We start from the raw sequence: 55666 nt of genomic DNA, 5'->3' as shown, positions 1-55666 counted from the left end.
GCGCAGCGCCTGGCGCTGCAGGGCCAGCGCGTGATGCCCGGCGACGAAGGCCAGCGCACGCTGCAGTTCTTTGCCGACCGCGTCGAAGGCAACCTCCTGGCCGCGCACCAGGAAATCCAGAAGCTCGCGCTGCTGCATCCGGCGGGCGAGCTCGGCTGGGAGCAGGTCGAGGGCGCGGTCAACAACGTGGCGCGCTACGACGTGTTCAAGCTCTCCGAAGCGGTGCTCGCGGGCAACCCGCAGCGCGTGGCCCGCATGCTCGACGGCCTGCAGGCCGAAGGCGAGGCCGAGGTGCTGGTGCACTACACCATCGCCGAAGACATCCGCGCCCTGAAGCGCGTGAAGGACGCCATGGCCGCCGGCCGCCCGCTGCCGATGGCGCTGCGCGAAAACCGCATCTGGGGTCCGCGCGAGCGCGCCTTCGAGCGCGTGCTGCCCCGGCTGGACGACCGCATGCTGGCGCGCCTGCTGCGCGCGGCCCACCTGGTGGACGGCATCTGCAAGGGCCTGAAGCAGCCCGACTGGCCCGCCAGCGGCTGGCAGGCCCTGCAGCGGCTGGCGCTGATGCTGTGCCGCGCGTGCAGCAGCGCACCGGCCGCGGCCGCACGCCGCGCCTGATCCGCTCCTTGATTTCGGTGGCTGAAGCCGCCAAAAGGCTTGCGTAAGCCGGGCTACAGGTCTGCGTGGGAAAATCACTGCATGAACGCGTTCAACGTCAACGAGCACATGCAGACCCTCGGGCTGCAGGCAAAGACCGCTGCTTTCCTCATGGCCCGTGCGGATGCAGCTACTAAAAACATAGCATTGAAGGCGCTCGCCCGGCGCCTGCGCGAAGCCGGTCCGGTGCTGGCGGTGGCCAACCAGAAAGACCTGGAGCGCGCCACCGCCGCCGGCCTCGCGGCCCCGATGGTCGACCGCCTCAAGCTCACCCCGAAGGTCATCGAAACCGTGGCCCTGGGCTGCGAACAGCTCGCCGCCATGGCCGACGTGATCGGCGAGATCATCGGCATGAAGCAGCAGCCCAGCGGCATCCGCGTGGGGCAGATGCGGGTGCCGATCGGCGTGTTCGGCATGATCTACGAGAGCCGCCCCAACGTGACCATCGAGGCCGCGAGCCTGGCGATCAAGAGCGGCAACGCGGCCATCCTGCGTGGCGGTTCGGAAGCCATCGAGTCGAACAAGGCGCTGGCGCTGCTGGTGTCCGAGGCGCTGGCCGAAGCGGGCCTGCCGGTCGAGGCGGTGCAACTGGTGCAGACGACCGACCGCGAAGCCGTGGGCCAGCTCATCGCCATGCCCGAGTTCGTCGATGTGATCATTCCGCGCGGCGGCAAGGGGCTGATCGAGCGCATCAGCCGCGATGCCAAGGTGCCGGTCATCAAGCACCTGGACGGCAATTGCCATGTGTATGTGGACGACACGGCCGTGTTCGACATGGCCTTGCGCATCGTCGACAACGCCAAGACCCAGAAATACAGCCCCTGCAACGCGGCCGAAGGCCTGCTGGTGTCGGCCGCCGTGGCGGAAGACTTCCTGCCGAAGATCGCGGCCATCTTCGCGGCCAAGGGCGTGGAAATGCGCTGCGACCCGGTGGCGGCAAAAATCCTGCGCTCGGGCGAAGCAGCCCCGGCGGATGCGAAGGTGGTCGATGCCGTCGAATCCGACTGGTCCGAGGAATATCTGGCTGCGGTCATCAGCATCAAGGTTGTGGCCGGCGTGGACGAGGCCATTGCGCACATCAACCGCTATTCGAGCCACCACACCGACGCCATCGTCACGCGCGACCATGTGAATGCGCAGCGCTTTTTGCGCGAAGTAGATTCGGCCAGCGTCATGGTCAATGCGAGCACACGCTTCGCCGACGGTTTCGAGTTCGGCCTGGGGGCTGAAATCGGCATCAGCACCGACAAGTTCCATGCCCGCGGCCCGGTCGGCATCGAAGGGCTGACCTCGCTCAAGTACGTGGTGCTGGGCCAGGGCGAAGTGCGGACCTGATGCAAGCCGCAGCTGCTCGTGCGGTCTTGTCATCGGGGCGGCCACCCCCAATTCCTACAATTCCGCTCCACCTCTAAGTACAAATCGAAGAAGGCCGCCGCATGGTTCCGCATCTAGTCACCGCCCTGACCGGCCCGATCAACGAACTGGAGCAGCGCGTGCTGGACTCGATGCCCGCCATCGAGCGCTGGTTCCGGCTCGAATGGATGGAGCACACGCCGCCGTTCTACAGCTCGGTGGACATCCGCAATGCGGGTTTCAAGCTCGCGCCGGTGGACACCAACCTCTTTCCGGGCGGCTGGAACAACCTCACCAAGGAAATGCTGCCGCTGGCGGTGCAGGCCGCGCAGGCTGCCATCGAGAAGATCTGTCCGGAAGCGCGCAACCTGCTCGTCATTCCGGAAAATCACTCCAAAAACACCTTTTATCTCGCCAACATCGCGCAACTGGTGCGCATCTTCCACATGGCGGGGCTCAATGTGCGGGTGGGGTCGGTCGATCCGGCCATCAAGTCGCCCAAGAAGGTCGAATTGCCCAACGGCGAGACCGTCACGCTGGAGCCGGTGGTGCGCACCAAGCGCCGGCTGGGGCTCAAGAACTTCGATCCCTGCACAATTTTGCTGAACAACGAGCTTTCTGCAGGAACGCCGGGCATCCTCGAAGATCTTCACGAGCAGTATCTGCTGCCGCCGCTGCATGCGGGCTGGTCGGTGCGGCGCAAAAGCAACCATCTGCACAGCTACGAAGAGCTGTCCAAGCGCCTGGGCAAACTGCTGGGCATCGACCCCTGGCTCATCAACCCGATCTATGCGCGCGCCGAAGGCGTGGATGTGGCCGAGGGCCGCGGCATCGACGTGCTGACCAGCCATGTGGACGCGGTGCTCACCAAGGTGCGCCGCAAGTACAAGGAATACGGCATCAACGAAAAGCCCTTCGTGGTCGTCAAGGGCGGACACAGCGGCAGCGGCAGCCCCGGCGTGGTGACGGTGCGCGACGCCAAGGAGGTCGAGGCGCTGATCGGCAAGTCGCGCACCAGCACCTCCTCGGCTGCCAAAACCTCTGCCGGACGCGACCTGCGCGAGCCGACCGAACTCATCGTGCAGGAAGGCGTGCTCACCAACGAGCGTGTGCACAACGGCGTGGCCGAACCGGTGGTCTACATGATGGACCGCTACGTGGTGGGCGGCTTCTACCGCGTGCACGCCGGGCAGGCGGCCGACGAAAACCTCAAGCTGCCGGACGCGAGCTACGTGCCGCTGGCCTTCTCGGAAAGCACCCACTTGCCCCAGCCCGGTGCCAAGCCCGGTGCGAGCGCGCCGAACCGCTTCTACATGTACGGCGTGGTCGGCCGCCTGGCCATGGTCGCGGCCAGCTACGAAATGGAAGCGACCGACCCGGACGCCGAAATCTACGAATGATTGGGGTTGCTGCGTTGCGCCAGTGGCGGGCAACGGCAAAATAGCGGCCCCACAGCAAAGGAAACAAGAGGGCGGGAGGGGTGAGGCGCGGCGGAGCATGAGCTCGGCCGCCATGACACCCCCGCGTGTCCGACACGTCGATCCCCACCGGCCTGCCCTTTTCCATCGACCTCGTGTCAGCCCCCAAATCTCTTTCAGCCGGCCTGATCGTCGGCGCCATCGGCGTCGTCTACGGCGACATCGGCACCAGCGTCCTGTATGCCGTCAAGGAAGTGTTCGGCCACGGCCATGTGCCGTTCACCGTCGAAAACGTCTACGGCATCCTCTCGATGTTCTTCTGGACGCTCACCGTCATTGTTTCCATCAAGTACGTGGTGCTGGTGCTGCGCGCCGACAACGAAGGCGAGGGCGGCCTGGTCGCCATGCTGGCGCTGGCGTCCCGCGCGGTGGCCGACAAGCCCCGCCTGCGCCAGGTGCTGCTGGTGATCGGCATCTTCGGCACCTCGCTCTTCTACGGCGACGGCGTCATCACGCCGGCCATCTCGGTGCTGTCGGCGGTCGAAGGCCTGGAGGTGGTGTCGCCGCACTTCAAGCACTACGTGATCCCGATCACCCTGGTCGTGCTGTTCTGCCTTTTTGCCGTGCAGAAGCGCGGTACCGCGGGCATCGGCAAGTTCTTCGGGCCGATCACCCTGACGTGGTTCGTGGCCATCGCGGTGCTGGGCGTATGGCAGATCCTGCATCACCCCGAAATCGTGAAGGCGCTCAATCCCTGGTACGCGCTGAAATTCATCTGGGACAACCCAGGCACCAGCTTCATCCTGCTGGGCGCCATGGTGCTGTGCGTGACCGGCGCGGAGGCGCTGTACGCCGACCTGGGGCACTTCGGAAAGAAGCCGATCCGCATCGCCTGGTTCTCGGTGGTCATGCCGGCGCTCACGCTCAACTACCTGGGCCAGGGCGCGCTGCTGCTGGAGAACCCCGAGGCGGTGAAGAATCCCTTCTTCATGATGGCGCCCGAGTGGGCGCTGATTCCGCTGGTGCTGCTGGCCACGCTGTCCACGGTGATCGCGTCGCAGGCGCTCATCACCGGCGCGTTCAGCGTCACGCGCCAGGTGATCCAGCTGGGTTACCTGCCGCGCCTGAGCATCGAACACACCAGCGTGCGCACCGCGGGGCAGATCTACATTCCGCTGGTCAACTGGGGCCTGTTCGTCGCCATCGTGCTGGCGGTCGTGATGTTCCGCACATCGAGCAGCCTGGCCGCCGCCTACGGCATTGCAGTGACCACCGACATGCTCATCACCACGGTGCTGACCTTCTTCGTGATCCGCTACGCGTGGAAGCTGCCGCTGGCGCTGTGCATCGGGGCGACGGCGGTCTTTTTCATCGTCGACTTCCTGTTCTTCGCGTCGAACCTGCTCAAGCTGTTCGAGGGCGGCTGGTTCCCGCTTCTGATCGGCGGCTTCGTCTTCACGCTGATGATCACCTGGAAGGAAGGTCGCCGCCTGATGGGCGAGGTGCAGCGCGCCGATGCCATCGAGCTCAAGGCCTTTCTCGATTCGGTGTTCGTGAGCCCGCCGGCGCGCGTCGAAGGCACGGCGGTGTTCCTCACGGCCGAGCCCGGCACGGTGCCCAACGCGCTGCTGCACAACCTCAAGCACAACAAGGTGCTGCACGAGCAGAACATGTTCGTCACCGTGCGCAACCACGAGGTGCCGTGGATTCCGATGGACAAGCGCATCGCCATCGAGCCGCTGGGCAACCATTGCTGGCAGGTGATCGTGCACTACGGTTTCAAGAACGACATCGACCTGCCGCGCGCCCTGGAGCATGCGCGCCTGCGCGGCTGCCAGCTGGAGCCGATGACGACCAGCTACTTCCTCTCGCGCGACGTGGTCATCCCCACGCTGGGCAGCGGCATGGCGCCGTGGCGCGAGAAGCTGTTTGCGCAGATGCACCACAACGCGAGCGGCGCGGCGGCGTTCCTGGGGCTGCCGAACAATGCGGTGGTGGAGTTGGGGTCGAAGATCGAGATCTGACGCGGAGGGGGCGATGCCCCTTCAGCCGAAGTCCCCGGGCCGCTCCGCCGCGAGCTGCGTCATGTGCGACGCGATCGCCCCCGGCGTCGTGAACCAGATCTCGCCGCGATCCCGCGCCCGCGCCAGGTGCGCGAGCGCCGTGCGCAGATGCCGCAGCCTGTAGGGCTGTCCCACGATGTAGGGATGCAGCGCCAGCCCCATCACCAGCGGCTGCGCGCGCGACTGCTCCAGCATCTCGTCGAAGTTGTCGACCACCATCGCGCTGAAATCCTTCGCGTCCATCAGCCGGCCCACGATCATCGGAATGTCGTTGAGCTCCTGCGGATAAGGCACCGACCAGATCGCGCCGCCCCCGCGCGTGCGCATTCGCACCGGCTGGTCGTCGTGGCACCAGTTGAGCGTGTAGCCGTAGCCGGTCTCGGCGAGCAGGTCGGGCGTGACGGCGCTCTCCGAGATCCACGGCGACAACCACCCGGCGGGCGACTGTCCGCTCTCGCGCAGCATGCGTTCGCGGCAGCGCATCAGCAGCGCGCGTTCGTGTTCTTCGTCGAGCGCGCCCTGGCGTTCCGCGTTGCTGTGGCCGTGGCCGATCAGTTCGTCGCCGCGCGCGACGCACGTCTCAACCAGCTCCGGGCAGTGGTCGTACAGCGCGGTGTTGATGAGCGCACCGGTCGGCAGCGCGAGCGCATCGAAAAGTTCGAGGCAACGCCACGCGCCCACGCGGTTGCCGTATTCGCGCCAGCCGTGGTTCAGCACATCGGGCTGCGGCGAAGCCGGGCCGATGCAGGCGCCCAGGCCGTCGCCGAAAGCGAAGTGCTCGATGTTGAAGCCCAGGTACACCGCCAGCCGCGCGCCGTTCGGCCAGGTGTAGTCGGGGCGCCGTGTGATCGGGCGGTAGTCGAAGCGGTCGTGCGAGGGCAGCAGGTCGGGCCAGCGTGTCGTCATGCGCCCGGCCTCACAGCACCGCGAGCCCGGCGCGCACCAGCAGCCATTCGGCGCTGTCGTTCCACACGTCCATCTGCACGATGAGCCCGTGGCTCACCACGTAACGGTCCACATAGCGGTTGCCTTCGAAGGGCGTGCCGTCGGGCCAGGCGCCGTAGAGCGTGCCCAGGCTGTAGACCACCGTGGCCTCGGGCGTGCCGCCGGCCACCGTTTCGGTGCGTTCTATCTTCTTCTTGACCCAGGCGTAGCGCTTGGCATTGAAGGCCGAGGTGTCGCCGGGCGCATGCATTTCGCGGTTGCCGGTGAAGCGGATGCGGATGCCGGGCGCGGTGAAGCGCGAGGCCGATTGGGGGTCGGGAATCATCACAAGCCGAAGGAATTCGTCGACGACTGCGGCGGGATCGAGCGGGGCGGGGGTGTCCATGGTTCTCCAATCGTGGGGGGCCAAGCCGTGCGTGGCCGTGCCTGGCGAAAAGCGTACCCGGAACCGCCGCAATTCCTGTGCCGAATGGGCGTGCAAGGCGCCCGGCACAATCGCCCGATGTCATTTTTCAAGGACCTGAGCCTTTCGGCCTTTACTGCGGGCTTCGTCGCCGTGCTCGTAGGTTTCACGAGTTCGGTGGCCATCGTGTTCCAGGCCGCGCAGGCCTTCGGCGCCACGCCGGAGATCGCGGCGTCCTGGATGTGGGCGCTGGGCATCGGCATGGGCCTGGCCTCGGTGCTGCCGTCGCTGTGGTGGAAGAAGCCCGTGATGTTCGCCTGGAGCACGCCCGGCGCCGCGGTGCTGGCGGTGGCGGGCATCGGCTACGGCATGGGCGAGGCGGTCGGTGCCTTCATCGTGTGCGCGGTGCTGATCGTGCTGGCCGGAGCCACCGGCTGGTTCGAGCGGGTGATGAACAAAATTCCGATGGCGATCGCCTCGGCGCTCCTGGCCGGCGTGCTCGCGCGCTTCGGCATCTCGGCCTTCGTGGCGGCGCAGACCGCCTTGCCGCTGGTTCTGCTGATGCTGGGCACCTACCTCGTCGCCAAGCGGATGCTGCCGCGCTACGCGGTGCCGGTCACGCTGCTGGTGGCCGTCGTCTATGCCGCCGCGCGGGGCCAACTGGCGTGGTCGGCGGTGCATTTTTCGCTGACCTGGCCGGTGTTCACCATGCCGGTCTTCCGCTGGCAGGCCATCGTCAGCTTGGCGCTGCCGCTCTTCGTGGTGACCATGGCCTCGCAGAACCTGCCCGGCGTGGCGGCGATCCGCGCGAGCGGCTATGGCGATCTGCCGATCAGCAAGCTCATCACGATCAGCGGCCTGGCGACGCTGGTGCTCGCGCCTTTCGGCGCCTTTGCGCTCAACCTGAGCGCGATCACGGCCGCCATGTGCATGGGCCGCGAAGCCCATGAAGACCCGGCGCGGCGCTACACCGCAGCCGTGAGCTGCGGCGCAATCTATGTGGTGATCGGGCTCTTCGGCGCGGCGGTCACGGGGCTGCTCACGGCGTTTCCCAAAGAGCTGGTCGCGGCCATCGCCGGCCTGGCGTTGCTGGGCACCATCGGCGGCGGGCTCGCGGCCGCGGTGCGCGACGAATCGCACCGCGAGGCCGCGATCATCACCTTCCTGGTTACGCTCTCGGGCGTGACGCTGGCAGGCATCGGCTCGGCCTTCTGGGGCGTGGTGGCCGGGGCGGTGGCGCTCGCGGTGCAGCAGGTGGGGCGCCGCCCGGCTGCAAAGGCCTCCACCGACAAGGGCATCGATGCTTCCGGCAACATCGCGCCAGAAACCAACGCGGCCGCCGCACCCGGCGCCGGAAAGAACGCCTGATGAAAAACATCCTCTTCGTCGCCGACCCGCTCGATCATTTCAAGATCTACAAGGACACCACCTTCTCGATGATGCGCGAGGCCCAGCGCCGCGGCCACCGCATCGCGGCCTGCCTGCCGCAGGACATCCAGTGGAAGTCGGGCGGGCTGGTGACGGCCACGGTGCAGCAGATCACGCTCACCGGCGACCCGAAGGACTGGTACACGGTCGACATCACCGAATCGAAGGCGCTGAAAGACTTCGATGCGGTGCTGATGCGCAAGGACCCGCCCTTCGACGCCGAGTACATCTATTCCACGCACCTGCTGCAGCAGGCCGAGCGCGAGGGCGCGCAGGTGGTCAACTCGCCGCGCGCGCTGCGCGACCACCCCGAGAAGCTCGCGATCATGGAGTTTCCGCAGTTCGTCACGCCCACGCTGGTCACCCGCAGTGCGCAGGCCGTGCGCGACTTCCACGCCGAGCACGGCGACATCATCCTCAAGCCCCTCGACGGCATGGGCGGCATGGGCATCTTCCGCGTGAAGCAGGACGCGCTGAACCTGGGCTCCATCATCGAGACGCTCAACAAGGACGGCGCCGAGACGATCATGGTCCAGCGCTTCGTGCCCCAGGTGGTCGAGGGCGACAAGCGCATCCTGATCATCGCGGGCGAGCCGGCGCCCTTCGTGCTGGCGCGCATTCCGCAGGGCACCGAAGTGCGCGGCAACCTCGCGGCCGGTGGCAAGGGCGTGGCCCAGCCGCTGACCGCGCGCAACCGCGAGATCGCCGAGGCCATCGGCAAGGTGCTGGCGCCGCGCGGGCTGCTGTTGATCGGCCTGGACGTGATCGGCGATGCGGTGACCGAGATCAACGTGACCAGCCCGACCTGCTTTCAGGAGATCACCGAGCAGACCGGCTTCGATGTGCCGGCGATGTTCATCGACGCGCTGGAGGCGCGTCTCGCTTCAGCGTAGCCGGGCGATCAAAAGTCCAGCTGCGCCGACAGGCTGAACGTGCGCGGGGCGCCAAGCACCAGATAGCCGTTGTTCGGGTAGCCGCCCACCGATGCCCAGTAGTTGCGGTTGGCCAGGTTCTCGATGCGCGCGCGCACTGTCACCAGTTTGCCGGCCACTTCGGTCAGGTAGCGCGCGCCGATGTCCACCCGCGTCCAGCCCGGCACGCTCAGTTTGTTCGCCGCATCTGCATAGCTGTGGCCGGTAGCAACGATGCGGCCGTCCAGCGCCAGGCCACGTACGCCTGGCACGTCCCAGTCGAGACCGATGCTGCCCTGGGTCTTGGGAATGCCGATGACCTTCTTGCCGTCGGTCGTTGCGTCGCCCGTCGAGCGCTGCTTGGCGTCCAGGAAGGTGATGCCGCCCAGCACGCGCAAGCCCTTCGTGATCTCGCCGAAGGCAGTGAGCTCGACACCCTGGTGGCGGTCCTTGCCTTCGGATACGTAATAGCCGGCGCTGTTCACCAGCGCTCGCGGCTTGTCGGTCGAGAAGAAGGCAATGCCGCCGCCGATGCCGCCGCCGTCGTACTTGACGCCGATTTCCTTCTGTTTCGACACGTAGGGCGTGAGTTGCGCACCTGCGTTGAGCACGGCACCGGCGGTGGAGGTCGACGGCGCGGTCTCGCCCTTGCTCAGGCCTTCGATGTAGTTGGCGTAGAGCGAGACCTGCGGCTGCAGCTTGAACACGAAGCCGGCCATCGGGCTGGTGCGGCTCTTGTCGTAGCCGGCGGGCTTGCCGGTGTCGTAGGCGAAGTCGGTCGATTCGAGTTTCTGGCGGCGCACGCCAAGTGTGAGTTGCGCGCGGTCGTCCAGGAAGGAGAGGGTGTCGCCGATGGCCAGGCTGCTCAGGCGGGTTTGCGTCAGGAGCGCCGGATTGTCGAGGTCGTTGCCGCGGAAGGCGCTCGCTGTGTAGGCCGGAATCGGATAGCCGATGGGCGCGTAGATGCTGCTCTTCAGGTTGTTGAAGAAATCCCACTTGTAGGCGTTCTTCTCCTTCAACTGGTAGTACGAGTACGAGACCACCACCGAGTGGTTGACAGGTCCGGTCGTGAACTTGCCGCGCACGCCGGCTTCTGCGGTGCGCGTGCTGTCCTGCCGCTGGTTCTCGAAGCGGGACATGTCGCCGGAGCCGAAGTTGTCGGTGACGGTGATGCCGGCAAGCGCATTGCCTTCATGGCTTTTGCGCGCGCCGCCGGCGATCCATGCGGTCACGTTGTCGGTGATGTCGTACTCGCCGCGCACCGAGCCGAAGGTGTCGCGCTCGTTGGAGTAGGTCCAGGGCTGCGCATAGTTCAGCTTGTTGTCGGGTGCAGCCGGCACGAAGGTCGCGCCGCTGCCGAGCGTGACGTTGGGACGCGTGCGCGAGAGCCGATGCTCCTGATGGCCGATGTCCGCCGAGATGCGCGCGTTGCGGCCGCGCCAGTCGAAGCCGACCGAGGCCACGTCGAGCTTGGCCTGCTCGGCATCGACGCCCGTGCCGCCGTCACGGTGCGCGGCGTTCAGACGCACGCCCAGGCTCTGGTCCGGGCCGAAGCGCCGGGCGATGTCGGTCGCGACGTAGCCTTGCGAGCCGCTGGCCGTGCCGAGCGTGACCTGTGTGAGCGGATCGTTCGGCGCGCGCTTGGGCAGCAGGTTGATGTTGCCGCCGATGCCGCCACCGCTGGGCGCGGCGCCGTTGAGGAAGGCGCTTGCGCCGCGGAACACTTCCACGCGCTCGAAGAGTTCGGACGAGATGTACTGGCGCGGCAGCAGGCCGTAGAGGCCGTTGTAGGCGATGTCATCGGAATTCACGATGAAGCCGCGGATGAAATACGACTCCTGGAAATTGCCGAAGCCGCGCGCGACGCGCACCGTCGGGTCGTTCTGCAGCACGTCGGCCACGCTGCGCGCTTGCTGGTTCTGAATCAGTTCATTGGTATAGCTGGTGCCGGAGAACGGCGTGCTCATCATGTCCTGGTTGCCCAGGATCCCGACGCGCCCGCCGCGAGCCACCTGGCCGCCGGCATAAGGCTTGGTCAGGCCTTCGGCCGATGCGTCGGCGCTGGCCTCGACGTTGACGGTGGCCAGGGTGCCGCTCGATGCCGGCTCGGCGGCCGGGGTCTGGGCCATCGCCGTCAGGGCGTGGAGGGCAAGCAGCGAGGCGACCGCGGTCGGACGGAGATGGAAGAGGCGAGCGGGCATGAACGGTCCGATAGGGTGCAAATGAGAACCGTTATTATTCTCGCGCGCACTCGCTCCACCGATACTTTTTTGCATTGTTGCAAAAAAGTGTCAACCAAAAGGTTTAGGCAAAACCTCAGCCGATTGACCGCTGCCCGTCCACGAACACATGCAGCTCGCCCGGTGCGAAGGGTGTCCAGGTCTCGTTGGTGGTGAGCGGCGTGGTCACCACCACGGCCACGCGGTCGGTGGGGGTGGTGTGCTGGGCGAAGTCGATTTCCAGGTCTTCGTCGGACAGCTGCGCCGTCACGAAGGGGTGCTGGCGCTCCACGTACCAGAGGTGGGTCGATGCGTGCGCCCACAGCGCCTGCCCGTTGGAGAGCATGAAGTTGAAGGTGCCGTGGCTTGCGAGCTGCGGCGCCAGTTCGCGCAGCGTGAGCGTCAGCTCCTCGATGCTGGGCACGCCCGCATGCGACTTCGCCAGTTCCTGCATCAGCCAGCAGAAGGCGTGCTCGCTGTCGGTGTTGCCCACCGGATGGAAGTTGCCGTGCAGGCGCGGCCTGAAGTCTTTCAGGTCGCCGTTGTGGGCGAACACCCAGTAGCGCCCCCACAGTTCGCGCACGAACGGGTGGCAGTTCTGCAGGTTGATCTCGCCCTGCGTGGCCTTGCGGATGTGCGCGATGACGTTGCGGCTCTGTATGGGGTAGCGCCGGATCAGCTCCGCCACCGGCGATTCGCAGGCCGGCTGGTGGTCGACGAAATGGCGCAGCCCGCGGTCCTCGAAGAACGCGATGCCCCAGCCGTCCGCGTGATGGTCGGTGCGGCCGCCGCGTTGCGCGAACCCCGTGAAGCTGAAGGTCACGTCGGTCGGCGTGTTGCAGTTCATCCCTAGCAATTGGCACATGGCAGCGATTAGACCGCGATTTGCGCCGGCGCCGGGCCTGCCCCGGCCGCAAGGCAAGGGCTGCGTCTAGCGGATGAACTTGCCCTCCTTGGTCACGCGCACCATCTCGATGAAGCGCGAGCCCGTGTTGCTGGCGCCGGTGAAGTCGATTTCCATGCCGCCGATGCGCAGCTTCATCGCCTTCAGCGCGGCATGCAGCTTCGCGCGTGTCAGGTCGCGGCCGGTGCGGCGCAGGCCCTCGATCATCACGAGCGCGTTCACATAGCCCTCGTAGGCGAGATAACCCATGTCCACCTTGGCGCGTTCGGCCAGCTGGCGGAACTCGCGCGCCGCGGCGTCGACCTCGCTCCAGGGGTAGGGCACGATCTGCGAGATGGCCAGCCCGCTGGTCTTGTCGCCCACGAGCCTGGCGGTGACGTCGCCCGGCACGATCGACATGCCGTAGTACATCTGGCGCCCGCCCGCGGCCCAGGCGGCCTTCATGACCTCGCCGCCGATGCCGCCGCCCAGGTACATGATCACGGCCTGCGCCTTGCTGTCGGCCAGCGCCTTGCCGGCCGCCTCGTTGCCCGTGCCGTCGCCCTTGACCGCCACGGCGGCTTCGGGCTTGAGCTTGAGCGTGTCCAGCGCGGCCTCGACCAGCTTGGCGACTTCCGCGCCGCCGGGGTTGTCCAGATAGGCCACCGCGATCCGCGAAACGCCGATGGTCGTCAGGTGCTGCACCAGCGCCTGGGCCTCGCGCGCGAAGGTGGCGCGCACGAAGTAGCCCGCGCCGCCCATCTTCTCGCGGGCCGAATCCGACACCGCATAGCCGCCCACCGTCGGCGCGCCGCTCTGGTTGACGACCTTGGCGCCCGCGGCGGTGGTGCCCGAGCCCACGCAGCCGAAGAAGGCGAAGACGCGGTGCTCCGCCAGCAGCTTCTCGTAGTTGGCCAGCGCCTTCTCGGGCTTCAACTCGTCGTCCAGCGACACCACGCGGATCTTGCGGCCCGACAACCCGCCCTGTGCATTGACCGCATCGAAGGCCAGCCCGGCCCCGGCCATCACCACCTTGACCGGCACGCCCAGCGGGCCGCTCAGGATGCCGGTGTGGCCCAGCACGATTTCGCTGTCGCTGACGCCGTTCTCTGCGGCGTGGGCGGAAATGGAAAGCTGGCCGAGTCCGGCCGCTGCCGCAGCCGAGGCGGCAATGAAATTTCTACGATGCATGAGGAGTCGATTTGCAATCAGATACAACTGATGACAATTGGATGCGAAAGCGCTCGACCGCACCGCCGGGGTTTACCCCTTGTTGCGCGCCGTCCCCTCAGGCTTTGTCAGGCGCTCCTGGGCCCTTCGCGCAGTTGCCAGGCCGCAATGACCGCCAGCGCGCAAAGCCCGGCCAGCATCGCGAACACCTCGTCGAATGCAGCAAGCCGTGCGGGGCTGCTCAACGGATTGGCCAGCGAATCGCCATGCGCCGCCAGTCGCCACTCCAGCACGATGGCGCACAGGCTCACGCCGGCCGCGCCGCCCAGCATGCGCACGAAGTTGATGGCGCTCGCGCCTTGCGGGATCAGCGGCTTGGCCAGCGGCCGCATCGAGCCCAGGTTGAGCGAGGGCAGGATGAAGCCCAGCCCGATGCGCCCGATGATCGCGAAGGCCACCAGCAGCCAGAGCGCGCTGTCCAGCTTCAGCACCATCATCAGCGCGAAGGAAGCCGCCAGCAGCACCAGGCCCACGGTCACCAGCACCCAGGTCGGATGCCGGTCCGCCAGCCGGCCCACGCCCGCGATGGTCACGGCCAGCACGATGCCGGCCGGCAGCAGGATGGTTCCCACGTGCGAGGCCGACAGGCCCAGCCCCACCTGCATGTACACCGGCAAGAGGTAGGTCGAGCCGAACAGCGCCGTGCCGTAGATGAAGGCGACCACGCTGCCCATGGCGAACTGCCGGTACTGAAACAGCGCGAGGTTCATGAGCGGTGTGCCGCCCGAGGCCGCGAGCCGGCGCTGCCACCACACGAAGGCGACGAAGGACGCGAGCGCGCCGGCCAGCAGCAGCGCGGCCTGCACCGGCGAATCCCCGCGCAGTTCGACCAGCCCGTTCAGCAGGCACAGCGTGCCCACCGTGCCCAGCGCGAGGCCGCGCGCATCGAGCCCGCCGCCGCGCACCGCGGCCACGCCGCCCGGCGCTGTCCTGGGCACGAACTTGTAGGCCAGCCAGATCGAGGCCAGGCAGAACGGCACCACCATGAAGAAGATCGAGCGCCAGCCGAACAGGTCGACCAGCACCCCGCCGATGCTCGGCCCGATGGCCGGCGCCAGCACCACGCCCATGCCGAAGATGCCGCTCGCGCGCCCCTGCTCGTGCGGCTCGAAGGCGCGCAGGATGATGATGGCCGGAATGGGCTGCACCACGCCCGCCGCCAGCCCCTCGGCCACGCGCGCGAACAGCACCAGCGAGAAGTTGTTGGCCAGCCCGCCCACGATGCCGCCCACCAGCAGCAACAGCATCGTGCCCACATAAGTGCGGCGGTAGCCGTAGCGCGACAGCAGCCACGGCGTGGTGAGCATCGACACCGTCATCGCCACCATGAAGCCCGAACTCACCCACTGCGCGCGCTCCTGTCCGAGCGAAAAGTGATGGCTCATGCCGGGGATCGCCACGTTGACGATGGTCGAGGACATGATCGATGCCATCGTGCCCACCATCACCGACAGCAGCAGGTACCAGCGGTAGCGTTCACCGTAGCGTTCGCGCAGGCTGCCGATGGAAGGTGGGGCCGGCGTCGTCGCGGCTTCTGGAGGCTGTGGGGGAGAGGTCATGGGGCGGCGGAATGTCACGGGGTCCGTCGTCCTACAAGCATATCGGTCTTTGCTTGGCGGAGCGTGTGCAGGGGCGCTTCACAATGCGTCGGCTGTCCCTTCTGCGTCAAGCCGCTCACGAGCACCACCCCATGGATTCCCCGATCACCGACCCCATCGCCGAACAAGCCGGCCAGGCTGCGCCGGAGCTTGCGCCCACGCTCGCCACCGAACTCGCCGCGCCCACCGTGAGCCGCGCCTACCGCTGCCAGTGCGGCCGCCCCGTGTTCCTGCGCAACAGCGAATGCCTGGCTTGCCACACGCCGCTCGGCTACGTGATCGACCGCCTGGGCGTGATGCCGCTGGCGCCTGCCGAAGGCGAGGGCGCACTGCCCGACACCTTCACCGTGTTCGGCGACCCGCACGGCAAGACCTACCGCCGCTGCGCGAACCTCATGACCCCGGCCGCCTGCAGCTGGATGGTGCCGGCCGCGCGCGAGGGCGAAGAAGCGCCCGCCGACGTGCACGGCCTGGCGCCCGGCTATTGCCTCGCCTGCAGTGCCACGCGGACCATCCCCGATCTCTCGGTCGAGGCCCACGGCGTCTTCTGGGGCAAGCTCGAACAGGCCAAGCGCCGTCTCATTTCGCAACTGCTCGCACTCGGCTTGCCGGTGGTGAGCCGGCATTCAGACCCGGTACACGGCCTGGCCTTCGATTTCCTCAGCAACATGCCGGGCGGCCCGCATGTGATGACGGGCCATGAAGACGGCGTGATCACCCTCAACGCCGAAGAGGCGGAAGACGCGGTGCGCGAACGCATCCGCGCCGAGATGCGCGAGCCCTATCGCACGCTGCTGGGCCACTTTCGCCACGAGATCGGCCACTACTACTGGGACCTGCTGGTGCAGCCCACGCCATGGCTCGACGACTATCGCGCGCTCTTCGGCGACGAGCGCGCCGACTATGCGGCCTCGCTGCAGAGGCATTACGAGCAAGGCCCGCCGCCCGACTGGGCCGACCGTTTCGTGAGCAGCTACGCGAGCACGCACCCGTGGGAAGACTGGGCCGAAACCTGGGCGCACTACCTGCACATGGCCGACACCGCGGACACCGCGATGAGCTTCGGCGTCGATGCGACCAACGTCGAGCTCGCGAGCGACCTCTTCACCACCGACGACCTCTGGCAGCCCGACCATCCCGATGCCGCGAAATTCCTGGATTTCGTCAATGGCTGGGTGCTGCTGACCAATGTGCTCAACGAGTTGTCGCGCAGCATGGGACAACCGGACTACTACCCCTTCGTGATGCCGCGCACGGCGGTGGGCAAGCTGCAGTTCATCCACCGCGTGATCAGCGAGCAGCGCAGCGGCTCGGCGCCGACGATGGTGGCGGCCAGCGATGTGGCGGCGGCTGTGCCTGAAGCCGTGGCAGCGGCACCCGAGCCTGTGCAGCCTGAATCGCAATCGCAATCGCAATCGCAATCGCAGGGCGCCGGTCAGTTCTGAGCCGGCGGCGTTCCCGCTGCGCAGCGCGCGCAGATGCAGGCCAGGCCGCGCAGCGACTCGGGCAGGTTCGTGAGCGGTGCATTGCTGAAGTCCGCCTGCATGCACCAGCAGGGCGGCTGGGCCTGGCCGGTCTCGCGCTCGATTTCCATCGCGCAGCGGTTCGACGCGCCGCACAGCGGGCAGCGTGCGGCGTCGATGACCGAAGCGGCGGCGGCGGTGGTCATGCGAGCTCGAAGGCCGGCAGCTTCTTCGCCACCGCCACGTTCTTCAAACTCACGTACACCGGCAGCCCGTCGCGGTAGGCGGGGTAGTCCTCGCCTTCGATCAGCGGCAGCAGGTAGCGCCTGCACTTCTCGGTGATGCCGTAGCCGTCGTCCGAAATGAAATCGCGCGGCATCGGTTTCTCGACATTGGCGACCGATTCGAGCGGTGCGCTGCCCAGGCGATAGGCATAGGGCACGTCGGAGATGCGCTCGATGGTCGGCATCACCGCGTTGCGGCCTTCGAGCGCGAGCTCGACCGCGCGCTGTCCCAGTTCGTAGGCCTGCTTCACGTCGGTCGCCGAGGCGATGTGCCGCGCCGCGCGCTGCAGGTAATCGGCCACCGCCCAGTGGAACTTGTGGCCCAGCGCGTCCTTCACCATCTGCGCCACCACCGGCGCAGCGCCGCCCAGCTGCGCATGCCCGAAGGCATCGCGCGAGCCCTGTTCCGCGAGGAAGGTGCCGTCGGGATGGTGGCAGCCTTCGGACACCACCACCGAGCAGTAGCCGTGCTGCTTCACCAGTTCGTCGACACGCGCGATGAAGCGCGCCTTGTCGAACTCGATCTCGGGGAACAGCACCACCACCGGGATGCCATGGTCCGCGGCGAGTCCGCCGGCTGCGGCAATCCAGCCCGCATGGCGCCCCATCACTTCGAGCACGAACACCTTGGTCGAGGTCGCCGCCATCGAGCGCACATCGAACGAGGCCTCGAGCGTGGACACCGCCACATACTTGGCAACCGAGCCGAAGCCCGGGCAGCAGTCGGTCAGCGGCAGGTCGTTGTCGATGGTCTTGGGCACATGGATGGCCTGCAGCGGATAGCCCAGCGATTGCGACAGCTGGCTCACCTTGAAGCAGGTGTCGGCCGAATCGCCGCCGCCGTTGTAGAAGAAATAGCCAATGCCGTGCGCCTTGAACACTTCGATGAGCCGCTCGTATTCACGGCGGTTCTTTTCGAGCGACTTGAGCTTGTAGCGGCACGAACCGAACGCGCCCGAAGGCGTGGAACGCAGCGCCGCAATGGCCTCGGCCGATTCGGCGCCGGTGTCGATCAGCTCCTCGGTCAGCGCGCCGATGATGCCGTTGCGTCCGGCGTAGAGCTTGCCGATGCGGTCCGGGTGTTGGCGTGCCGTCTCGATCACGCCGCAGGCCGACGCGTTGATGACCGAGGTGACACCGCCCGACTGGGCGTAGAAGGCATTGGTGAGGTCGTTGGGCATGGAGATCCTTCGCGCGCGGGGAGGGCCATTCTGGCGCAATCGCCGTCCGCAGGCCAATTGCCGGGCCGGCGATCCGGGCGCGATTACAGTTCTTTTCCCTGTGCGCCGTGCACCGGTGCTGCAGAGCAATCCAAGGAGTCCTCGAGTGAGCATCTTTTCCCGTTTCTTCGGCCGCAAGGACGAGCCGGCCGACGCCGACGCGCTGCTGGCGAACCCCGATCTGGAAGATCCCGTCGCGCTAACGGTCCTGTTCTCCGATTCGCAGAAGATCGACATCGCGGCGCTCGGCCAGGCGCTGCGCGCCTACCACCGGTCGACCGGCGACGCGCGTTGCGAGATCTCGCCCGACCCGGGCGCCTTCATCGCGCTGGTGGGCTGGCGAAAGCACGTGGTTCGGCTGGTCGGCTTCGATGCGCCGATGCCGGCCGACGCGCTCGAGCCCTGCGTCGCGCCGGCGCACTACCCGCAGGAACTCAAGGCGCAGGTGCGTGCCCACCGCGGCCACGTGATCCTCTACTACGCCGGGCGCGAGGCCTCGGTGCTCGAGCAGTACGTGGCGCTGGCCACCGTGGCCGGCGCGCTGGCCCGCCTCGGTGCGCTGGCGGTGGTGAACGAGGCCGCCCGCACCTCGATGCCGGCGGGCGTGTTCGACGCCGAGGTCGAGGGGGACCGCATCGAGCTGCTGCGCGAGCTCGAGTTGCCCGCTCTGTACTGCGGCTTCGTCAAGTACGAGGTCGAAGGCGTCCAGGGCGTGTGGATGCGCACCCATGGCGCCGACCGCTTCGGCCATCCCGACTTTGCCGTGCTGGCCGAAGGCCATCACGAGGGCGAGACGTACTTCCAGCTGTTCGGCAATGTCCTGCGCTACCTGGTCGACAGCGGCGCGGACATGGGGCCGGGCCACACCATGCAGGTGGGCGAGGACCGCTTCATGCGGCTGCGCGCACCGGCCGCGACCGAGTACTTTCTCGACGGCCCCGGCACGGTGATGGTGGCCGAGATGATCGGTGCCGACGAGATCGCGCAGCGGTCTCATTGAGACGGCCCCGGGCTCACAGGAGCACGGTGGGGCCTGTCGTTCAGCGGCTCGGGAACTCGGGCGCGCGCTTCTGCAGGAATGCGCTCACGCCTTCGCGGAAGCTCGGGCGGTCGATCAGCTCGCGCTGGCGCTCGCTTTCATAGTGCAGCTGTTCTTTCAGCGTGTGGCGCTCGGAGGCCTCGAAGGCTTCGCGCGCTTCGATGACCGCATGTGCGGGCAGGCGTGCCAGGCGCTGCGCGATGGCGCGTGCTTCGTCCATCAATTGCTCGTCGTCGGCGCAGGCCCAGATCAGGCCCCACTGCACCGCGCGGCCAGCGTCCAGGCGCTCGTCGAGCAGCGCCATGCCCATCGCGCGCGCCTTGCCGGCACGCCGCGGAATGGCCCAGGTGCAGCCCAGGTCCGGCACGATGCCCAACTTGGGCAGGAAGGGCAGGTAGAAGTACGCGCTGCGTGCCGCGATGGTCACGTCCGCCGCCAGCGCCAGACCCACGCCCGCACCGGCAGCCGCACCGTTGACGGCCGCCACCACCGGCACCGGCAGCGTGCGCAGCGTCTCGATCAGCGGGTTGCTCAGCGATTGCATCCACTCGGCCGTCTGCGTGCCCAGCGACTTGCCCTCCTCGCCGGGCCCCATCGCGCTCAGGTCGGCGCCCACGCAGAAGGCCTTGCCCGCGCCCGTCAGGATCACGGCGCGCACCGCGCGGTCGCCGCGAATGCGCTCCAGCGTGTCGCGCAGCGCGATCTGCAGCTCGCGCGCGATCGGGTTCAGCTTGGCCGGCAGGTTCAGCGTGAGTGTGGCGATGCCGTCGGTCAGGTCGTAGAGGATGAATTGCGGATCGCTCATCGTCAGAGTCTTTCCACGATGGTCACGTTGGCCATGCCGCCGCCTTCGCACATCGTCTGCAGGCCGTAGCGCTTGCCGCGCTGGCCCAGCGCGTGGATCAGCGTGGTCATCAGCTTGGTGCCCGAAGCGCCCAGCGGATGGCCCAGCGCGATCGCGCCGCCGTTCACGTTCAGCCGCGCCGGGTCGGCGTCCAGCGCCTGCAGCCATGCAATGGGCACGGGGGCAAAGGCCTCGTTCACTTCGTACAGGTCGATGTCCTGGATGCGCATGCCGGCCTTTTGCAGTGCGCGCTGCGTGGCGGGCAGCGGCGCCTCCAGCATGATCACCGGGTCGTGCCCCATCACGCTCATGTGATGGATGCGCGCGAGCGGCTTGACGCCCAGCGCCTTCAGGCCGCGCTCGTTGACCACCAGCACGCCGCTCGCGCCGTCGCAGATCTGGCTCGCGGTGGCGGCGGTGCAGCGCCCGCCCTCGGCGATCAGCTTGACGCCCGCGATGCCCTCCAGCGTGGCGTCGAAGCGGATGCCTTCGTCCACCAGGTGCTGCTCGCCGGTGCCTGTTCCTGTTCCGTCCGCCAGCAGGATCTCGATGGGCACGATCTCGTCGTTGAACGCGCCCGCGCGGCTCGCGGCAATGGCGCGCCGGTGGCTCTCGAAGGCGTAGCGGTCGAGCGCGTCTTTCTCGATGCCGTAGTTGCGCGCGATCATCTCGGCGCCGGTGAACTGGCTGAACTCCACGCCGGGGTAGCGCCGCTTCATCGCCGGGCTCATGTAGGTGCCCAGGCCCGCCTTGGCCGGCAGTGCATTGGGCGTGAACATCGGCACGCGCGTCATGCTCTCCACGCCGCCCGCGATCACCGCGTCCATGCTGCCCGACATCACGGCCTGCGCGGCGAAGTGCAGGGCCTGCTGCGACGAGCCGCACTGCCGGTCGACCGAGGTGCCGGGCACCGACTCGGGCAGCGTCGACGCCAGCACCGCGTTGCGCGCGACGTTGGTCGCCTGTTCGCCCACCTGGCTCACGCAGCCGAGGATCACGTCCTCCACCGCCGCCGGGTCGATGCCGCTGCGCGCCACCAGCGCGTCGATCACCTGCGCCGCCAGGTCGGCCGGGTGCCAGCCCGCAAGCTTGCCGCCGCGCCGGCCGCCGGCCGTGCGCGCGGCGGCCACGATGTATGCCTCTGCCATGGTCATGTCCTTCTCATCCAAAAGAAAACGAGGGGAGCCGGCCGCCCAACGCAAAAAAGCCGCCCGTCGTGGCGGCGGCGTTCAGTGATGGCAAGCCCGTGGCATCGAGGGTCGATGCCCATGGCTTTCAGGTCAAGCCGGGGACAACCCGTGGGGCAGAAGTCGCCAAGGCGACCAAGCGCCCGCAGGCTGCGCACGCCCCGCCAGCGGCATCGCGGCCGGCTGCGCGTCCGACACGGTGATGCACGACGAGGTCAGCGCCGAGACCAGGATGCGCCGGTGCTCGGTGCCGTCGAAGCGGTCGCCGGCCTCCAGCACGATGTCGCGGGGATCGCGGTCCAGCGTGAGCCAGACGGTGCCGCTGCGGCATTCGATGCCCACGCCGGCGCCATCGGGCACGGCGAAGACCGAACGGGGCGGAAGGCTCAGGTGAAAGCGGGCGGACGGGGAGGAAGGATTCGGGCGGGTGCTCATGGCAAGCTCCATTGCATTCGTGATACGAATGAATATAGTGAGCCGGCCCTTCTTTGACACGCGGTCATTCGGAACTCGTTGCATGCTTCCACAGAATGCGAAAGCCCTGGTTGTCCCAGGCGCCGCGGGCGGCGATCTGCCCCCGCTGGAGCTGCTGCGCAGTTTCGAGGCCGCCGCGCGCCGGCTCAGCTTCACGCTGGCGGCCGGCGAGCTGCACCTCACGCAGTCGGCGGTGAGCCGGCAGATCCAGCAGCTCGAAGCCAGCCTGGGCGTGCTGCTGTTCGAGCGCCGCCACCGCGCGCTGGCGCTCACCGAAGCGGGCGGCGTGCTGCAGCGCGCCGTCACCGACAGCCTGGAGCGGCTGCGCGACGCCACGGCGCGGGTGCGCGCCAGTTCCGCGCCGCGGCAGGTGGCGATCACCACCACGCCGGGTTTTGCATCGCTCTGGCTCATTCCGAAACTCGCGCGATTCACCGGCACCCATCCGCAGGTGGATGTGCGCGTGTCGGCCACGCTCGACCTGCTGGACCTGGACGCGAGCCGCCTGGACCTTGCGGTGCGCTTTGCGCCCATCGGCCGCGGCGTGGGGCCGGCGCTGTTCGAGGAATCGGTGATCCCGCTGTGCTCGCCGCAACTGGCCGCATCGCTGCGTGAGCTTTCAGATTTCTCCAGGCTCACGCTGCTCACCGTGGAGTACCCCGACCACAGCGAAGCCCCGACCGCCGACTGGGAGCCGTGGCTCAAGGTGATGGGGCTGCAAGACCTGCGCATGAAGAGCACGCTGCGCTTCACGCAGTACGCCGATGCGGTGTCCGCCGCGGTGGCGGGGCAGGGCGTGGTGATCGGGCGCCTGCCGCTGCTGCGCGAACTGGTACAGGGCGGCCGGCTGGTGGCGCCGCTGGGCGAAGGCGCCGCTTCGCATCGCGGCTACTTCGTGGAGATGTCCAGGCGCGCGGCGAACAACCGCGACGCGCAGGACTTCGCGCAATGGCTGCGCGATGAAGCGGAAGCGGCGCAGCGAACCTGAGGAAGGTCCGCCGCGCCGGAACGATCAACCCGGCAGCAGCACCTTGTTCACGACGTGGATCACGCCGTTCGACTGGTACACGTTGGCGATCGTCACCGTGGCCGTGCCGCCCTTGGCGTCGGTCACCAGCACGTTGCCGCCGCTCATCGTTGCGGTGAGCGTGCCGCCGCTGGCGGTGTTCAGCACGGCCTTGCCGCCGCCTGCGTTGATCGCGCGCATGAGCGCCGGGCCGTCCATCTTGCCGGGCACCACGTGGTACGTGAGCACCTTGGTCAGCGTGGCCTTGTTCTCGGGCTTGAGCAGCGTGTCGACCGTGCCCGCCGGCAGCGCGGCAAAAGCGGCGTTGGTCGGTGCAAAGACGGTGAACGGGCCCGGGCTCTTGAGCGTATCGACCAGGCCCGCGGCCTTGACGGCGGCGACCAGCGTGGTGTGGTCCTTCGAATTCACGGCGTTGTCCACGATGTCCTTGGTGGGGAACATCGCCGCGCCGCCGACCATCGGGTTGGACGACATGCCCTTCCCACCGCTGCCGCCGCTCATGCCCATGCCGCCCGCGCAAGCGCTGAGCAGAACCGAAACGCCGACTGCAATCATGAGTTTTTTCATTCAAGGCTCCTGGAAAAAATGGTTCTTGGAAGATGCCTGTGGAAACCGCCAACAGCTCGGAGGCGCGATGCGCTTGAGACCAATACGGCGGGCGGATGCAACTGGATTCGCGAGATGGCACCGCGTCGGCTTTGCGCCACAGCCGCGCATGCGGCGCTTGCGCATCGCGAAGGCGCTCGCCAGAATCCGCCCTTCGTTTTTCAGCAACAGTTTCTTTTCACCGCGCCTGGCGACCTGCAACCTCCCGGGCGACAACCCAATTCAATGAACCGTTTCCTGAACACCTGACCCGCACACCGACCGCCCCGGCCGGAGGTGCATCCATGCATCCGCCGAGGCCTCGTCGACAAAGGCCCCGCGCAGCCATTCGCCGGGGCCTTTTTGTTTTTGGAGTGTGCGCACATGAGTGCTCAACGAAAGGCCCGCGACGACGACAAGCGTCTGGGCCGGTTCTACTTTTCGGTGCCGGCGACGGCACCTCGCAATCCCGTGGTGGCCGCGATGGCGCGCCGCGAATCCAGCCAGGGCGCGGGGCGCCACCTGCGCACGCACCGCGCGGAGCGGCGTGCGCAGAAGGTGGCGCTGCAGAAGGCCGCGCGCAGCCTTGCGGGGAGGGCCGACGATGCGTGACGACATGGACAAGGTCATCGTCGAACGTCCGCGCCGCGGCTGGCGCGTGCAGGGCGACGGCCGCGCCTTTCGCAACAGCCGCGAGCGCGGCTCGCACCTGGGCATGAAGCGCGGCTATGACCATCCGAAGGGGCTCAACGAAAACCTCGCGCCGCTCAAGCGCTGGCTGCACAAGCAGGTGCACCGGCCGTGGGACAAGGTGTATGCGGAGCTCTGCAGCGGCATCGACCGGCGCAGCACGGTGCAGGCGCACATCTTCCTGCACATCGACGATTTCGTGACGCGCGATGCCGAGCTGCGCGACGGCGAGGTGTGCGTTCCGCCGCATCGTTGGGGCACGCACCGCAGCGTGCCGTTGCGCGAAGCGCCCAACGTCGAGCTGTTCGTGCATCCGGTCACCGGGATCCTGCTGCCCAACCGGCGACTGGCCGAGGCCAAGGCGGCGCGACGGGCCGCCCGCAAGACGTGGTCCGGGCAGCGCGGCGACGAGCCCTATGCGGTCTATCACGTGATCGACGAGACCACGCAATGGCATCGCGTCGACGGCTGCTGGTTCGAGGTAAAGCTCGCGAAGTTTCCCGAGCGAGCGGGTGCGACGAAGCCGGAAGAAAAGCGCTACGACGTGCTGCGTCGCAGCCTCGTCACGCGCAGCGGCGCTGCCCAGCGCGCTGCGCCTGACATGCCCACCCCCCGTGCGATGTACGGTCGCAGTGATGTCTACGCGATGGCCAAGCGGCAACTCGGCCGGCGCGAAGTGCGGGCACGTCTTGGCGACGGCGCCTGAGCCGCGTGCTCAGAACGTTCCGCGCGCACTGGACCTCATAATTCCGACGAACTTCTTCAGAGTGTTGCATTGCCAACTTCCGACAACTCCCCACTCGGCGTGCCCAAGCCGGCTCGTGCCAAGGCGGCATCTTCTTCGAGCGCTCTTCTGGGACGGGTACGCGAAATTCTGGAGGCTGCGCGTGCCGGGGTGGCGCGGACGGTCAACACGACGCAGGTCGCCGCCAACTGGTTGATCGGGCGCGAAATCGTCGAGGAAGAGCAGCGCGGGCAGCGGCGTGCCGGGTATGGTGCAAAGCTGCTCGCCGAGTTGTCCGCACGCTTGAACACAGAGTTCGGTCGCGGCTACTCGGTGGACAACCTCGAGGCGTTTCGGCAGTTCTATCTGGAGTACCCACGGCTGATTTCCGAGACGGCGCCTCGGAAATTGCTCATGGAGCGCCTGCTGCCTGCGCAGGCGATTTCCGCGACACCGTCTCGGAAATCGGCTCGGGAGCCGGGCTGGCTTCCGGGTGCGCTGCACCCCTCCCTTTCCTGGAGCCACTCGTGCCTGTCAAAGCTAGGCTGATACCGGGCGCGAGCGTTCCGAAGCCCGCGGCAGCACGAGAAACGCCACCGTCCCCGCCGCCAACATCCCCGCAACGGTAAGAAACACCGCGCGGAACGGCTCGACGCCGTGCGCCGCGGCCCACGAAGCGGCGACGCCGGTGGTCCATTGCATCAACGACACGCCAAGGAACATGGCCATGTTCATGAGCGCCAGCGCGCGTCCCGTCATCGCCGCCGGATAGGCGTTCTTGGTGTACGCGTACTGCAGCACGCTGTAGCCGGAGAGCAGGCCGTAGATGACGGGCAGGCCGATGTCGATCGCGCGCGAATGCGTGAGCGCCATGGCCGCGAACATCAGTGCGCCGGCGGAGGCGCAGCCCATCATCCAGCGCGCACGCCGTACGGCGCCGGGGTCCATGCGGCCGAAGAGGGCGGGGCTGAGCATGCCGGTGAGGGTCATCACCAGCGCCACATTGCCGCTCGCGACCAGCGACAGCCCGTGGCGCTCATGCAGCACCGGGCCGAGCCACAGGCCCCGCAGCGTGATGAAGGCCGCATACGACACGCAGGCAAAGCACAGCAGTCCCAGCGTGTGGGGCATTGCGAACAGCGGCAGCAGTTCGCGCACGGCCTTGCGCAGCGTCGGGCGTTCAGCCGGTGCGGCGCGCGGGTCCGCGTGATCGGCGGCACGCACGGGTTCGCGCACGCGCCAGAAAATGACCAGCCACGAGAGCACGGCAAACGCTGCCAGCACCGCATAGCCGGCGCGCCACGAAGCGGCCTCGATCAGCAAGGCCAGCGGCGTGCCGGTGAACACGATGCCCAGCCCCGCCATGCTCATCACCAGACCGGACATCGCGGTGAAGCGTGCCGCATCGAAATGCCGCGCGATGAACACCGTGCAAGCCAGAAACGCCGGCGCGCAGCCGACGCCGATCAGCGCCTGTCCGAGCAGCAGTGCGCCGAAGCTCTGTGCCACCGTGCACAACGCGGCGCCTGCAATGGCGAGCGGAAAGGCGGTGAGCACCGTGCGGCGTACGCCGAACATGTCGATAGACACGCCCATCGCGAGCTGCATGATCCCGAACATGAGATGGAAGGTGCCCGCCCACGTGCCCAGCTGCTGGGGCGACAGGCCGAAGTGGCCGCTGAGCGGCGTGGCCATCATGGCGCCGACGGTGCGAAAGGCCTGGCTCAGCGCGAAAGCCGAGGCGAGGGCCACGAGCATGGCGGCCGCCGAAGTCGACCAGTGCGGCGGGGGCGGCGATGCCGCGTTCGTGTTCATCGGGAGGGGAGAGGCTGAAAGAAGAAGAGAGCGGCACGAATGCTAATGGCATGCCGCCTCAATGCAGAACGGCGCCCGAAGGCGCCGTTCGTTCGCTCAAGCCTGGCGCCGTGCCGGACGCACGCCGATCGTCAGGCCTCGCCCTTGACCTTCAGGCGCCATGCATGCAGCAGTGGCTCGGTGTAGCCGCTCGGTTGCTCGATGCCCTTGAACACCAGGTCCTGTGCCGCCTTGTACGCCGCCGAGGTCGCGAAGTTGCCGGCCATCGGCTGGTAGAGCGCATCACCCGCGTTCTGCTCGTCGACCACCTTGGCCATGCGCTGGAAGGTCTCGTCGACCTGCGCCTTGGTCACCACGCCATGCAGCAGCCAGTTGGCGATGTGCTGGCTGGAGATGCGCAGCGTGGCGCGGTCTTCCATGAGGCCCACGTTGTGGATGTCGGGCACCTTGGAGCAGCCCACGCCCTGGTCGATCCAGCGCACCACGTAGCCGAGGATGCCCTGCACGTTGTTGTCGATCTCCTGCTGGCGCTCTTCAGGCGTCCACGCGGCTTCGGCCGCGATCGGCACCTGCAGCAGCGCATTGAGGATGTTGTCGCGTTCGGCGTCGGCGTCGATCTTTTCGAGCTCCTGCTGCACCGCGGTCACGCTGACCTGGTGATAGTGCAGCGCGTGCAGCGTGGCTGCGGTGGGCGAGGGCACCCAGGCGGTGTTGGCGCCGGCCTTGGGGTGCGCGATCTTCTGCTCGAGCATCGCGGCCATCAGATCGGGCATGGCCCACATGCCCTTGCCGATCTGCGCCTTGCCGCGCAGGCCGCACGAGAGGCCGACCAGCACGTTGTTCTTTTCATAGGCGCCGATCCAGGCGCTGGACTTCATGTCGCCCTTGCGGATCATCGGGCCGCCCTGCATGGCGGTGTGCATCTCGTCGCCGGTGCGGTCGAGGAAGCCGGTGTTGATGAAAGCCACGCGCGCGGCGGCTTCGGCGATGCAGGCCTTCAGGTTCACGCTGGTGCGGCGCTCTTCGTCCATGATGCCGAGCTTGACCGTGTTGGCGGGCAGGCCCAGCAGCTGTTCGACGCGGCCGAACAGTTCGCTCGCGAAGGCCACTTCGGCCGGGCCGTGCATCTTGGGCTTGACGATGTAGATGCTGCCGGTGCGCGAGTTGCCCTTGCGCTTCAGGTCGATGGTGGCGATGGTGGTGGTCACCACGGCATCGAGGATGCCTTCGGGGATTTCCTTGCCGTCCGCGTAGAGCACGGCGGGGTTGGTCATGAGGTGGCCCACATTGCGCAGGAACATCAGCGAGCGGCCGTGCAGCTTCACGGGTTGGCCGTCGGCGCCGGTGTATTCGCGGTCGGCGTTCAGGCCGCGCGTGAAGGTCTTGCCGCCCTTGGCGACTTCCTCGGTGAGCGAGCCTTCGACGATGCCGAGCCAGTTGGAATACGCCACCACCTTGTCGGCCGCGTCGACCACCGCCACCGAGTCTTCGAGGTCCAGGATGGTCGAGAGCGCGGCTTCGAGCACCAGGTCGCTCACGCCCGCCGCATCGGTCTTGCCGATGGCGGTGCTGCGGTCGATGCGGATGTCCAGGTGGATGCCGTTGTGCTTGAGCAGCACCGACGACGGCGCCGCGGCATCGCCCTGGTAGCCGATGAACTGCGCGGGGTCGGCCAGGCCCGTGCTGCTGCTCTGCAGCGCGATGACCAGCTTGCCGTCCTTCACGCTGTAGCCGGTCGCCATCTTGTGCGAGCCGTTGGCCAGCGGCGCGGCCTGGTCGAGCACGTTGCGCGCGAATTCGATGACCTTGGCGCCGCGGACCGGGTTGTAGCCCTTGCCCTTTTCAGCGCCATCGGTTTCAGGGATGGCGTCGGTGCCGTAGAGCGCGTCGTACAGCGAACCCCAGCGCGCATTGGCGGCGTTGAGCGCGTAGCGCGCGTTCAGGATCGGCACCACCAGCTGCGGACCGGCCTGCAGCGCGAGTTCGGAATCGACATTGGTCGTGGTGGCCTTCGCGCCCTGGGGCTGCGGCAGCAGGTAGCCGATCTTTTCCAGGAAGGCGCGGTAGGCCGGCATGTCGGCGATGGGCCCGGGGTTCTGCTTGTGCCAGGCATCGAGCTCGGCCTGCAGGCGGTCGCGTTCGGCGAGCAGCGCGATGTTCTTGGGCGCGAGCTCGCTCACGATGGCGTCGAAGCCCTTCCAGAAAACCTCGCTGGCCACGCCGGTGGCGGGCAGGACCTTGTCTTCGATGAAGCGGTGGAGCTCGGTCGCGACCTGGAGTCCGTGGGCGGTGGTGCGGGCAGTCATGGGGGTTCTCCTTGAGAAATATGCAATCTTGGGTCGAACTTTATTCGATACTTTGCTGGCGAGTAAGAGCCGGTGGCGGGATTTATCTGTGACAAAAACGCATGTAATCGACGGCGCGTCGTCCGGGATTCAAAGGGTAGGCACCGACCGGCGCACGCTCAAGCGCGGGATATATTTAACTTCTTAAATGAATCCGGACCGCTTCCCATGACCCCCACGATCCTCCTGGCCTCCAACGAAAACCCGCTCGGCATGCCCGAGTCGGCACGCTAAGCCGCCGCCGCGTCGCTCGCGGGCGCGGGCAACTACCCCGACAGCAACGGCACCGCGCTCAAGCGTGCGTTGGCGGCGCGGCTCGACGTGCCCGCCGACTGGCTCACCCTCGGCAGCGGTTCGAGCGAGATTCTCACGCTGGCGGCGCAGGTCACGCTGAAGCCGGGCGAGGGCGTGGTCTATTCGCAGTACGGCTTCATCGTCTATGCGGCAGCCGCGCAAGACGCCCATGCGCGCGCCACCGTGGTCCCCGCCCGCGACTTCGGCCACGACCTGGACGCGATGCGCGCCGCCATCGGCGACGACACGCGCCTGGTCTTTGTGGCGAACCCCAACAACCCGACCGGCACCTTCATCGATGCTGCGCCGCTGCTGGCTTTTCTGCAATCGGTGCCCGCGCATGTGACGGTGCTGCTCGACGAGGCCTACACCGAATACCTCTCGCCCGCGCAGCGCTACGACAGCATCGAATGGGTGCGGCGCCTGCCGAACCTGATCGTGGCGCGCACTTTCTCCAAGGCCTTCGGCCTGGCGGGGCTGCGCATCGGCTACGGCGTGTCGCAGCCGGCGCTCGCGGCGCGCATGAACGCGCAGCGCCCGCGCTTCAATGTGACGACGCCGGCGCAGGCCGCGGCGGTGGCGGCGTTGGGCGACACGGAATTCCTCGCGCGCACCTACGAACTCAACACCGCCGGGCGCGAGCAGCTCGCCGCCGGCTTCACCGAACTGGGCCTCGCGTACGTGGCGTCGTCCGGCAATTTCCTGATGGTGCAAGTCGGCGATGCGCAGGCGGTGCATGCGCGGCTGCTGGCTGCGGGCATCGAGGTTTCGCTGCTCGGGCCGTATGGGCTGCCGCAATGGCTGCGTGTGAGTGTCGGTTTGCCTGAGCAGAACAAGGCCGTGCTCGCCGCGCTGCGCTGACCGTATTTCTCCCTCCCCTCCCGGGGGAGGGTTGGGGTGGGAGCACGACGGCGTATCAAAGACCAGCGGCTCATCGAAGGCCGCTTGCCCCCATCCCAGCCTTCTCCCGGGAGGGGAAGGAGCGAGAAAAAACCGCCTCAGACCTGCCCGCTGAGCGCCAACGCCGCCGCGCGTACCGGCTCGATGTAGCCCTCGTCATACCGGTGCGTCGGCATCGTCAGCGTGACCGCCGCGGCAAGCCTGCCATCCGCATGGAACACCGGCGCCGATATACCCGCCAGCTCGGCCGTGCGGTCGCCCACCAGTGCGCAGTAACCCTGCGTGCGGATCGCGTCGTAGAGCTTGCGCTCCTTCGCACCGTGCGGCCGCTCGGCTTCGGGTCCGAAGGCGATCAGCACGCGGGCACCCGCACCGCGGTCGTTGGGCAGCAAATCGCCCGCGCGCACGTGGTCGCGCACCACATGCGAGGAATCGATGCGGAACTGGCAAAGGCGCACCCAGCTCTCGCCCTGCACCTGCCGCACGTGGTACGCGGCGCTTTCGCCGGTGGCGGCGGCCAGCGCGCGCAGCACCGGCAGCACGATGCGGTCGAGCGACTGAGACGCCGCATAGAGCCCGTGCAGCCGCGCGATTTCCATGCCCAGCGCATAGCGCCCGTCGTCCTGCCGGCGGATCAGCCGCGCATGTTCGAGCGACGCCAGCAGCCGCAGCACCGTGCTCTTGTAGAGCTGCGTGCGCTCGGCAAACTGCGCGAGCGACAGCGCCTCGTCGCCCGCCCGGAACGCCGAGAGCAGGCTCAGCGCGCGATCGACCGCGGCGGCACCGCCGGGCGCGGCGTTGAGGTCGGAAACTGATTCGGTCTGGGCTTTGCGGGGCATGGGCGTGACTTGACAGCGAAAGTCGATCGGCGGTCTAATTCTGCTTGACGGAATTTAGTTCTGCAAGATAGAACTGTCAAGCGATCGATGCCTCATCGCTTCAAGGAGACCCAGTCCATGACACCCCCCGACGTCCTCATCAGCGAGGTCGGCCCGCGCGACGGCCTGCAATCGGTCAAGGCCACCATGCCCACGGCAGACAAGCTGCGCTGGATTGACGCGCTCTACGCCGCCGGTGTGCGCGAGATCGAGGTTGCGTCTTTCGTGCCTGCGAAGCTGCTGCCGCAGATGGCCGACGCCGCCGAGGTGGTGCGCCATGCGATCACGCTGCCCGGCCTTACCGTGTTGGCGCTGGTGCCCAACCGCAAGGGCGCCGAGGCCGCGCTCGAGGCGGGCGTGCACAAGCTCACGATGCCGGTCTCGGCGAGCGTGGCGCATTCGCTGGCCAATGTGCGCAAGACGCCGACCGAGATGGTCGAGGAGGTGAGCGCCATCTCCGAGCTGCGCCGCGCGATCGCGCCGCAGGTGAGGCTCGAAGCCGGCATCTCCACCGCCTTCGGCTGCACGCTGCAGGGGTTGGTGCCGGAGGACGATGTGATCCGGCTTGCCGCGCAATGCATCGAGGCCGGCGCCGAAGAGGCGGGGCTCTCCGACACCGTCGGCTACGCCAACCCCGCGCAGGTGCGCCGTCTCTTCAGGCGCCTGCGCGCGGAACTCGGACAGCACGCCGGCGCGGCTCACATGCACAACACGCGCGGCCTCGGCATCGCGAACTGCCTGGCGGCGTGGGACGAAGGCGTGCGCACCTTCGACGCCTCCCTCGGCGGCCTCGGCGGCTGCCCCTATGCGCCCGGCGCCTCGGGCAATGCCGTGACCGAAGACCTGGTCTTCATGTTCGAGGCCATGGGCGTCCGCACCGGCATCGACATTCAAAAACTCATCGCGGCGCGCGCGCCGCTCATGGCCGGCCTGCCCGGCGAACCGGTCTACGGCATGACGCCCGAAGCCGGGCTGCCCAAGGGCTTTGCCCAGGAAAGCTCCACACATGTCTGAAACGAATCCGCTTCCCTATGCCGGCGTCCGCGTCGTCGAGTTCACCCACATGGTCATGGGCCCGACCTGCGGCCTGCTCTTGGCCGACCTGGGCGCCGAGGTCATCAAGGTCGAGCCCATCGAGGGCGACAACACGCGCCGGCTGCTCGGCTCGGGCTCGGGCTTCTTTCCGACCTTCAACCGCAACAAGAAGAGCATCGCGCTCGACCTGAAGAAGCCCGAAGGCGTGGAGGCCGCGCTGCGCCTCGTCGCCACCGCCGACATCGTGAGCGAGAACTTCAAGCCCGGCACGATGAAGAAGCTGGGGCTCGACTACGACACGTTAGCCAAGCTCAACCCGCGCCTCATCTACGTGAGCCACAAGGGCTTCCTGCCCGGCCCCTACGACCACCGCACCGCGCTCGACGAGGTGGTGCAGATGATGGGCGGCCTGGCCTATATGACCGGCCGCGCGGGCGACCCGCTGCGCGCGGGCACCAGCGTGAACGACATCATGGGCGGCATGTTCGGCGCCATCGGTGCCATGGCCGCGCTGCGCCAGCGCGAACTCACGGGCAAGGGCTGCGAGGTGCAGGCGGCGCTGTTCGAGAACAACGTGTTCCTGGTCGCGCAGCACATGATGCAGTTCGCCGCCACCGGCAAGGCGGCCGACCCGATGCCCAGCCGCATCTCGGCCTGGGCGGTGTACGACGTGTTCACGGTGAAGGACGGCGAACAGATCTTTCTCGCGGCCGTCAGCGACAAGCAGTGGGCCATCTTCTGCAAGGCCTTCGGGCTCGAAGACATGCTGGCCGATCCGCGCCTGAAGACCAACAACGACCGCGTCAACGCGCGCGAATGGATGATGCCGATCCTGCGCTCGCACCTGGCGGGCCACAGCGCGGCCGAACTCGGCGCGGTCTTCGAGCAGAACGAGCTGCCCTTCGCGCCCATCACCCGGCCGCAGGACCTGTTCGACGACCCGCACCTCAACGCCACCGGCGGCCTGGCGCCCGTACGGATGAACGACGGCAGCCAGGCCAAGGTGCCGCTGATGCCCTTCACGCTGGACGGCCAGCGCCCGGGCATCCGCCTGCAGCCGCCGCACATCGGCGAGCACAGCGACGAGCTGCTCAGGGAAGTGGGTTACAGCGATGCGCAGATCGCCGCGCTTGGCGCGCAGGGTGTGACGCTCGCCCCGTGATGTGCATCCCGGGGGCGCTGTCTATATAGTCGGCGCCCCATGGACCGCCTGAAGCAACTCGAATCCTTCGTCTCGGTCGCGACCCGCGGCGGTCTCACGGCCGCGGCCAAGGCCGAGGGCGTGGCGCCCGCGATCATGGGGCGCCGGCTCGATGCGCTGGAGGAGCGGCTGGGCGTCAAGCTGCTGGTGCGTACCACGCGGCGCATCACGCTCACGCACGAGGGCACGGCTTTTCTGGAAGATTGCCAGCGCCTTCTCACCGAATTCGCGAACGCCGAGGCCAGCGTGAGCGCCGGCGGCATCAAGGCCAGCGGACATCTGCGCGTGACGGCGCCGGCCGGCTTCGGCCGCCGCCACGTCGCGCCGCTGGTGCCGCGTTTTCATGCGCTGCATCCGGAGGTGACGATCTCGCTCAATCTCAGCGACCGCGTGGTCGACGTCGCCGGCGAGAGCTTCGATTGCGCGGTGCGCGTGGGCGACCTGCCCGATTCTTCGCTGGTGAGCGTGCGCCTGGCCGACAACCGCCGCCGCTGCGTGGCCACGCCGGAGTTCCTGCGCCGCCACGGCACGCCGAAGCATCCGGGCGAGTTGTCGCGCTTCGCCTGCCTCACGCTGTCCAGCGACGCCTCGCAGACACGCGGCTGGGCCTTTCGCGTGACCAGCGATGCCGGCGCGCGGGAGCTGATCCATCTGCGCCCGAGCGGGCCGCTCGATTGCTCCGACGGCCAGGTGCTGCATGACTGGTGCCTGGCCGGCCACGGCATCGCCTGGCGCAGCACCTGGGAGGTCGAGGCCGAGATCGACGCCGGCCTGCTGGTGCCGCTGCTCGACGAATTCGCCGCGCCGCCCAACGGCATCTATGCGGTGTTCGCGGGCGCCAAGCACCTGCCGCTGCGGGTGCGGTTGTGGCTGGATTTCCTCAAGGCCCAGTACGGCCAGCCGGAATTCTGGGGCGGACGGCCGGAAGAAGCCTGAGCGGCGGCACAATCTGTTTGCATTTGCAAACCCGTACCGGAAGAAAGCCATCGATGACCCTCGAAGCCATCCTCGCCTACGTGCATCTGCTCGCCATCCTCACGATGGTCGTATTCATTTCCAGTGAAGCTGCCTTGTGCCGCGTGCAATGGCTCAATGCGGCCGTGGTCGAGCGCCTGGCCAAGGTCGACCTGGTCTACGGCATCGCCGCCATCGCAGTGCTCGCCACCGGCATCGCGCGCACCTGGTGGGGCGTGAAGGGCACGGCCTGGTACTGGACCAACCCGCTGCTGCATGTGAAGCTGGGGCTCTTCATCATCGTGGGCGTGCTGTCGATCTTTCCGACGCTCACCTACTTCCGCTGGCGCAAGACACTGCGTGCCACCGGCAAGCTGCCGGCCGAAGACGACATCAGGAAGACGCGCAAGCTGGTGATGGTGCAGGCCCACCTGATCGCGCTGATTCCCCTGGTGGCGGTGTTCCTCGCGCGCGGCTTCGGCAAGTAGGCCCACCGGTCAGCCCCATGAAAAAGGCCCGCGCGCGGCGGGCCTCCTGGGCGACAGTTTCAGTGCCGCGCGATTTCAGCCCTTGGCTGCATCCGCTTCGCACTTCTTCATGAAGCTGTTCTTTGCGGCGCCGGCCAGGGCCTTGCCGTTCTTGTCGATGGCCTTGGCGGCGCAAGCAGGCGCAGCAGCGGCCTTGGCGTCCTTTTCGCACTTCTTGATGGAGCTGGCCTTGGCGGCACCGGCCAGGGGCTTGCCGTTCTTGTCCACGGCCTTGGCGTCGCAGCTGCCGGCGGGTGCGGCCATGGCGGCGGGGGCTGCGGCGGGCGCGGCGGCCTTGTCCTGCGCAAAGGCGCTGAACGAGAGGCAGGCGCCGAGCGCCACGGTGGAGGCAACCAGGGAAAGGAGCTTCTTCATGGTGATGTGTCCTTGCAGGGTGAGTTGTGACAGGTGCCCCGCCCCGGGGCCGACCATCCTAACGGGGCAGGGCAACGATCGGATGACGATCGTCAACTGCTCCGGGGTTTGCCCCCGGTAAAATTCGCGGATGCTATTGGTCAAACAGGAGCTGCTCGCGGCGCTCGCGAACACGCTCGAATCCCTCTCCCCCGGCGCAGGCTCCAAGGCCGCGTTCGAATCGCCCAAGGTGGCGGCGCACGGCGATTTCGCCAGCACCGCCGCCATGCAGCTGGCCAAACCGCTCGCGCGCAAGCCGCGCGAACTGGCCGAGCAACTGAGCGCCGCGCTGCTCGCCACCCCCGCTTTCGCCCAATGGGTCGAGGCCATCGAGATCGCCGGGCCCGGCTTTCTCAACATCCGCCTGAAGACCGCCGCAAAGCAGCAGGTCGTGCGCGAAGTGCTGGCGGCCGGCGACGCCTTCGGTGTGCAGCCCGCCACCGGCGAGAAGGTGCTGGTCGAGTTCGTCTCGGCCAACCCGACCGGTCCGCTGCACGTGGGCCACGGCCGCCAGGCGGCGCTGGGCGACGCCATCTGCAACCTGCGCGCCTCGCAGGGCGAATCGGTCTGGCGCGAGTTCTATTACAACGACGCCGGCGTGCAGATCCAGACGCTGGCCAACAGCACGCAACTGCGTGCCCGCGGCTTCAAGCCCGGCGACGCCGAATGGCCGAGCGGCGAAAAGGCCCCGGCCTACAACGGCGACTACATCGCCGACATCGCCGAGGACTTCAAGGCGAAGAAGACCGTCAAGTCGGACGACCGCGAAGTCACCGGCAGCGGCGACATCGAAGACCTGAACGCCATCCGCGAGTTCGCCGTGGCGTACCTGCGCCGCGAGCAGGACCTGGACCTGCAGGCCTTCCGGGTGCGCTTCGACAACTACTACCTCGAGTCCAGCCTGTACACCAGCGGCCGTGTCGAGGCCGCGGTCGGCAAGCTCGTGGCAGCTGGCAAGACCTACGAACAGGACGGCGCGCTGTGGCTCAAGTCGACCGACTACGGCGACGACAAGGACCGCGTGATGAAGAAGCAGGACGGTACGTACACGTACTTCGTGCCCGACGTCGCGTATCACATCGCCAAGTGGGAGCGCGGCTTTCACAAGGTCATCAACATCCAGGGCACCGACCACCACGGCACCATCGCGCGGGTGCGCGCCGGGCTGCAGGCGGCGGGCGAAGGCATCCCCGAGGGCTACCCCGACTACGTGCTGCACACCATGGTGCGCGTGATGAAGGGCGGCGAAGAAGTCAAGATCAGCAAGCGCGCCGGCAGCTACGTCACGCTGCGCGACCTGATCGAGTGGACCAGCACGGATGCGGTGCGCTTCTTTCTGTTGAGCCGCAAGCCCGACACCGAATACACCTTCGACGTCGACCTTGCGGTGGCCAAGAACAACGACAACCCCGTCTATTACGTGCAGTACGCGTATGCGCGCATCTGCTCGGTGCTGGCCGGCTGGGGTGGCGACCGGGCCGCGCTCACGGGCGTGGACCTGTCGCCGCTGGAAAGTCCGGCGGCGCAGGCGCTGATGCTGCTGCTGGCCAAGTACCCCGAGATGCTGACGGCCGCGGCCAAGGACTTCGCACCGCACGACGTCACTTTCTACCTGCGCGAACTGGCCGCCAGCTACCACAGCTACTACGACGCCGAACGCATCCTGGTGGACGACGAGGCGGTCAAGCTGGCCCGCCTCGCGCTGGTCGCCGCCACCGCGCAGGTGCTGCACAATGGCCTCGCGATTCTCGGCGTCAGTGCGCCGAGCAAGATGTGAACCTCACCATGAAGAAGACAACCAGACAACGCGGCAACATCGTCATCGGCCTGATCATCGGACTGGTGATCGGCCTGGGCGTGGCGCTGGGCATCGCGGTCTACGTGACCAAGGTGCCGATCCCGTTCGTGACCAAGACCCAGCGGGGCGGCGCCGAGCAGGACGAGGCCGAGGCCCGCAAGAACCGCGACTGGGACCCGAATGCGCCACTGGCCGGCAAGGCGGGCGCTCCCAAGCCTCCGGCCGCCACCGGCCCGGTCAACCCCGTCACCGGCGACCCGGTCACTGCCGTGGCGCCCGGCACGCCTCCGCCGGCCACCGCGCCGGTGCCCGTGGTGGTCGCGCCCAAGCCGGCGCGTCCCTCGCCGGTGCCGGCCGAAGCCAATGCGCTGCCGGCGTCGAACGATCCGCTGGGCGATCTCGCCCGGGCGCGCGCCGGCATGGGTTCCGCCTCGGGCGGCACCACCGTGGCGTCCGCCGCACCGAGCAGCAACAGCGCCGCGGCCGCATCCTCCGGTGCCGATCCGTTCATGTACTTCGTGCAGGCCGGCGCCTTCCGCACCACCGAAGACGCCGAGGCCCAGCGCGCCAAGTTGTCGCTGATGGGCGTCGAGGCCCGCGTGACCGAGCGCGAACAGGCCGGCCGCACGGTCTACCGCGTGCGCGCCGGTCCGTTCAACAAGAAGGACGACGCCGACCGGCTGAAGGACCGGCTGGACGGCGGCGGCCTCGAATCGGCCCTGGTCCGCGTGCAGCGCTGAGCGGGCAGGCAAGCGGCTGTCGTCAATAGCCCTTAAGCTTCGCCGCGCGGCATTTGCCGCCACCATCCACAAGCCCAGTGCGCGGCCCTCGCGGGAACTCCCCGCCGCGCGCCGGCTCAGTCTGCCGTACCCAACAGGAGAACCCTTTCAATGAAACGTCGTGACTTTTCGCTGGCCGCCACTTCGCTCGGGCTGCTTTCGCTGGCCGCCAACCCGGCGCACGCCCAGGCCAAGGTGCCCAAGGCCGGCTCCCAGTACCTGGTGCTGGACAAGCGCGTGCCGGTCGACGCACCGGCCGGCAAGATCGAGGTGGTCGAGTTCTTCTCGTACAACTGCCCGCATTGCAGCGACTTCGAGCCCTCGCTCGAGGCCTGGGCCAAGACGGCGCCGAAGGAAGTGGCCCTGCGCCGCATCCCTGTGCCGTTCGTGGGCAACGACGTCGAAGCCAAGCAGCGCCTGTACTACGCCCTCGAGGCGATGGGCAAGGTCGACGAGTTCCAGCCGAAGGTTTTCAACGCGATCCACAAGCAGCGCCAGAATGTGAACGGCGACGCCAACATCATTGCCTGGGTTTCGGCCAACGGCATCGACGGCGCCAAGTTCAAGGAAGTCTTCACCTCGTTCGGCGTGGCCAGCAAGGCCAAGCGCGCCGCGCAGATGACCGACGCCTACAAGGTGGCCGGCGTGCCGGCAATGGCCGTGGCCGGCCGCTGGTACGTCGACGGCGAAACCGCCGGCAACATGACCAACGTGTTGCAGGTCGTCAACTACCTCGTGGGCGAAGCCAAGAAGGGCTGATCTTCAAGGCCGCCCTTCAGGGGGTTTTGAGAGGAATGTCAAGCTCGCTTTTTGCGGGCTTTTTCATTTGTGGATGAAAGGTTAACGCGCCATCCGCCGCATACAATGCCCAGCAAGTTTCGTGCCTTATGACATTGCATTCTTACCCTACCCATACCCCCTTCCTTCGTCGCATCGGCCGTCTGGCCGTTGGCGCGCTGTTGCTGGCCGGCCTCGCCTCGGGCGCCCTGGCCGAGACCGCCGACCGCGCCAAGCCGATGAACATCGAGTCGGACGCGATGCGTTACGACGACCTGAAACAGACCAGCGTGTTCACCGGCAACGTGCTGGTCACCAAGGGCACGATCATCATCCGCGGCGCGCGGTTGGACGTGCGCCAGGACGCCGAGGGCTACCAGTACGGCGTGGTCACCGCGGCGCCAGGCAAGCGCGCCTATTACAAGCAGAAGCGCAACGCGCCCGACGAGTGGATCGAGGGCGAATCCGAAGTCATCGAGTACGACAGCCGCGCCGACAACGTCAAGTTCATCCGCAATGCCGTCATGCGCCGCCTGCTCGGCGCCACGCCGAACGACGAAAGCCAGGGCGCGCTGATCGTGTACGACCAGGGCAACGACACCTACACGGTCAACGGCTCCACCGTGCCGCCGAACACCGCCGTGAACGCGTCCAACCCCGCGGGCCGCGTCAGGACCATCCTCACGCCCAAGGCCGCCACGGCGCCGAAGGCCGGCGCCTCCGCCCCGGCTGGTGCACGGCCCCCGGCGGCGGCGCCCGGTGCAGGCCTGCGCCCGACCACCACGCTCGGTGGCGACGGAGAAGGGCGCAAGTGATAGAAACCGCTGGAATCCAGGAAGCCAACAAGGTCCCGGGCAGCCGCCTGGTCGCGCGAGGCCTGCAAAAGAGCTACGGCAGCCGCAAGGTCGTCAAGGATGTCTCGCTCGACGTGCAGAAGGGCGAAGTGGTCGGGCTGCTGGGCCCCAACGGCGCCGGCAAGACCACGTCGTTCTACATGATCGTCGGGCTGGTGCGCGCCGACGCGGGCGAGATCACCATCGACGGCGAACCCATCGCCCACATGCCGATCCACCGCCGCGCGCGCATGGGCCTGAGCTACCTGCCGCAGGAAGCCTCGATCTTCCGCAAGCTCACGGTCGAGGAAAACGTGCGCGCCGTGCTCGAGCTGCAGCGCGAACCCGACGAGCGCGGCAAGATGGCGGCGCTCTCCAAGAAGCACATCGAAGAGCGCCTGTCCGAGCTTCTGAGCGACCTGCGCGTCGATCACCTGCGCGATTCGCCCGCGCTCGCGCTCTCGGGCGGCGAGCGCCGCCGCGTCGAGATCGCACGCGCGCTGGCCACCCAGCCGCGCTTCATCCTGCTGGACGAGCCCTTCGCCGGCATCGACCCGATCGCGGTGATCGAGATCCAGCGGATCATCAGCTTCCTGAAGGAGCGCGGCATCGGCGTGCTCATCACCGACCACAACGTGCGTGAGACGCTGGGCATCTGCGATCACGCGTTCATCATCAGCGACGGGCATGTGCTGGCACAAGGCACACCCTCGGAGATCGTCGACAACGCCGAGGTACGCAGGGTGTACCTGGGCGAGCACTTCCGCATGTAAGGGAGGGGCTTGTCTTCATGAAGCAAGGGCTGTCCCTTCGCGTTTCCCAGCATCTGGCGCTCACGCCTCAGCTCCAGCAGTCGATCCGGCTGCTGCAGCTCTCCACGCTCGAACTGAGCCAGGAGGTCGAGCAGATGCTGGACGAGAACCCGTTCCTGGAGCGCACCGCCGAAGAAGCGGCGCGCGAAGAGTTCGGGCTCGATGCCGTCGACACGCCGGTCCCGCGCGACGACGGTGGTGAAACCGGCGAGGGCGACTTCGCCTTGGCCCCGCCCAGCAGCGCGACGACCACCTCCAGCGAAACCACCTCCACGCCCGAGTCCGACGGCCCCGCCGCCGAGATCGCCGAGCGCGAACCCGACTGGGAAGGCGACGGCACCGTCGACATGGCGCCCGACGACAGCGAGTGGGGCAGCGATGCGCCCGCCCGCCAGAACAACCTGGGCGACGACGAACGCACCGACGCCACCGAGCTCGCGCGCAGCCAGGAGTCGCTGCAATCGTTCCTGCACCGCCAGGCCCTGAGCCTGCGCCTGAGCGAGAACGACAGCGCCGCGCTGCGCTTCCTGATCGAATCGCTCAACGACGACGGCTACCTCGAAGACTCGCTGCCCGCGCTGGCCTCGGGCCTCGCCGGCGACGACAACGACCAGTTCGACGACCTGGTGCATCACTTCCAGGTGGCGCTGGGCCTGCTGCAGAGCCTGGAGCCCGTGGGCGTGGGCGCGCGCGACCTGGGCGAATGCCTGGGCATCCAGTTGCGCGCCCTTGCGAGCGAAGACGAGAGCGAAGAAGAAGAGCTCGTGCGCAAGACCGCCATCGCCATCTGCAAGCAGCCGATGGAGCTGCTGGCGCGGCGCGACTTCAAGCGCCTGGCCACGCTCACCCGCACCAACGAAGATCTGGTGCGCTCGGCGCTGCAGATCATTGCGCGCCTGGAGCCCAAGCCGGGCCGGCGTTTTGTCGATGTCGAGCGCAACATCGTGATTCCCGACGTCATCGTCACCAAGACCGGCCGCGGCACCAACATCAAGTTCCGCGTCATGCTGAATCCCGAGGTCATGCCCCGCCTGCGCGTGCACGACATCTACGCCGGCGCGCTCAAGGCGCACAAGGGCGAGGGCAGCCAGGCGCTGTCGCAGCGGCTGCAGGAGGCGCGCTGGTTCATCAAGAACATCCAGCAGCGCTTCGACACCATCCTGCGCGTGAGCAACGCCATCGTCGAGCGGCAGAAGAGCTACTTCGTGCACGGCGAGCTGGCCATGCGCCCGCTGGTGCTGCGCGAGATCGCCGACGAGCTGGGCCTGCACGAATCGACCATCTCGCGCGTGACCACCGCCAAATACATGGCCACGCCCTTCGGCACGGTCGAGCTCAAGTACTTCTTCGGCTCGGCGCTGGGCACCGAAACCGGCGGCAATGCGTCGAGCACCGCGGTGCGCGCGCTCATCAAGCAGTTCGTGGGCTCCGAGAGCATCAAGAAGCCGCTGTCGGACAGCCAGATCTCCGAGATGCTGAAAGAGCAGGGCATCGAATGCGCGCGCCGCACGGTGGCCAAGTACCGCGAGGCGCTGCGCATCGCGCCCGCGAACCTGCGCAAAGCCCTGTAGAAAGAAAGCCGCCGATGACCCGCCCCCGCTGTCGGGCTGTGGGCATTGGGTCTTCGCCGTCGGGGGCAGGGCTGGCGCCGCAGGCCGTGCCGGCCCCGCCTGTGCCCCTCAGGCCTGTTCCTGCCGGGCTCGCAGCAGAACGCCGCGCAGCTCCTGCGGCTGCACCGGCTTGCGCAGCGCGTGCCAGCCGCGCTCCGCCGCGAGCCGCTGGGTGGCCTCGTTGATGTCGGCCGAAATGAGTGCGATGGTCAGCGAGGGCTTCTGCCGTTGCAGCCGCTCGGCCAGCGCGATGCCGTCCAGCGCACCCGGCAGCCGGATGTCGCACAGCGCGGCATCCAGCGCCCGCAGGTCGGCCAGCGCGAGCGCTTCGGCGGCGCTGGCGTAGACGCGGGGCTCCACGCCCCATTGCCGCAGCAGCGCGAACAGGCTGTCGGCGACCACCGCGTTGTCTTCCACCACCAGCACCGCGAGCCCGGGGTGCAGGGCGGCGGCGGTGTCCGGGTCGCCCTGCAAAGCGGGCGCGTGCACGGGCGCCTCCGTTGCCGCTGCGGCGCCTGAAGCCGCGGGCAGCTCGAAGCTGAACACCGAGCCCCGTCCCGGCGCCGAGCGCAGCGACACCTGGATGCCCAGCTGCGCCGCCAGCCGCCGCACGATCGCCAGGCCCAGCCCGTGGCCGTGCTGCAGGTTGCGCTCGGTGTTGCCGATCTGCTCGAAGTCGTTGAACACGCGCTCCTGCGATTCGGCCGCGATGCCGATGCCGCTGTCGCGCACCTCGACGCGCCAGGCCCGGTCGCCGGTGCCGCGTCGCCGCGCGCGCACCGCCAGCAGCACGCGGCCGCGCGGCGTGAACTTGACCGCGTTGTCCACCAGATTGGCCAGCACGCGGCGCAGCGACACCGCATCGCTGCATGCGACGGCGTCGGCCGGGCAGCGCACCATCACGCGGCCGTTGCCGGCCTGGCGTGCCAGGTCGTGCAGCATCGGTGCCAGCGCCAGGGGCGCGTGCCGCAGCGGATCGACGGCGGCCTCGATGCGCCCGATTTCGAGCAGCTGGTTGGTCAGGCCCTCCAGCGCGTGCTGCGCGCGTGCGAGCGAGGCCACGGTGTGCTGCACGGCGGCCATGTCGGCCCCGCCGTCCAGTTGCTGGCGCAGCACCTCGGCCTGCAGGCCGATGGCCATCACCGGCTGGCGCAGGTCGTGGTTGGCGGCCGAGAAAAAGCGCAGCCGCTCCGCCTGCGCCTGCTCCAGCGCGCGCAGGCCGGCGAGCGCCTGCTCGCGCAGCGTGCGCTCGTTCAGGCGCAGGCCGATGTTCTCTTCGAGCTGGCGCGAGCGCTCGGCCACCAGCTTCCACATCATCGCGGTCAGCCCGATGCCGATCACCGACACCGCCATCATCACTGGCGCGCCCAGCACCAGGCCGGTCACGATCACCGGCGCCAGCAAGAGCGTGATCGCCAGCTGCGTGGCCGGCGTGTAGAACGACACCGAGAACGCCGACGACAGCGTCATGCCCATCAGCATCAGCCCGAGCAGCAGTTGCTGGTCGGGCTGCGCGGGATTGAACAGCAACACGCCGGCCAGGCCGTGCGCCAGCTCCCAGACGCCGGTGCGCAGTGTGTGGATGCGCTGCGTGCGGCGCAGGCTGTCGGGCGTGAAGGGCTCGGGCACGCGCTGCGGAAAAAACCCGCGCATCACGGTCACGCCGGTGATGAGCGCGATCCACACCAGCGCGCGCGTCAGCGAGAACTGCCAGGCGAACAGGGCCGCGACGCCGCAATTGAGCAGGTACTGCACCAGCAGCACCGGGCCGATGGGCCGGATCGACAGCCGAAGCACCTCGCATTGAATGGCGAAGCGGTCGCTGCCGGATGCGGGTGGGGCGTCCGCGGCGGCCTGGGCGAGCCGGGAAGCCTGGGGAGGAGGGGTGGGAGTCATCGGCGAATCGACTATATAGAGGAAGCGCTGTGACGCGGCGACAATGGAGGCCCCTGGATCGGGCTTCCCGATGGTCAACTTTCCGTGAACGATCTCTCCTTTTTCCTGCCTTGCGCCGCCGGCGTCGAGGAATTCCTCGCCCAAGAGGTGCATGCCCTCACAGGCCGCGCCGGACAAGACCTGCTCACGCTGCGCGGCGGCGTGCGGGTGCGCGCCGACTGGCGCGACGCCCTCAAGCTCAACCTGCACAGCCGGCTCGCGCAGCGGGTACTGGTCGAGCTGGCCCATGCGCCCTACCGCAGCGAGAACGACCTCTACACCATCGCGAGCGGCGTGGCCTGGGAGATCTGGTTCACGCCCAAGCAGACCTTCAAGATCGAGACCACCGCCCAGCACAGCCCGCTGCAGAGCCTGAACTTCGCCACCCTGCGCATCAAGGACGCCATTGCCGACCGCTTCCGCGCCAAGGCCAACGGCGTGCGCCCCAGCATCGAGACCCAGTGGCCCGACACCCGCGTGTTCGCCCACCTCACCACCGACAGCTGCACGCTCTACATCGACACCTCGGGCGAGCCGCTGTTCAAGCGCGGCTGGCGCCAGGACAAGGGCGATGCGCCCCTGAAGGAAACCCTGGCCGCCGCCATGCTGGCCGCCAGCGGCTGGTGGAACCCCGAGACCGGCACCGTGTCGGAGCAGCCGCTCTACGACCCCTGCTGCGGCAGCGGCACCATCGCCATCGAGGCGGCGCAGATTGCGCGGGGCATCGCGGCGGGGTCGCTCAGGCGCTTCGGCTTCGAGAAGCTGCTGCCGTACCAGGCGCATGTGTGGGACGCGATCAAGAAGGAATCGGCATCCGCCGTGAAAGAAGCGGGCGCGGTCGCGATCTTCGGGTCGGACGTCTCGCACCGCATGGTCGACTTCTCCGAGCGCAACGCCGAACGCGCGGGCGTGGCCGATGCCATCGAGTTCCGCGGCGGCGATGCATTGCAGCGCATGCCGCCGGCCGAAGGTGGGGTGATCATGCTCAATCCGCCCTATGGCGAACGGATCGAGGTCGGCGGTGTCGCGCGCTCCGGCGCTCGCGAGGCCGCGCAGACCTCCGGCGGCGCGGAAGGCGGCGACCAGGGCGACGGCGGCGAGTTCTTTCCGCAGCTGGCCACCCACTGGAAGAAGAACTACGCCGGCTGGACAGCCTGGGTGCTCACGCCCGACCTGAAGCTGCCCAAGCAGATGCGCCTGAAGGAATCGCGCCGCGTGCCGATGTGGAACGGGCCCATCGAGTGCCGCCTGTTCCGCTTCGACATGGTCGCGGGCTCCGCGCGCAAATAAGGTCCTTCGCACTTCACGCTGCCGCGCTGCCCTGCGGCGCGAGTTCCGGGTGCACGCCGCGGCATGGTGCACCATCGGCGGTCCTCTTCATGCCGCGGCCATGACCCTTCCTGAATCCGGACTCGTCGTCATCGACACCAACATCGCGCTCGACCTCCTGGTCTTCGAAGACCCGGCCTGGGTGCCGCTGCGCGCGATGCTTGCCGCGGGCGAGTTGCGTTGGCTGGCGACCGATGCAATGCGCGTCGAACTCGCGCGCGTGCTGGGCTATCCGCTCATCGCCAGGCGCATGGTCCAGCGGCAACTGACGGTCTGCGAAGTGCTCGCCGACTTCGATGCGCGGGTGCGGATGGTGCCAGGCACACCGCCGCGCGCGCCCTGCGTTTGCAGCGACCCCGACGACCAGGTCTTCATCGATCTCGCGGTGCAGCATCGTGCGCTGCTGTTGAGCAAAGACAACGCGGTGCTGGCAATGCGCAAACGTTTGGCATTGCAAGGCGTGACGGTGCGCGCTGCGCTCACCGCCGCTTGAGCAGACACCGACGTACGAAAAATGCTTACTTTGCGAAGGCGTCATTGCGCCTTCTAGACAAGCGCACCCGTCGCATCTAATGCGACTGCATTCTTCATAGGAAGCGGGGTGAAAGCCGGCTGTCTAGACAACGCTGGCACTTGTCTGTGCGGCTGTTTCTTGCGGTTGCCGTGAGCGCATACGGTCGGTCATCGACCGCATAGGGTCTGGCAATTGCATGCGCCAGCCAATATCTTCCGCGTCGCGAACCCCGGCCCCTGCACCGTCGCCAGACCGTGTGCCACAGGGCCTGTTCCAGCCCGAAGCCCGCCGCTTGATTGCCACGTCGTGCGCATGCCCTGCCCCCGGCGTGCGTTCCCTGCCATCCACACGAAGAGCCATGCCGAGTCCCATGTTCAGATCGCCGCGCCAACTGTTGCCCGAACTCGAGGTCGAACGCAGCCGCTCGGCCGAACTGGGCTATGAACCCTCGACCGACGTGGGTCTGGTGCGCTGCCTGGGACATGGTTTTCCGACACCGCTCGCGCGCTGGCATTGCCACGAGGAGTACGAGCTGCACCTGATCGTGGCGACCTCGGGCCATGCCTTCGTGGGCGACTGGATCGGCTCGTTCGAGCCGGGGCACCTGGTGCTGTGCGGCCCCAAGCTGCCGCACAACTGGATATCGACGGACCTGCCGCCCGAGGGCGTGCCCGAGCGCGACCTGGTGATCCAGTTCCTGCACGACCCGATCTTCGAGGCCGCCCAGCGCATTCCGGAGCTGCAGGAAGCGGTGCGCATGCTCGAGCGTGCGCGCTACGGCATCGAGTTCTTCGGCATGGCGGCCGGCGCGGAGGCGCATTGGCGCCGTGTGAAAGAGGCGCGCGGGCTCAAGCGCTTCAGCCTCTTTTGCGACTTCCTTGCCGACCTCGCGCTGTGCACCGACTACCGCCTGCTCTCGGGCATGCAGACCGACGGCGACCATGGCATCGAGGCCATCAACGACGTGGTGACGCGCATCGCCAACGACCCCGCCAAGGATGTGAGCGCGGCCGACATCGCGGCCGAGCTCGGCATGAACGCGGGCCGCTTCAGCCGCCTGTTCAAGCGTGCCACCGGCCACAGCTTCTTGAGCTATGTGAACCAGGTGCGGGTGAACAAGGCCTGCCTGTTGCTGATGCAGAGCGAGCGCTACGTCACCTCGATCTGCTACGAGGTCGGCTTCAACAACGTCTCCAACTTCAACCGCCAGTTCCTGGAGATCAAGGGCGTGACGCCGACCGAATTCCGCCGGCAGAGCCAGTTGCGCTTCGAAGGCTCCGGCAGCATGGAGAACTAAAGAACTCGCGCGGTTCGGGAATGTTTTTGGAAAGTTAATTTGTATCGGGATTCGCAAAAAGTGTATCGAACAGGCGGCGCAAGCGTCCCTACGATCCGGCTGTCCTTTCAGCCACCTTTCAGGAACCTTTCCCATGCAAACACATCGTCTGACCCAGCTGAGCCAACGTATTGCCGCGACCCTCAAGATCCGCGGCCAGGGCATGACCGAGTACCTCGTGATCCTCGGCCTGATCGCCATTGCAGCGATCGCCGTGTTCAGCTTCTTCGGCCAGACCATGCGCAACCAGGTTGCCGGCATGGCGCAGGAAGTGGGCGGCAAGACCGGCAGCGCCGAAGTCACCAACGCGCAGACCGCCGCGGGCAAGGCCTCCACCAACGCGCAGGTCAACATGAACATGAGCACCTACACCAAGGGCGGCGCGGACGGCGCGAAGTAAGCCGCGCGGACATCGTCAGGGCCTGAACTGCATCGCCCGATGCCTCCGGCAGCCGCTTCGCTCCCGCCGGCAGCCACCGGCACGTCCGCGCGCCGGCGCCAGTCGGGCCAGGCGATCGTGTACCTGGTGGCGATGCTGCCGATCATCTTCCTGAGCGTGCTGGTGGTCTACAACACGGCCACCGCCACGCGCGAGAAGATGAAGCTGCAGAACACGGCCGATGCCGCCACCTACAGCGCCAGCGTGCTCACGGCACGCAGCCTGAACTACCTGGCCTACACCAACCGCGCGATGGCCGCCAACGAGGCGAGCATCGCCACGCTGGCGAGCGTGCAGACCTCGATGGCCATGCTCATCACGAGCGCGGCCAACATCCAGGAAGGCCTGGTAGTCGCCGAGGGCCTGAAGGGCGCGCGCAACCTGGAGAAGGCCCGCCTGCCGGTCGTGGGGCCGTTCTTCCTGCTCGCCTGGTTCAACAACGTCCTGCGTGCACAGCGCCTGCAACGCACCGCCGACCGCATCGCGAGCTTCGTCGAACCCTCGGCCAAGCCGCTGCAGATCGGGGTCGATATGCTGCGCGTGCTCAACCAGGGCATTTCCGCCAGCCAGGTCGCGATGCTCCTGGGCACCACGGCGCAGCTGCCGCAGCTGGTGAAGGACGTGCTCAATGCCAACGACCCCGACGCCTCGGTGCCGCCGGGGGAAACCGCGATCTTCGTGACCAAGTTCGTGGCCGACGTGGGGCTCTATCTCAAGAGCTATCACCAGTCGGGCAGCGTCGCTTTCAACGACGAAGAGTTCAACGAGGTGCTGCGCTTCGCGCATGCCGCGCAGGCCACGCGCGACGACTGGACCAAGAACCGCCGCTTCCTGCCCGACATCGGCAACTGGATCGCCACGGGCCTGTCGGGTGCCATGCAGGGCATGATTTCCGGCAGCCCGAACGCGCCGCCGGGCTTCGGCGACGTCACCGGCGACATGATGGGCGGGCTGCTCGAGTGGAAGGGCGGCACGGAGATCGTCGCCACCGAAGGCCTCATCGGCGACGAGACCGGCCGCATCCGCTGGCAGTCGGCCGACTCGATCGAGATCAAGCTGCCCCTGGGTGTGCTCTACACCGACATCTTCGGGCTCGGCGACACCTTTCGCGGCCGCTTCGGCCTGGGCGCCGGCGCCGCCGCCGCCGGCGGTCCCAACTACCGAAGCAGCTGGGAGGGCCAGCGCCTGACCCTGCGCACCTACAGCCGCGAAGGCCGCACCTACGGCGGCCTGAACCGCGAGGTGGGCGACACCGCCTACATGGAGCGCGGCTCCTTCGACAACGCATCCCGCGACCGCGACGGCGGCCTCCTGCTGGGGACCTGGCCGGTGCTGGTGTTCAACGCCAAGCTGCACTACAGCCCGCGCACCGACATCGGCACCAACCTCACCAAGAACTGGGCGATGCCGCGCTTCGTCGACATCAAGGACCATCCGCCGATGGTGGCCAACGAGTCGGACAACTGGCTCGCGGAAAACGGCTTCAAGGGCGCCAACCCGCTCAAGTGGGGCAAGAACACCGACAAGGGCCCGGCCTTCACGCTCGTCGTTCAAAAGGGCGGCGACAAGGTGCGCACGGGCGAGGTCGCGGGCTTCGGCAACTCGGCGGCCGACGGCAAGGCGGGCCTTCGCGACAACTTCCAGGGCCGCGAGATCAAGGCGGTGTCGACCTCGCAGATCTACTTCCGCCGGCCGCAGGACCGCTGGGCGCGCCGCGACAACGCGGTGTCCGACCCTTCGACGGTCGGCAAGTACAACGTGGGTTTTGCGGGCGGCTACATCGAGCACCGCAGCCTGTTCAGCCCCTACTGGCATGTGCACAACGTGGAGCCCTCGCTGTGGGCGCGCGCGATTGCCATGGGCGGTGCGGCCGTCGGCGGCTCGGCCGACGAAGACAACGGAAACTGACGATGACGCTTGCGCACCGCCGACCCCGGGGCCACGCCATGGTCGAGACCCTGCTCATCATCAGCTTCGCGGCCGTCACGCTGGCCGCGATTCCGGCCATTGCCGAGTACGGCACCAAGCGCATGCAGACCGTGGCCGCCGCCAAGCTGGTGGCATGGCAACGCACCGTGTGGATGCCCGAGGCGCACGGCATCACCGCCGAGGAAGCCAAGGGCGCGCTGGGCGCGGTCAAGAAGACCGATGCCGAGGTCACGCGCGACCTTCGCCGCCACATCTTTCGCGACCGCACGGCACCCGGCATCTCCATCCACGCGGCGGACATCGCCGAGTTCGAGCCGATGGTGCCGGCCATCGATTACCGCACCACGGCCGTCACCGCATCGAGCACGGCCGCGCCCATGCCGTCGCTGCTCAATGCCAGCGACGTGGTGTTCGACGGCATCCGGGTGGCGCAGGCCGCGCTGGGGGGCAACGCGGTCACGGGGGCGCTGGGCAAGTTCCAGTTCGTGAGCAGCGGCTACCTGCGCCACGAGGTGAAGGTGAGCCAGACCAACACCAAGTTCGCGCTGGTGCCCGCGCTGGACATGAGCGAGCAGGTCACCATGCTCACCGAAGCCTGGAACGCCGGCGGCACGAACCGCGAAGAAACCAAGATCCAGGGCCTGGTGCCGCTGAAGCTCCTGGACAGCGTTTTCTACCAGCAGCTGCGCGGCGGCATGCACCAGACGGCCTACCAGATCAAGCAGATCTATCCGGCCTTCGACATGAACAACCTCACCATGGGCTTCACGCCCGGCGATGCGCTGGAGAAGACGCCGCTGGACCGCTTCGAGCGCATTCCGCCCGGCGCGACCGGCGAGACCGGGGGCGACGGCGCCGCCAACGGCGGCAGCGTCAAGGACCATTTCCGCTACTACCGGGCCTTTCCGCCGACGCCCGTGGTCAACACGCTGCCCTGATGACCGCCGTGTCCATGCCCTTCCTGCGCTGCATGCTTGCCGCGGTGTGGCTGGCCCTGTGCCAGGCCGCGCTGGCCGCCGGCGCGCCGCAGCGCGACTGGCCCGCGATTCCCTGGCCGTCGGGCGCCAAGACCTTCTGGATCGCGCAATACATCGAGCAGAACACCATCCCCATGCAGATCCGCGGCATCGAGTCCGACGAGTCGGTGGAGGCGGTCTCCCGTTACTACGAGAAGTGGCTGGCCGACAAGGTCGGCTACGGCGTGAGCACCGTCGGCCCGATGCGCGTGCTCGGCGCGCGGATGGGCGTGTACCAGGTCACGGTGCAACTGCGCGCGCAGGCCGGCGGCACCGTGGGGCGCCTGGTGGCCGCGGTGATCTACGACGAAGCCGGCAGCGAGCAGCGCAATGAAGAACGCATGCAGCGCATCGGCAAGGGCTTTCCGCGGCCGGCCGGCTCGCAGGTGATCTCGGACACGCTCTCCTTCGACGATGGCCAGCGCAACCGCACCATCGTCGTCACCAACGGCGTGAGCGTGGAGACCAATGCGCTCTACCTGCGCGAACAGATGATCCGCCTGGGCTGGACGCTGCTGCAGGACCGCACCGTCGAGGGCGGCCTGCGCTCGGCGCTGGTGTTCCGCCGCAACAGCGAAGAGATGGTGGTGACCATCACCCGGCGCGACGACGGCTACTTCATCGTCGCCAGCCAGACCTCTCCGGAGTAGCGGCCACTTCCCATGCGTCCCCGCCACCGCCGCCTTCGTTCTTCTCCCCGCGCCCAGCGCGGGCAGGTCATCACCGAATACGTGATCGTCGCCGGCATCCTCGCCGTGATGCTCTTCGCCACCTTTCCGGGCGCCGACCGCTCCGTGGTCGATCTGCTCATCAAGGCTTTCCGCGACGCCTGGTCGACCTATTCGTACACCCTTTCCTATCCTTTGTAGCCAGGCATGAAATCATCTCCGGGACTTCTGAAGTTCAAGCAAAGCGTCAAGCGGCTGTCGCCGCTGATCGGCGCCCTCATGCTGGGCCTGCTGGCCGCAGGCCTGGGCTGGTATTACCTCAGGGCCAGCGAGCGCGAAATCGCCGCCAGCCTGGAGAAGGACGCCGACAGCCAGCGCCGCGACGTGGTCGTGGCGCGCCAGGCGCTGGGCGACGGCACCACGGTGCTGCCCGGCATGGTGGCCAAGCGCTCGGTGCCCAACGAGTACGTGCACAACGATGCGCTCACGCCCGAAACCTTCGCGCAGTTCGCGGGCCGCCAGCTCACCGTGCCGGTGGCCGCGGGCAAGCCGCTGCTGGCCTCGTTCTTCTCCACGCCGCGCAAGGTGTTTGCGCAGGAGATCGAGCAGGGCGTGCGCGCCATCACCATTCCGGTGGACGAAATCAGCTCCATCTCGGGCATGCTGCGCGCCGGCGACCGCATCGACTTCATGTACGTGGTGGAGAAGACCGCGGCCAACGATCCCTCGGTGGTGATCCCGCTGCTGCAGGACGTGGAGGTGCGCGCCACCGGGCAGATCACCTCGGAGCAGTTCGCCTCGATGCGCAAGCGCGCCGATGTCTCGGCCGACACCGACCCCTACGCGCAGCAGCGCTATTCCACCGTGACCGTGGCGATCCAGCCGCAGGATGCGCAGAAGCTCATCCTGGCGCAGCGCCTGGGCAAGATCATTGCCACGCTGCGCAACCCCGACGACCGCGCCACCATGACCAGCGGCGTCGATGCGGTCGACCTGGACGCCATCGTGGCCGGCTTCAGGCCGCAGCGCGCGCGGCCGATGTCGGTGGCCAGCGGGCCCTCGCGGCCCGGCGTGGAATACATCGTCGGCGGCAGCGGCAACCGCAGCAGCATGGGCCTTGCCGGCCTGGGCGCCGCGCTGCCGCCCGGCGACGCATTGCCGCGCTGAAGAGTTTCATCGCCCCGACTGTCCCCGACCGCCGCCTCGAAGGGCGCACCCGTTTTACTGATCTCCAGAAAAGTTCGATGAACCTCCAGCGATGCACCTTGGCAGCGACGGCGCTGTGTCTTGTTTTCCATGCGCAGGCGCAGGGGCCCTATCCCGGCGCGCCGGCATTGCCCACCATGCCCGCGATGCCTCCGCTGCCCCTTGGCACGGTGGCGCCCGCGCCCTCGGCGCTGCCCGCCGCAGGCGCATCGGGCTCCGGCGGCGGCGGCGAACGCTCGCCGGGCATCCGCCGGCCCGCGCCGCCGCCGCCGCAGGCCTCCATCACCGAGGGCGAATTGCAGCGCATCGCCGCGCGCGCCACCGTGCTGCAGCGGCTGCCGGACACGCTCACGCTCTATGTCGGGCAGATGGTGCTGGTCAGGATGCCGGGCGTGACCCGCGTGGCGGTGGGCAGCGGCAAGGTGCTGGAGGCCCGCGTGCTCGACGGCGCCAACATGCTCATCACCGCGCAGGATGCCGGCGACAGCACGCTGCATGTCTGGGACAACAAGGGCACCGTGCGCAAGCTCAAGGTGCGCGTGAACGTGATCGACCTGGACCGCATTGCCGACGAGCTGCGCGAGATCACGCACGGCATCTCGGGCGTGAACATCCGCCGCATCGGCGAACGCATCATCATGGACGGCAACAGCCTGGACCCGGCCGCGGTCGAGCGCCTGAACACCGTGGCCCAGCTCTATGCGCCCGCGGTGGTGTCGCTGGCCACGGCCGACCGCATCCGCGTGGACCGCATGGTCGACATCCAGGTGCGCATCGTGGAGTTCAGCAAGACGGCGCTGGACGACCTGGGCGTGCGCTGGCAGACCGGCGGCGACGGCTTCAACTTCGGGCTGTTCTCGGACATCGCCTCCAGCGGCAGCTACCGCATCCTGCCCGACGGCTCGGCGTTCAACGGCTCCAACACCGCCAACCTGCTGAGCCAGAACCGCCGCACGCCCGAGGCCTACTTCGGCATCGGCCTGAGCCTGACCTCGCGCATCAACCTGCTGGTGCAGCGCGGCAACGCCTTCCTGCTCGCTTCGCCCAACCTCTCCACGCGCAGCGGCGGCGAGGCCAAGTTCCTGGCCGGCGGCGAGATTCCGCTGCCTGCGCTCAGCACGCAGGGCGCGGGCTCGGTGGAGTTCAAGCCCTACGGCGTGCGGCTGAACATCAAGCCCATCGCCGACGGCGAGGGCAACGTGTCGGGCAGCATCCTCACCGAGGTGAGCAGCATCGACCGCAGCGTGGCGGTGCAGGGCATTCCGGGCCTGCTGATCCGTCGCACCGACACCGAGTTCAATGTGAAGGCCGGCGAAACCATCGTGCTGTCGGGCCTGCTGAGCCGCGAGTCCACGCGCTCCAGCGACGGCGTGCCGGGCCTGCGCAAGGCGCCGGTGATCGGCCGCGCCTTCCGCGCCGACAACGACACCGACAAGGAACAGGAAGTGGTGGTGTTCATCACGCCGCGCGTGGTCGACCCGGCCTGGAGCCAGCCGCGCATCGAGCGCGCGCGCCAGCTGGAGGAAGACGTGGGCCGCAACTTCGGCACGCTGACCGAGGACAAGTCCGACCCGGGCGGCACGCGCCGGCCGCCCGCCGCCGCCGACATCGGCGGCATCCCGGCCGGCACGCCCGGCCAGCCCGTCGCTCCCTGATCGCCGCCATGCACAAGGTCTTCGTCAATTCTCCGCAGCAGGGCGTGCGCGAGGTCCCCATCGACGTCGCGGAACTGCAGGTCGGCAAGGACAGCACCAGCCACATCGTGCTCTCGGGCTGGAACGTGGCCAAGGTGCACGCCCAGTTCGTGCTGCACGACGAAGAGGTGTTCGTGCAGGACCTGGGCAGCCTCTTCGGCACCTGGGTGGACGGCAACCGCGTCACGCGCTTCGGCCCGATGAAGGGCGGCGAAGAAATCATCATCGGCGGCCACACGCTGGTGGTGTCGCTGGACACCGCGCTCAAGCCCGCGGGCACGGACCCGCAGGACGCAGCCGATGCCGCGCAGATGGCCGAGACATCGCTGGCCATCGAAGACCCGCTCCTGCAATGGCGCCGCTCGCTGCACCGCACGCTGCTGCAGCAGCTGGACAACCGCCGCATCGACACCGCGCAGATGAAGGATGAGGAGCTGCGCTCCAACATCCGCGCGTTGATCGCCGAGATCATCCGCGACACGCGCGAACTGCCGCCCGAGCTGGACCGCGCCCTGCTGAGCCAGCAGCTGCTCGACGAAGCCATCGGCCTCGGGCCGCTCGAGGTGCTGTTGAAAGACGAGAGCGTGACCGAAGTGATGGTCAACCGCTTCGACGAGATCTGGATCGAGCGCGCGGGCCGGCTGGAGCGCACCAACGTCGCCTTCACCAGCAACATCGCGGTGCTGGGTGCCATCGAGCGCATCGTGACGCCGCTGGGCCGGCGCATCGACGAGAGCTCGCCGATGGTGGATGCGCGCCTGAAAGACGGCTCGCGCGTGAACGCGATCATTCCGCCGCTCGCGCTGCGCGGTCCCAGCGTCACGATCCGGAAGTTTCCGAAGAACCGCATGGGCCACGAGGGGATGATCCGCACCGGTTCCATCACCGCGCCGATGGTGGAGTTCATGCGCATCGCGGTCGAGGAAAAGCTCAACATCATCGTCTCGGGCGGCACCGGCACCGGCAAGACGACCTTGCTGAACATGGTGTCGAACTTCATTCCGCCCAACGAGCGCATCGTGACCATCGAGGACGCGGCCGAACTCTCGCTGGGCCAGCCCAACCTGGTGTCGCTGGAATCCCGCCCCGCCAACATCGAAGGCAAGGGCGCCATCGCGATTCGCGACCTGGTGCGCAACTCGCTGCGGATGCGGCCCGACCGCATCGTGGTGGGCGAGTGCCGCGGCGGCGAGGCGCTGGACATGCTGCAAGCCATGAACACCGGCCACGACGGCTCGCTGACCACGCTGCACAGCAACTCTCCGCGCGATGCGATGTCGCGGCTGGAAGTGCTGGTGACCATGGCCGGCATGAACATTCCGGTGGCCGCGATCCGCGAGCAGATTGCCTCGGCGGTGGACCTGATCGTGCAGCTCACCCGCTTTCCGTGCGGCAGCCGCAAGGTCACGCAGATCACCGAGATCACCGGCTTTGCCGACGGCATGATCCAGATGCAGGACGTGTACGCCTTCCGCAAGACCGGCGTGGACGACAGCTTCAAGACCGTGGGCCACTTCACAGCCGCGGGCACCGTGCCCGAGTTCTTCACGCGCCTGCAGGAGCACGGCCTGAAGCTCGACCTGGAATACCTCTTCGGGGAGACCGTGCCATGAAGGGAATGATCTTGCTGGCCTCCGTGCTGTGCGGCATGGGCTTCATCACGCTGTGCGGCTACCTGCTGTTGCAGCGCTCGCCCGAGCTGGTCGGCAAGATGATGAGCAAGCTGCAGGCAAGCGGCCGCCGCACGCTCAACCTGTCGGAGTTCCAGGCGCAGCACGCGGTGGCCTTCGCTTCGGGCCATGCCTTCCTGGTGGCGCTGTGCGGCGCCATCGGCTGGCTCATCTCGGGCAACCTGATCGGCGGCGTGGTGGCGGCGGTGGTGCTGTACCTGTTGCCCGCGCGCTGGTTTGCATGGCAGCGCAAGAAGCGCAGGCAGCAGATCGAATCGGAGCTGCCCGATGCGCTGCTCTTCATTGCGAGCGC

At 67.8% G+C, this 55666-nt stretch carries 51 protein-coding genes and 1 pseudogene (2 of these 52 running past the window's edge); 35 read left to right on the top strand and 17 right to left on the bottom strand.

Annotated elements, in window-relative coordinates:
- The 4 genes from holA to ABIC90_RS11205 all read left to right on the top strand — a co-directional run.
- Positions 1-618, top strand: the 3' portion of a protein-coding gene (gene holA, locus ABIC90_RS11220; protein ID WP_354354190.1) for a DNA polymerase III subunit delta. The gene continues 459 nt to the left of window position 1, outside the view; the window shows 618 of its 1077 coding nt (coding positions 460-1077); its start codon lies off the left edge, out of view; it ends in the stop codon at positions 616-618.
- An 81-nt stretch (positions 619-699) separates the two neighbouring features.
- Positions 700-1992, top strand: coding sequence for a glutamate-5-semialdehyde dehydrogenase (locus tag ABIC90_RS11215; RefSeq protein WP_354354189.1), 1293 nt, complete (start codon positions 700-702; stop codon positions 1990-1992).
- Between the two features lie 101 nt (positions 1993-2093).
- Positions 2094-3410, top strand: coding sequence for a glutamate--cysteine ligase (gshA, locus tag ABIC90_RS11210; protein WP_354354188.1), 1317 nt, complete (start codon positions 2094-2096; stop codon positions 3408-3410).
- A gap of 173 nt (positions 3411-3583) precedes the next feature.
- Entirely contained in the window at positions 3584-5452 is a 1869-nt protein-coding gene (locus tag ABIC90_RS11205) for a potassium transporter Kup (RefSeq protein WP_354354433.1), read from the top strand.
- 21 nt (positions 5453-5473) lie between these two features.
- Here ABIC90_RS11205 and ABIC90_RS11200 read toward each other — a convergent pair whose 3' ends face one another.
- A complete protein-coding gene (locus ABIC90_RS11200) occupies positions 5474-6397 on the bottom strand; it encodes a polysaccharide deacetylase family protein (protein WP_354354187.1) in 924 nt (307 codons plus the stop codon).
- Between the two features lie 10 nt (positions 6398-6407).
- Positions 6408-6821 carry a nuclear transport factor 2 family protein gene (locus ABIC90_RS11195; protein WP_354354186.1) on the bottom strand — a complete coding sequence of 138 codons (414 nt, stop codon included), beginning with the start codon at positions 6819-6821 and terminating at the stop codon, positions 6408-6410.
- Positions 6822-6938: 117 nt separating this feature from the next.
- Between ABIC90_RS11195 and ABIC90_RS11190 the strand changes: the two genes are divergently transcribed.
- Both ABIC90_RS11190 and gshB read left to right on the top strand, forming a co-directional pair.
- A complete protein-coding gene (locus ABIC90_RS11190) occupies positions 6939-8207 on the top strand; it encodes a benzoate/H(+) symporter BenE family transporter (protein WP_354354185.1) in 1269 nt (422 codons plus the stop codon).
- Positions 8207-9160, top strand: a complete 954-nt coding sequence (gshB, locus tag ABIC90_RS11185; RefSeq protein WP_354354184.1) for a glutathione synthase — start codon at positions 8207-8209, stop codon at positions 9158-9160. The genes ABIC90_RS11190 and gshB overlap by 1 nt, the downstream gene beginning before the upstream one ends.
- 8 nt (positions 9161-9168) lie before the next feature.
- On the opposite strand, the gene ABIC90_RS11180 is transcribed toward gshB, so the two are convergent.
- The 4 genes from ABIC90_RS11180 to ABIC90_RS11165 all read right to left on the bottom strand — a co-directional run bounded on the left by ABIC90_RS11180 (position 9169) and on the right by ABIC90_RS11165 (position 15069).
- A complete protein-coding gene (locus ABIC90_RS11180; protein ID WP_436318197.1) occupies positions 9169-11379 on the bottom strand; it encodes a TonB-dependent receptor in 2211 nt (736 codons plus the stop codon).
- A gap of 115 nt (positions 11380-11494) precedes the next feature.
- A complete protein-coding gene (locus tag ABIC90_RS11175) occupies positions 11495-12262 on the bottom strand; it encodes a class II glutamine amidotransferase (RefSeq protein ID WP_354354182.1) in 768 nt (255 codons plus the stop codon).
- Between the two features lie 66 nt (positions 12263-12328).
- Complete coding sequence (locus ABIC90_RS11170; protein ID WP_354354181.1) at positions 12329-13471, bottom strand: ABC transporter substrate-binding protein; 1143 nt, start codon at positions 13469-13471, stop codon at positions 12329-12331.
- 107 nt (positions 13472-13578) lie between these two features.
- Positions 13579-15069 carry a DHA2 family efflux MFS transporter permease subunit gene (locus ABIC90_RS11165; RefSeq protein ID WP_354354180.1) on the bottom strand — a complete coding sequence of 497 codons (1491 nt, stop codon included), beginning with the start codon at positions 15067-15069 and terminating at the stop codon, positions 13579-13581.
- 131 nt (positions 15070-15200) lie between these two features.
- Here ABIC90_RS11165 and ABIC90_RS11160 point away from each other — a divergent pair, with 131 nt between their 5' ends.
- Entirely contained in the window at positions 15201-16553 is a 1353-nt protein-coding gene (locus ABIC90_RS11160) for a zinc-binding metallopeptidase family protein (RefSeq protein ID WP_354354179.1), read from the top strand.
- Here ABIC90_RS11160 and ABIC90_RS11155 read toward each other — a convergent pair.
- Both ABIC90_RS11155 and ABIC90_RS11150 read right to left on the bottom strand, forming a co-directional pair.
- Positions 16544-16777 carry a cysteine-rich CWC family protein gene (locus ABIC90_RS11155; RefSeq protein WP_354354178.1) on the bottom strand — a complete coding sequence of 78 codons (234 nt, stop codon included), beginning with the start codon at positions 16775-16777 and terminating at the stop codon, positions 16544-16546. The two genes, ABIC90_RS11160 and ABIC90_RS11155, sit on opposite strands and share 10 nt — an antisense overlap.
- Complete coding sequence (locus tag ABIC90_RS11150; RefSeq protein WP_354354177.1) at positions 16774-18036, bottom strand: 6-phosphofructokinase; 1263 nt, start codon at positions 18034-18036, stop codon at positions 16774-16776. The genes ABIC90_RS11155 and ABIC90_RS11150 overlap by 4 nt, the downstream gene beginning before the upstream one ends.
- Before the next feature lie 145 nt (positions 18037-18181).
- On the opposite strand from ABIC90_RS11150, the gene ABIC90_RS11145 reads away from it, so the two are divergent.
- Entirely contained in the window at positions 18182-19075 is an 894-nt protein-coding gene (locus ABIC90_RS11145) for a DUF4261 domain-containing protein (RefSeq protein ID WP_354354176.1), read from the top strand.
- A 40-nt stretch (positions 19076-19115) separates the two neighbouring features.
- Here the strand turns inward: ABIC90_RS11145 and ABIC90_RS11140 are convergent, their stop codons facing one another.
- The 3 genes from ABIC90_RS11140 to ABIC90_RS11130 form a co-directional block, all read right to left on the bottom strand.
- The gene (locus tag ABIC90_RS11140) at positions 19116-19919 is read right to left on the bottom strand and encodes an enoyl-CoA hydratase-related protein (protein ID WP_354354175.1); all 804 of its coding nucleotides are present in this window, start codon (positions 19917-19919) and stop codon (positions 19116-19118) included.
- 2 nt (positions 19920-19921) lie between these two features.
- A complete protein-coding gene (locus ABIC90_RS11135; RefSeq protein WP_354354174.1) occupies positions 19922-21106 on the bottom strand; it encodes an acetyl-CoA C-acetyltransferase in 1185 nt (394 codons plus the stop codon).
- A gap of 132 nt (positions 21107-21238) precedes the next feature.
- A complete protein-coding gene (locus ABIC90_RS11130) occupies positions 21239-21580 on the bottom strand; it encodes a DUF2917 domain-containing protein (protein ID WP_354354173.1) in 342 nt (113 codons plus the stop codon).
- A gap of 82 nt (positions 21581-21662) precedes the next feature.
- On the opposite strand from ABIC90_RS11130, the gene ABIC90_RS11125 reads away from it, so the two are divergent.
- Positions 21663-22607: a LysR substrate-binding domain-containing protein gene (locus ABIC90_RS11125; protein ID WP_354354172.1), complete on the top strand. Its 945-nt coding sequence runs from the start codon at positions 21663-21665 to the stop codon at positions 22605-22607.
- Between the two features lie 24 nt (positions 22608-22631).
- Here ABIC90_RS11125 and ABIC90_RS11120 read toward each other — a convergent pair whose 3' ends face one another.
- Complete coding sequence (locus tag ABIC90_RS11120; protein WP_436318196.1) at positions 22632-23213, bottom strand: fasciclin domain-containing protein; 582 nt, start codon at positions 23211-23213, stop codon at positions 22632-22634.
- 402 nt (positions 23214-23615) lie between these two features.
- Between ABIC90_RS11120 and ABIC90_RS11115 the strand changes: the two genes are divergently transcribed.
- From ABIC90_RS11115 to ABIC90_RS11105, 3 genes are all read left to right on the top strand, one after another.
- Positions 23616-23843: a hypothetical protein gene (locus ABIC90_RS11115; protein WP_354354171.1), complete on the top strand. Its 228-nt coding sequence runs from the start codon at positions 23616-23618 to the stop codon at positions 23841-23843.
- The gene (locus tag ABIC90_RS11110) at positions 23836-24627 is read left to right on the top strand and encodes a hypothetical protein (protein WP_354354170.1); all 792 of its coding nucleotides are present in this window, start codon (positions 23836-23838) and stop codon (positions 24625-24627) included. The genes ABIC90_RS11115 and ABIC90_RS11110 overlap by 8 nt, the downstream gene beginning before the upstream one ends.
- 69 nt (positions 24628-24696) lie before the next feature.
- The gene (locus ABIC90_RS11105; protein WP_354354169.1) at positions 24697-25194 is read left to right on the top strand and encodes a DUF1016 N-terminal domain-containing protein; all 498 of its coding nucleotides are present in this window, start codon (positions 24697-24699) and stop codon (positions 25192-25194) included.
- On the opposite strand, the gene ABIC90_RS11100 is transcribed toward ABIC90_RS11105, so the two are convergent.
- The gene (locus tag ABIC90_RS11100) at positions 25186-26460 is read right to left on the bottom strand and encodes an MFS transporter (protein ID WP_354354168.1); all 1275 of its coding nucleotides are present in this window, start codon (positions 26458-26460) and stop codon (positions 25186-25188) included. The two genes, ABIC90_RS11105 and ABIC90_RS11100, sit on opposite strands and share 9 nt — an antisense overlap.
- A 131-nt stretch (positions 26461-26591) precedes the next feature.
- A complete protein-coding gene (locus ABIC90_RS11095; RefSeq protein ID WP_354354167.1) occupies positions 26592-28766 on the bottom strand; it encodes a malate synthase G in 2175 nt (724 codons plus the stop codon).
- Positions 28767-28973: 207 nt separating this feature from the next.
- On the opposite strand from ABIC90_RS11095, the pseudogene hisC reads away from it, so the two are divergent.
- Positions 28974-29960 (top strand): annotated as a pseudogene (gene hisC, locus ABIC90_RS11090) (histidinol-phosphate transaminase).
- Positions 29961-30097: 137 nt separating this feature from the next.
- On the opposite strand, the gene ABIC90_RS11085 reads toward hisC, so the two are convergent.
- Entirely contained in the window at positions 30098-30838 is a 741-nt protein-coding gene (locus ABIC90_RS11085; protein ID WP_354354166.1) for an IclR family transcriptional regulator, read from the bottom strand.
- Positions 30839-30955: 117 nt separating this feature from the next.
- Between ABIC90_RS11085 and ABIC90_RS11080 the strand changes: the two genes are divergently transcribed.
- The 4 genes from ABIC90_RS11080 to ABIC90_RS11065 are packed head-to-tail and all read left to right on the top strand — an operon-like array spanning position 30956 to position 34555.
- Positions 30956-31891 (top strand): hydroxymethylglutaryl-CoA lyase, encoded by a 936-nt coding sequence (locus ABIC90_RS11080; protein ID WP_354354165.1) that lies wholly within the window; start codon positions 30956-30958, stop codon positions 31889-31891.
- Complete coding sequence (locus ABIC90_RS11075) at positions 31884-33074, top strand: CaiB/BaiF CoA transferase family protein (protein ID WP_354354164.1); 1191 nt, start codon at positions 31884-31886, stop codon at positions 33072-33074. Before ABIC90_RS11080 ends, ABIC90_RS11075 begins: the two co-directional genes overlap by 8 nt.
- 39 nt (positions 33075-33113) lie before the next feature.
- Positions 33114-34049 (top strand): LysR family transcriptional regulator, encoded by a 936-nt coding sequence (locus ABIC90_RS11070; protein ID WP_354354163.1) that lies wholly within the window; start codon positions 33114-33116, stop codon positions 34047-34049.
- A 53-nt stretch (positions 34050-34102) separates the two neighbouring features.
- Entirely contained in the window at positions 34103-34555 is a 453-nt protein-coding gene (locus ABIC90_RS11065; protein ID WP_354354162.1) for a DUF2214 family protein, read from the top strand.
- Positions 34556-34630: 75 nt separating this feature from the next.
- Here the strand turns inward: ABIC90_RS11065 and ABIC90_RS11060 are convergent, their stop codons facing one another.
- Positions 34631-34969 carry a hypothetical protein gene (locus ABIC90_RS11060; protein ID WP_354354161.1) on the bottom strand — a complete coding sequence of 113 codons (339 nt, stop codon included), beginning with the start codon at positions 34967-34969 and terminating at the stop codon, positions 34631-34633.
- Positions 34970-35099: 130 nt separating this feature from the next.
- Here ABIC90_RS11060 and argS point away from each other — a divergent pair, with 130 nt between their 5' ends.
- The 6 genes from argS to rpoN all read left to right on the top strand — a co-directional run bounded on the left by argS (position 35100) and on the right by rpoN (position 41578).
- Entirely contained in the window at positions 35100-36785 is a 1686-nt protein-coding gene (argS, locus tag ABIC90_RS11055) for an arginine--tRNA ligase (RefSeq protein ID WP_354354160.1), read from the top strand.
- A gap of 8 nt (positions 36786-36793) precedes the next feature.
- Entirely contained in the window at positions 36794-37546 is a 753-nt protein-coding gene (locus tag ABIC90_RS11050; RefSeq protein WP_354354159.1) for an SPOR domain-containing protein, read from the top strand.
- A 150-nt stretch (positions 37547-37696) separates the two neighbouring features.
- Entirely contained in the window at positions 37697-38344 is a 648-nt protein-coding gene (locus ABIC90_RS11045; RefSeq protein ID WP_354354158.1) for a thiol:disulfide interchange protein DsbA/DsbL, read from the top strand.
- A 128-nt stretch (positions 38345-38472) separates the two neighbouring features.
- On the top strand, positions 38473-39177 hold the full coding sequence (lptA, locus tag ABIC90_RS11040; protein ID WP_354354157.1) for a lipopolysaccharide transport periplasmic protein LptA: 705 nt from the start codon (positions 38473-38475) through the stop codon (positions 39175-39177).
- On the top strand, positions 39174-39968 hold the full coding sequence (gene lptB / locus ABIC90_RS11035) for an LPS export ABC transporter ATP-binding protein (RefSeq protein WP_354354156.1): 795 nt from the start codon (positions 39174-39176) through the stop codon (positions 39966-39968). The genes lptA and lptB overlap by 4 nt, the downstream gene beginning before the upstream one ends.
- A gap of 17 nt (positions 39969-39985) precedes the next feature.
- Positions 39986-41578, top strand: coding sequence for an RNA polymerase factor sigma-54 (rpoN, locus tag ABIC90_RS11030; protein WP_354354155.1), 1593 nt, complete (start codon positions 39986-39988; stop codon positions 41576-41578).
- Between the two features lie 108 nt (positions 41579-41686).
- Here the strand turns inward: rpoN and ABIC90_RS11025 are convergent, their stop codons facing one another.
- The gene (locus ABIC90_RS11025; RefSeq protein WP_354354154.1) at positions 41687-43513 is read right to left on the bottom strand and encodes an ATP-binding response regulator; all 1827 of its coding nucleotides are present in this window, start codon (positions 43511-43513) and stop codon (positions 41687-41689) included.
- 84 nt (positions 43514-43597) lie between these two features.
- Here ABIC90_RS11025 and ABIC90_RS11020 point away from each other — a divergent pair, with 84 nt between their 5' ends.
- The 12 genes from ABIC90_RS11020 to ABIC90_RS10965 form a co-directional block, all read left to right on the top strand.
- Positions 43598-44842, top strand: coding sequence for a THUMP domain-containing class I SAM-dependent RNA methyltransferase (locus ABIC90_RS11020; RefSeq protein WP_354354153.1), 1245 nt, complete (start codon positions 43598-43600; stop codon positions 44840-44842).
- 100 nt (positions 44843-44942) lie between these two features.
- Positions 44943-45374, top strand: a complete 432-nt coding sequence (locus tag ABIC90_RS11015; protein ID WP_354354152.1) for a PIN domain-containing protein — start codon at positions 44943-44945, stop codon at positions 45372-45374.
- Between the two features lie 379 nt (positions 45375-45753).
- The gene (locus tag ABIC90_RS11010) at positions 45754-46692 is read left to right on the top strand and encodes an AraC family transcriptional regulator (protein WP_354354151.1); all 939 of its coding nucleotides are present in this window, start codon (positions 45754-45756) and stop codon (positions 46690-46692) included.
- 133 nt (positions 46693-46825) lie between these two features.
- Complete coding sequence (locus tag ABIC90_RS11005; RefSeq protein ID WP_354354150.1) at positions 46826-47131, top strand: Flp family type IVb pilin; 306 nt, start codon at positions 46826-46828, stop codon at positions 47129-47131.
- Between the two features lie 39 nt (positions 47132-47170).
- Positions 47171-49078, top strand: coding sequence for a TadE/TadG family type IV pilus assembly protein (locus ABIC90_RS11000; protein WP_354354149.1), 1908 nt, complete (start codon positions 47171-47173; stop codon positions 49076-49078).
- A 2-nt stretch (positions 49079-49080) separates the two neighbouring features.
- The gene (locus tag ABIC90_RS10995; protein WP_354354148.1) at positions 49081-50037 is read left to right on the top strand and encodes a hypothetical protein; all 957 of its coding nucleotides are present in this window, start codon (positions 49081-49083) and stop codon (positions 50035-50037) included.
- A complete protein-coding gene (locus ABIC90_RS10990; protein WP_354354147.1) occupies positions 50037-50765 on the top strand; it encodes a hypothetical protein in 729 nt (242 codons plus the stop codon). Before ABIC90_RS10995 ends, ABIC90_RS10990 begins: the two co-directional genes overlap by 1 nt.
- A 12-nt stretch (positions 50766-50777) precedes the next feature.
- Complete coding sequence (locus tag ABIC90_RS10985; protein WP_354354146.1) at positions 50778-50984, top strand: hypothetical protein; 207 nt, start codon at positions 50778-50780, stop codon at positions 50982-50984.
- Between the two features lie 6 nt (positions 50985-50990).
- Entirely contained in the window at positions 50991-51950 is a 960-nt protein-coding gene (cpaB, locus tag ABIC90_RS10980; protein WP_354354145.1) for a Flp pilus assembly protein CpaB, read from the top strand.
- 77 nt (positions 51951-52027) lie between these two features.
- On the top strand, positions 52028-53644 hold the full coding sequence (locus ABIC90_RS10975) for a type II and III secretion system protein family protein (protein WP_354354144.1): 1617 nt from the start codon (positions 52028-52030) through the stop codon (positions 53642-53644).
- A gap of 8 nt (positions 53645-53652) precedes the next feature.
- A complete protein-coding gene (locus tag ABIC90_RS10970) occupies positions 53653-55296 on the top strand; it encodes an ATPase, T2SS/T4P/T4SS family (RefSeq protein ID WP_354354143.1) in 1644 nt (547 codons plus the stop codon).
- On the top strand, positions 55293-55666 hold the 5' portion of the coding sequence (locus ABIC90_RS10965; protein WP_354354142.1) for a type II secretion system F family protein. 484 nt of this gene lie beyond the right edge of the window; the window shows 374 of its 858 coding nt (coding positions 1-374); its start codon is at positions 55293-55295; its stop codon lies off the right edge, out of view. The genes ABIC90_RS10970 and ABIC90_RS10965 overlap by 4 nt, the downstream gene beginning before the upstream one ends.

It is taken from the genome of Variovorax boronicumulans, assembly GCF_040544675.1.
GTDB classification, from domain to species: domain Bacteria; phylum Pseudomonadota; class Gammaproteobacteria; order Burkholderiales; family Burkholderiaceae_C; genus Variovorax; species Variovorax boronicumulans_D.
The sequence above is the reverse complement of the archived record's forward strand: the minus strand, read 5'-3'. Positions and strand labels throughout refer to the sequence as shown.

What these genes read in the sequence shown, in the direction of transcription:
- ABIC90_RS11070 (WP_354354163.1), top strand. Translation starts at nt 33,114, where the DNA reads ATGGACCGCCTGAAGCAACTCGAATCCTTCGTCTCGGTCGCGACCCGC.
- argS (WP_354354160.1), top strand. Translation starts at nt 35,100, where the DNA reads ATGCTATTGGTCAAACAGGAGCTGCTCGCGGCGCTCGCGAACACGCTC.
- rpoN (WP_354354155.1), top strand. Translation starts at nt 39,986, where the DNA reads ATGAAGCAAGGGCTGTCCCTTCGCGTTTCCCAGCATCTGGCGCTCACG.
- ABIC90_RS10995 (WP_354354148.1), top strand. Translation starts at nt 49,081, where the DNA reads ATGACGCTTGCGCACCGCCGACCCCGGGGCCACGCCATGGTCGAGACC.
- ABIC90_RS11160 (WP_354354179.1), top strand. Translation starts at nt 15,201, where the DNA reads ATGGATTCCCCGATCACCGACCCCATCGCCGAACAAGCCGGCCAGGCT.
- ABIC90_RS11085 (WP_354354166.1), bottom strand. Translation starts at nt 30,838, where the DNA reads ATGCCCCGCAAAGCCCAGACCGAATCAGTTTCCGACCTCAACGCCGCG.
- cpaB (WP_354354145.1), top strand. Translation starts at nt 50,991, where the DNA reads ATGAAATCATCTCCGGGACTTCTGAAGTTCAAGCAAAGCGTCAAGCGG.
- ABIC90_RS11155 (WP_354354178.1), bottom strand. Translation starts at nt 16,777, where the DNA reads ATGACCACCGCCGCCGCCGCTTCGGTCATCGACGCCGCACGCTGCCCG.
- ABIC90_RS11010 (WP_354354151.1), top strand. Translation starts at nt 45,754, where the DNA reads ATGCCGAGTCCCATGTTCAGATCGCCGCGCCAACTGTTGCCCGAACTC.
- ABIC90_RS11215 (WP_354354189.1), top strand. Translation starts at nt 700, where the DNA reads ATGAACGCGTTCAACGTCAACGAGCACATGCAGACCCTCGGGCTGCAG.
- gshA (WP_354354188.1), top strand. Translation starts at nt 2,094, where the DNA reads ATGGTTCCGCATCTAGTCACCGCCCTGACCGGCCCGATCAACGAACTG.
- gshB (WP_354354184.1), top strand. Translation starts at nt 8,207, where the DNA reads ATGAAAAACATCCTCTTCGTCGCCGACCCGCTCGATCATTTCAAGATC.
- ABIC90_RS11175 (WP_354354182.1), bottom strand. Translation starts at nt 12,262, where the DNA reads ATGTGCCAATTGCTAGGGATGAACTGCAACACGCCGACCGACGTGACC.
- ABIC90_RS11125 (WP_354354172.1), top strand. Translation starts at nt 21,663, where the DNA reads ATGCTTCCACAGAATGCGAAAGCCCTGGTTGTCCCAGGCGCCGCGGGC.
- ABIC90_RS11195 (WP_354354186.1), bottom strand. Translation starts at nt 6,821, where the DNA reads ATGGACACCCCCGCCCCGCTCGATCCCGCCGCAGTCGTCGACGAATTC.
- ABIC90_RS11000 (WP_354354149.1), top strand. Translation starts at nt 47,171, where the DNA reads ATGCCTCCGGCAGCCGCTTCGCTCCCGCCGGCAGCCACCGGCACGTCC.
- ABIC90_RS11150 (WP_354354177.1), bottom strand. Translation starts at nt 18,036, where the DNA reads ATGCCCAACGACCTCACCAATGCCTTCTACGCCCAGTCGGGCGGTGTC.
- ABIC90_RS11100 (WP_354354168.1), bottom strand. Translation starts at nt 26,460, where the DNA reads ATGAACACGAACGCGGCATCGCCGCCCCCGCCGCACTGGTCGACTTCG.
- ABIC90_RS10970 (WP_354354143.1), top strand. Translation starts at nt 53,653, where the DNA reads ATGCACAAGGTCTTCGTCAATTCTCCGCAGCAGGGCGTGCGCGAGGTC.
- ABIC90_RS11050 (WP_354354159.1), top strand. Translation starts at nt 36,794, where the DNA reads ATGAAGAAGACAACCAGACAACGCGGCAACATCGTCATCGGCCTGATC.
- ABIC90_RS11005 (WP_354354150.1), top strand. Translation starts at nt 46,826, where the DNA reads ATGCAAACACATCGTCTGACCCAGCTGAGCCAACGTATTGCCGCGACC.
- ABIC90_RS11060 (WP_354354161.1), bottom strand. Translation starts at nt 34,969, where the DNA reads ATGAAGAAGCTCCTTTCCCTGGTTGCCTCCACCGTGGCGCTCGGCGCC.
- ABIC90_RS11140 (WP_354354175.1), bottom strand. Translation starts at nt 19,919, where the DNA reads ATGAGCGATCCGCAATTCATCCTCTACGACCTGACCGACGGCATCGCC.
- ABIC90_RS11120 (WP_436318196.1), bottom strand. Translation starts at nt 23,213, where the DNA reads ATGAAAAAACTCATGATTGCAGTCGGCGTTTCGGTTCTGCTCAGCGCT.
- ABIC90_RS11180 (WP_436318197.1), bottom strand. Translation starts at nt 11,379, where the DNA reads ATGCCCGCTCGCCTCTTCCATCTCCGTCCGACCGCGGTCGCCTCGCTG.
- ABIC90_RS11080 (WP_354354165.1), top strand. Translation starts at nt 30,956, where the DNA reads ATGACACCCCCCGACGTCCTCATCAGCGAGGTCGGCCCGCGCGACGGC.
- lptA (WP_354354157.1), top strand. Translation starts at nt 38,473, where the DNA reads ATGACATTGCATTCTTACCCTACCCATACCCCCTTCCTTCGTCGCATC.
- ABIC90_RS11165 (WP_354354180.1), bottom strand. Translation starts at nt 15,069, where the DNA reads ATGACCTCTCCCCCACAGCCTCCAGAAGCCGCGACGACGCCGGCCCCA.
- ABIC90_RS11190 (WP_354354185.1), top strand. Translation starts at nt 6,939, where the DNA reads ATGTCATTTTTCAAGGACCTGAGCCTTTCGGCCTTTACTGCGGGCTTC.
- ABIC90_RS11200 (WP_354354187.1), bottom strand. Translation starts at nt 6,397, where the DNA reads ATGACGACACGCTGGCCCGACCTGCTGCCCTCGCACGACCGCTTCGAC.
- ABIC90_RS11045 (WP_354354158.1), top strand. Translation starts at nt 37,697, where the DNA reads ATGAAACGTCGTGACTTTTCGCTGGCCGCCACTTCGCTCGGGCTGCTT.
- ABIC90_RS11135 (WP_354354174.1), bottom strand. Translation starts at nt 21,106, where the DNA reads ATGGCAGAGGCATACATCGTGGCCGCCGCGCGCACGGCCGGCGGCCGG.
- ABIC90_RS11015 (WP_354354152.1), top strand. Translation starts at nt 44,943, where the DNA reads ATGACCCTTCCTGAATCCGGACTCGTCGTCATCGACACCAACATCGCG.
- ABIC90_RS11075 (WP_354354164.1), top strand. Translation starts at nt 31,884, where the DNA reads ATGTCTGAAACGAATCCGCTTCCCTATGCCGGCGTCCGCGTCGTCGAG.
- ABIC90_RS11095 (WP_354354167.1), bottom strand. Translation starts at nt 28,766, where the DNA reads ATGACTGCCCGCACCACCGCCCACGGACTCCAGGTCGCGACCGAGCTC.
- ABIC90_RS11110 (WP_354354170.1), top strand. Translation starts at nt 23,836, where the DNA reads ATGCGTGACGACATGGACAAGGTCATCGTCGAACGTCCGCGCCGCGGC.
- ABIC90_RS11115 (WP_354354171.1), top strand. Translation starts at nt 23,616, where the DNA reads ATGAGTGCTCAACGAAAGGCCCGCGACGACGACAAGCGTCTGGGCCGG.
- ABIC90_RS11170 (WP_354354181.1), bottom strand. Translation starts at nt 13,471, where the DNA reads ATGCATCGTAGAAATTTCATTGCCGCCTCGGCTGCGGCAGCGGCCGGA.
- ABIC90_RS11130 (WP_354354173.1), bottom strand. Translation starts at nt 21,580, where the DNA reads ATGAGCACCCGCCCGAATCCTTCCTCCCCGTCCGCCCGCTTTCACCTG.
- ABIC90_RS11065 (WP_354354162.1), top strand. Translation starts at nt 34,103, where the DNA reads ATGACCCTCGAAGCCATCCTCGCCTACGTGCATCTGCTCGCCATCCTC.
- ABIC90_RS10985 (WP_354354146.1), top strand. Translation starts at nt 50,778, where the DNA reads ATGCGTCCCCGCCACCGCCGCCTTCGTTCTTCTCCCCGCGCCCAGCGC.
- ABIC90_RS10975 (WP_354354144.1), top strand. Translation starts at nt 52,028, where the DNA reads ATGAACCTCCAGCGATGCACCTTGGCAGCGACGGCGCTGTGTCTTGTT.
- ABIC90_RS11025 (WP_354354154.1), bottom strand. Translation starts at nt 43,513, where the DNA reads ATGACTCCCACCCCTCCTCCCCAGGCTTCCCGGCTCGCCCAGGCCGCC.
- ABIC90_RS10990 (WP_354354147.1), top strand. Translation starts at nt 50,037, where the DNA reads ATGACCGCCGTGTCCATGCCCTTCCTGCGCTGCATGCTTGCCGCGGTG.